Origin of the sequence: Yinghuangia seranimata (genome assembly GCF_029953285.1) — a bacterium.
GTDB lineage: Bacteria > Actinomycetota > Actinomycetes > Streptomycetales > Streptomycetaceae > Yinghuangia > Yinghuangia seranimata.
In genome coordinates, this window is sequence record NZ_JASAOI010000056.1 from 56,621 (window position 1) to 114,291 (window position 57,671).

The following is a 57,671-nucleotide window of genomic DNA, read 5'->3' on the forward strand; positions in this document are numbered from 1 at the left end:
TCTGGTGAAGACGCTCGGCGACGAGGTGCTGTTCGTCGCGTTCAAGCCGGAGAGCGCGGTCGAGCTGGGCCTGCGGCTGGTCGAGGCGATGGCGGCGGAGCCGGTGCTGCCGGAGCTGCGGGTCGGTATCGCGTACGGCCAGGTGCTGTCCCGCATGGGCGACGTGTTCGGCACGACGGTGAACCTGGCGAGTCGGCTGACCGCGCTGGCGCCGAAGAACACCGTGGTGATCGACCGCGAGCTGGCGGTGGCGCTGGGCGAGGAGCCGGCGTTCGACCTGCAGCCGATGTGGCGGCGCCCGGTGCGTGGCCTGGGCCTGGTGGAGCCGTGGACGGTGGCGCGGCACACGGTGCGCGGCCCCGACGGGGTGGCGCCCGAGGACGAGGACGAGGCGGGCACGCCGATACCGGACCAGGCGGGCCCGGTCGGCTGAGGCCGGTATCAGGCCAAGCGGGTCCGGTCAGCTGAGCTTGCGTCGAAGTTCGCGCAGGGCGGGCCGGAACAGGTCGCGTTCGAGGCGGCGGACCTGGTCGCGGGCGCGTTCGGCGCTGTCCTCGGGGCAGGCGTAGCGCACCGACCACTCCACGCGGGCCATGGTGCCGCCGATGATCGACTCGACGTGCAGGGTGGCGACGCAGGCGCCGGTGAGCCGGATCCCGCACGGGTGCCGGTCGAGGCCGAGGACCTCGTAGGTGTAGTGCCGGGCGGTGTCGTCGTGCTCGACGAGGCGTTCGCTGAGCAGTTCGCCGGCGGGGGTGCGGACGACGCGCAGGCGCGGCGGCGGCCCGTCCGTCGCGGTACCGGCCGCGCGGGCCCCGGCCCCGTCGACCACCGGCAGCGGGTACCAGGCCGACGGGTCGCGGAAGTCCCGGACGATGCTCCACACCTGCGCGGCGGGCCGGTCGATGACGGTCGTGACGGAGAGGGTCGGCACGGGTCCTCCCTGCCGGGGCGGATGCCGTGGTTCGGCCGCCGTGCGCTGAACGCCCCGACTCGGCTCGTGTTCGCGACCGTACTCCGTCGCGGCGGCGCGGGGGAGGGGGCGGCGCGCGCCAGGCGTCCGGTGGGGGCGCGCGGCCGACACGGCGCCCGCCCCCCGGATGGATTCCGGCTATTCGGGTTCAGTTCGGGAGGACCGCTCGATGTCGGGTCGGTCTGCGACGGTACGGACACGCGGCGTCGCCAGGTCGGTACAGAGGAGTAGGGTGCGGAGGGTGCGGACGGAGGGTCCCGAGGTGTCCGTGTGGCCGACGTGCGGCCGAATGGCACCGCCGGGATGTTCCGCAGGGGGATGACCAACAGCAAGCGAGCGCTCTGTGACGGATCGTCGACAGATGCTGCCTTTTTCTGCTGCGAATACGGCAAATAGCGACATACTCTGAGTGGATCAGGCGGGTGATACCGCAGCCGCGATCGTCGTGCGGGCGCGCCTTGTGGCGCCCGGTCGGCGACGCCTGCGGCGGTGCCCGCGGACCTGTGGAGGCGAGGTGAGGAAAGTCGTAGCGCGCGCGGATCCGCAAGGGCACGACCGCCCCGAACCCGGTGACCGGCTGACCGTCTCCGGCGCGCCGCCCGCCCCCGGCGGCCCCGCGCCCGCCTCGGCCGCGCCCGCCGCCGACACAGGCACCACCGCTCCGGACGCCGCGCGGCGCCTGCACGCGGTGATGGAGCTCGCGAAGGCGCTGGCGAGCGCGCACACGCTGATGGACGTCGTCGGCATCTCGGCGCGCCAGGCCCGGCTGGCCATGGACGCCTCCCTCGCGTCGATCTCGGTGTGGGAGCGCGACTCGGGCCGCCTGCGGGTGCTGGTCAACGACGGCGACCTCGCGGAGGGCGAGGAGGCGCTGCCGCACGCGGAGACGTACGCGGTCACCGACTTCCCCGAGATCATCGACCCGGCGACGTGGCCGACCACGTGGTCGAACACGGTCGACGACCACGACAGCGACCACGAGCGCGTGGTGGCGCTGCGCCGCCGCGGCCGGCACGGCTGCATGGTCGCGCCGATCATGGTCGAGGGCCGGGTGTGGGGCGAGCTGTACCTCGCGCGCCGCGCCGAGCAGCCGCGCTTCGACGCCGTGGACGCCGAGTTCGCCGCGGTGCTGGCGGCGCAGATCTCGGCGGGCCTCGCGCAGGCCGAGCACTACCAGCGCATCGAGAAGCTGGCGTTCACCGATCCGCTCACGGGGCTGGCGAACCGCCGCGCGATCGACCAGCGGCTGGACGCGGCGATGGCCCGGCACTACCGCGAGGGCATCGTGGTCAGCCTGATCGTGTGCGACGTCAACGGGCTCAAGCGGCTCAACGACGAGCGCGGGCACGACGTCGGCGACCGCCTGCTGGAGCGGTTCGCGGACCAGCTGTCGGCGTGCAGCGCGATGCTGCCGGGCTCGATGGCGGCGCGCCTCGGCGGCGACGAGTTCTGCGTGCTGGCCGAGGGGTTCAGCCCGGACGAGGTCGTCGCGGTCGCCGAGGAGCTGTGCCGGCGCGCGCTGCGCATGCACGACGGCGAGGGCGTGGCGTGCGGCGTGGCCTCGACGGGCGACCCGGTCGGGCCGGTGACCAGCGCCGACCGGCTGTTCCGGCTGGCGGACGCGGCGCAGTACCGGGCCAAGGGCAGCCGGGCGATCCACCCGGTGGTGGCCGGGCGCGGCCAGCCGCCGGACCTGACGGTGTCGCTCGCGGGCGACGAGACGGGCCCGGGCCCCGAGCCGGGCGCGGCGGGTATGCCGCACCGTGACCGGCGGCGGTTCCGCGGCGCGCTGCACAACGCCGAGCCGGGCCGGCTGCTGGCGGCGGTCCTCGCGGCGCTGGACGAGCGCGAGCCGGGGCGGGTGCACCGGGCGGACACGCTGGGCCGGCTGGAGATCGTCGCGGACACCTTCGCGCGGGCGCTGGACGGTGTCGCGTGGTGGATCTCGTACGTCGCGCCGCACGGCCGGGCGCTGCGCACCGTGCGCTACTCGATCCACCGCATGACGGGCACGCCGAGTGCCGCGCGGGCCCGCTACGAGGCGACGACGACCGAGTACGACCTGGCCGCCTACCCGGCTTCGGCCGAGGCGGTGCGCGGCGGCGGCTTCGTGCAGCAGGTCGGCGACCCGGGCAACGACCCGGCGGAGGAGGACCTGCTGCTGATCGGCGGCTACAAGGCGATGGTCGTGGCGGGCGGCACGAACGCGGCGGGCGGATGGCTGGTCGAGGTGTTCACCGACGACATGAGCCTCCCGGTGACGGGCCTGGACCCGGTGCTGCGCGCGCTGGTCGCGGTGGCCCTGACGGGCGGGGCGTCGCTGCCGGAGTAACCGCGGGCCCGCCGCCCGAAGTCCCCGCGGGCCCACCCGATCAGGCGACCCGCGGCACTTCAGCCCCCCGGCCGCCCGTTGTGGCCGCAGGGGGTGCATCGACCACCACTAGGCCCATGTTCGTCCGCCGTTATACAACGACCCGGTCGGTGCGGCTGTAGACGTTCGCGCCCTGTCCGCGCAGGAAGCCGACGAGCGTCACCCCGGCGTCCTCCGCGAGTTCGACGGCGAGCGACGACGGTGCCGACACGGCCGCGAGCAGCGGGATCCCAGCCATCGCGGCCTTCTGCGTCAGCTCGAACGACGCGCGCCCGCTGACCGCGAGCAGCAGTCCGCGCAACGGCAGGCGGCCGTCGCGCAGCGCCCAGCCCACGACCTTGTCGACGGCGTTGTGCCGGCCGACGTCCTCGCGCACGCACACCGGTTCGCCGTCGGCGGTGAACAGCCCGGCCGCGTGCAGGCCGCCGGTGCTGTCGAAGACGCGTTGGGCGGCGCGGAGGCGGTCGGGCAGGGCGTACAGCACGTGCGGGGCGACGCGCAGCGGGTCGGCGGCGACGTCGTGCCGGGCCATGCGCCGCAGCCCCTCGATGCCGGCCGTCCCGCAGATGCCGCACGCGCTGGAGGTCCACACGCCGCGCTGCAGCCCGGGGTCGAGCGGCGGGACGTGCGCGCCGAGGACGGCGTCGACGACGTTGTACGTGTTGCGGCCGTCCTCGTCGGCCCCGGCGCAGTAGCGCATCCCCGCGAGGTCGCGGGCCTCGCCGACGACGCCCTCGGACACGAGGAACCCGGCGACGAGGTCGAAGTCGTCGCCGGGGGTGCGCATGGTGACCGTGAGGGTGCGGCCGCCGACGCGGATCTCGAGGGGTTCCTCCGCGGTCAGCGTGTCGGTGCGGCGCGCGGTCGCGTCGCCGTCCAGGCGCAGGATCTTGTGGCGGCTGGTCACCCGGCCCACGGTGCGGCCCCTTCGTGGTTCTTGCGGTTGTGTGCGGTCAGCGGTCAGCGGTCAGCGGTCGATTCGGCGGTCTGCGGTTTCGTGGCGCGTCCGGTGCCCCGGTCGTGCCTCGTCCCCGTCCAGTGTTCCAGCGCGGCGAGCGGTTTCCGCCCTCGGGCACGGATCGGCGGCCGCCCGGGCCCCCATAATGTCGTCAGCTATGCACATAATGTGCGGGTGAATAAGGATCTGCACAACCCGTCGCACGAGACCGGCGCCACCCCCGCTTCGGTCACCGTCGCCGAGGCCGGCCTGACCCCGGCCGACGTCCTCGCCGTCGCGCGCGGCGCGGCCCACGTCGACCTGTCCCCGCGCGCCGTCAAGGCGATGGCCGCCAGCCGTGCCGTCGTCGACGACCTGGCCGCGTCCCCGCGCCCGGTCTACGGCGTGTCCACAGGCTTCGGCGCGCTCGCCACCCGGCACATCAGCGCCGAACTGCGCACCCGCCTGCAGCACTCGCTCGTGCGCTCGCACGCGGCCGGCATGGGCCCGCGCGTGGAGACCGAGGTCGTGCGCGCCCTGATGCTGCTGCGCCTGAAGACCCTCGCGTCCGGCCGCACCGGCGTGCGCCCCGAGGTCGCGCAGGCGATGGCCGGGCTGCTCAACGCCGGCATCACCCCGGTCGTCCACGAGTACGGCTCGCTCGGCTGCTCCGGCGACCTCGCGCCGCTGTCGCACTGCGCGCTCGTGCTGACCGGCGAGGGCGAGGCCGAGGGCCCCGACGGCGTGGTGCGCCCCGCCGCGGAGCTCCTCGACGCGCACGGCCTGACGCCCGTCGAGCTGCGCGAGAAGGAGGGCCTGGCCCTCATCAACGGCACCGACGGAATGCTCGGCATGCTGCTCATGGCCATCGCCGACCTGTCGGCGCTGTTCACCGCCGCCGACGTCACCGCCGCGATGACGCTGGAGGCGCTGCTCGGCACCGACCGCGTCCTCGACCCGGCGCTGCACGCCATCCGCCCGCACCCGGGCCAGGCGGCGAGCGCCGACAACATGAAGCGCGTGCTGGCGGGCTCCGGCATGACCGGGCACCACCAGGACCAGAAGCCGCGCGTCCAGGACGCCTACTCGGTGCGCTGCGCGCCGCAGGTGGCGGGCGCGGGCCGCGACACCCTCGCGCACGCCGCGCTGGTCGCCGAGCGGGAGCTGGCCTCGGCGGTCGACAACCCGGTCATCCTCGACGACGGCCGCATCGAGTCCAACGGCAACTTCCACGGCGCGCCGGTCGCGTACGTGCTGGACTTCCTCGCCGTCGCGGTCGCCGACCTCGGCTCGATCGCCGAGCGCCGCACCGACCGGCTGCTCGACCCGGCCCGCTCGCACGGCCTGCCCGCGTTCCTCGCGGACGACCCGGGCGTCGACTCGGGCCTGATGATCGCCCAGTACACGCAGGCCGCGCTGGTGTCCGAGTGCAAGCGGCTCGCGGTGCCCGCGTCCGTCGACTCGATCCCGTCCTCCGCGATGCAGGAGGACCACGTGTCGATGGGCTGGAGCGCGGCCCGCAAGCTGCGCACCGCGGTCGACAACCTTGCGCGGATCCTCGCCGTCGAGCTGGTCGCCGCCGCGCGCGCCACCGACATGCGCACCCAGTCCGGCGACCTGGCGCCGGCGCCGGCGACCGCCGCGGTCATCGAGGCGCTGCGCGCCGCCGGTGTGCCGGGCCCCGACGCCGACCGGTTCCTGTCCCCGGAGCTGGCCGCCGCGGAGGAGTTTGTACGCTCGGGCGCGCTGGTCCGGGCCGCGGCCTCGGTCGCCGGCCCGCTGGCCTGACCGCGCGGCATCCGCACGGGTGCCGGGTCGGCCCGCGGGAGCGGCCGACCCGGCACACGGACCGGGGGAGAGGAGGGATGATGGACGGCGACCAGGACAGGCGTGAGGGCGGGGGCGTGCGGGTGGCGGAAGACGGGGGCGCCGGCGTGCACACCGACGCGCGGGCTGACGCGCGGACCGGCACCTCGACCGACCCGACCGGCACCTCGACAGACCCGGCCGGCACTCCGGGCGACACGCTGAGCGACACCCCGACCCACCCCGACGGCACGGCGAACGGCCTGCGCGCCGGCCTGGACGCGCCCGCCGAGAGCCCCTCGTCGCGGCTGCTCGCGCTGTTCGAGGAGCACCGCCTCACCCCGACCCAGCGCCGCATCGCGCACTGCCTCGTGCGGCACGCGGGCGAGGCGCCGTACCTCTCCAGCGTCGAGGTGGCCGCGCTCGCCGGGGTCAGCCAGCCGTCCGTGACCCGCTTCGCGGTGGCGCTCGGCTTCGACGGCTACCCCGCGCTCCGCGCCCGGCTGCGCACGCTCGGCCTACCCGTGCGCACCGAGACCGAGGCCGAGGTGCACCGCAACGAGTACGTGGGCGCGGTGCACGCCGAGATCACCAACCTCACCAGGCTCGCCGAGACGCTCGCCGACCCGGGCCCGGTCGGCCGCGCCGCGGCGCTGCTCGCCGACTCGCGGCCGCTGGTCGTCCTCGGACTGCGCACGGGCATGGCGCCGGCGCGCAGCTTCGGCTACTTCGCCGCCAAGGTGCTGCCCGAGGTGCGGGTGCTGGACGAGGGCGGCTCGCTGCTCGGCGACCGCCTCGACCAGGCGCGCGCGGCCGGCGCCACGGGCCTGCTGTGCTTCGCGCTGCCGCGCTACCCGCGCGAGCTGACGGACGCGCTGCGCACCGCGAAGGACCTGGGCCTGCGGGTGGTCACCATCGCGGACGGGCCGTTCGCGCCCGCCGCCGCGCTGTCCGACGCCGTGCTGGTGGCCGGCGTGAGCGGCCAGCTGGTGTTCGACTCGTGCGGCGCGCCGATGCTGCTGGGCCAGGTGCTGCTGCAGGCGATGTGCGACATCACGCCGGGGCGCGCTCAGGCGCGCCTGGAGGAGTTCGACCGGCTCGCCATGGAGCGCGGGCTGTTCGAGGCCTGACCGGCCTTCACCCGCCGGGGTCGGGCCGTCGCGCCGACCCGGCCCGGTGCGTTCACGGCCGGCGCGCGCGTCCCGCCTGCCGGTAGCGCTGCTGCGCCTGCCACGCGTCGTCCGGCTGCCCGGCGCGCCCCCAGACCAGTCCCACGAGGACGCCGACGAGAGCGGCGCCGCCCGCGATGAGCGCGGTCGAGGCGTAGCGGGGTGTGCTGAGCAGGAATCCGCCGCCGCAGAACAGCAGGCCGGTGAGCAGCATGAGCGTGACGACGCCGCTCTCGCGCACCCGCGTGCGACCGAAGGCCAGCAGGGCGGCGGCGGTGCCCGCGCCGAGGGCGCCGAGCGCCGTGACGGCCCAGATCAGCTGCTCAAGTTGCATCGCGTTGCGGCCTGCGCCTCTCACGTTGGATCAACGACCGACTGGTCGTTGATCACATAGCGGACAAAATCCTGCCAAAAGCGTAACCCGCGCGGGATGAGGACCCTGTTCGACCACCCTGAAGACGAGATACATTCACTCCATCAGTCTCTGAAGATTTCCATGCAAGGGATGGACGCCATGACGGACACGACCGGCGCGCGCCCGGTCCGCGCCCCGCGCGGCACGCAGCTGAACACCCAGGGCTGGGCCCAGGAGGGTGCGCTGCGCATGCTCATGAACAACCTCGACCCCGAGGTGGCCGAGCACCCGGACAAGCTGGTCGTGTACGGCGGCACCGGCAAGGCGGCGCGCGACTGGCGCTCGTACGACGCGATCGTCCGCACCCTGCAGACCCTCAAGGGCGACGAGACCCTCCTCGTGCAGTCCGGCCGGCCGGTCGGCGTCATGCAGACGCACGAGTGGGCGCCGCGCGTGCTGCTCGCCAACTCCAACCTGGTCGGCGACTGGGCGAACTGGGAGGAGTTCCGCCGCCTGGAGTCCGCGGGCCTGACCATGTACGGCCAGATGACCGCCGGCTCGTGGATCTACATCGGCACCCAGGGCATCCTCCAGGGCACCTACGAGACGTTCGCCGCGGTCGCCGCCAAGCGCTTCGGCGGCACCCTCGAGGGCACCATCACCCTCACCGCCGGCCTCGGCGGCATGGGCGGCGCCCAGCCGCTGGCCGTCACCATGAACGGCGGCGTGGCGATCTGCATCGAGTGCGACCCGTCGCGCATCGAGCGGCGCATCGAGCACCGCTACTGCGACGTGCGCGCCGACAGCGTCGACGAGGCGCTGCGCCTGGCCGTCGAGGCCCGCGACGCCCGACGCCCGCTGTCCATCGGCCTGCTCGGCAACGCCGCCGAGATCGTCCCGCAGCTGCTCGCGATGGACGCGCCGATCGACATCGTCACCGACCAGACCAGCGCCCACGACCCGCTGGCGTACCTGCCGATCGGCGTCGCGTTCGAGGACATGGCGGAGTACGCCCGCGACAAGCCGGCCGAGTTCACCGTCGCGGCCCGCGAGGCGATGGCCCGCCACGTCGAGGCGATGGTCGGCTTCCAGGACAAGGGCGCCGAGGTCTTCGACTACGGCAACTCGATCCGCGGCGAGGCCAAGCTGGCCGGCTACGAGCGCGCGTTCGACTTCCCCGGCTTCGTCCCGGCGTACATCCGCCCGCTGTTCTGCGAGGGCAAGGGCCCCTTCCGCTGGGCCGCGCTGTCCGGCGACGCGAAGGACATCGCCGCGACCGACAAGGCCGTGCTCGACCTGTTCCCGGAGAACGAGTCGCTGTCCCGCTGGATCAAGATGGCCCAGGAGAAGGTGCACTTCCAGGGCCTGCCGGCGCGCATCTGCTGGCTCGGCTACGGCGAGCGCGACAAGGCCGGCGAGCGGTTCAACGACATGGTCGCCTCCGGCGAGCTGTCCGCGCCGATCGTCATCGGCCGCGACCACCTGGACTGCGGCTCGGTCGCGTCGCCGTACCGCGAGACCGAGGCCATGCTCGACGGCTCGGACGCGATCGCCGACTGGCCGCTGCTGAACGCGATGGTCAACGTCGCGTCCGGCGCCTCGTGGGTGTCGATCCACCACGGCGGCGGCGTCGGCATCGGCCGCTCCATCCACGCCGGCCAGGTCACCGTCGCGGACGGCACCAAGCTGGCCGGCGAGAAGATCCGCCGCGTGCTGACCAACGACCCCGGCATGGGCGTCATCCGGCACGTCGACTCCGGCTACGACCTGGCCGCCGACGTCGCCGACGAGCGTGGCGTCCGCGTCCCGATGCGCGAGGGCGACGGCCCGAACAGCATCGACGGCGAGGGCATCAAGCCGTGACCTTCGAAGAGATGTGGCGGGACCTGCTGCCGGTCGGGCGCGACGCCCGCACCGGCGGCTACCGCCGGTTCGCGTGGAACGCCGCCGACCTGGAGTGCCGCGCGTGGTTCCGCGAGCAGGCAGAGGCGCGCGGCCTGCGCTACGAGACGGACCGCAACGGCAACCAGTGGGCGGTCCACGGCGACCTCGCCGCGGGGGACGCCGTCGTCACCGGGTCCCACCTGGACTCGGTGCCCGACGGCGGTGCCTACGACGGTCCGCTCGGCGTCATCTCCTCGTTCGCCGCGTACGACGGACTCCTGGCGCGCGGCGCCGACTTCCACCGGCCCTTCGCGATCGTCAACTTCGGCGACGAGGAGGGCGCGCGGTTCGGCGTCGCATGCGTCGGCTCGCGCCTCGCGGCGGGCGTGCTCTCCCCGGAGCAGGCCCGTGAGCTGCGGGACGCCGACGGCGTCCGGCTGCCCGACGCGATGGCCGCCGCCGGCTACGACCCCGAGCGGATCGGGGCCGACCCGGAACTGCTCGGCCGGATCGGCGCGTTCGTCGAACTGCACGTCGAGCAGGGCCGCCACCTCGTGGACGTCGACTCCGCGGTCGGCGTCGCGTCGGCGATCTGGCCGCACGGCCGCTGGCGCTTCGACTTCCACGGCGAGGCCAACCACGCCGGCACCACGCGCCTGGTCGACCGCCGCGACCCGATGCTGACCTACGCGACGACCGTGCTGGCCGCGCGCAAGAAGGCCCGGCTCGCGGGCGCCGTGGCGACGTTCGGCAAGGTCGCCGTCGAACCCAACGGCACCAACGCCATCGCGTCGCTCGTGCGCGGCTGGCTCGACTCGCGCGCTCCCGAGGAGGAGGTGCTCGACCAGGTCGTCACCGAGATCGAGCGCGCCGCCCGGGAACGCGCGGAACGTGACGGCACCAGCGTCGACGTCACCCGCGAGTCGTACACGCCGGTCGTCGAGTTCGCCGGCGGCCTGCGCGACCGCATCGCCGACCGGCTCGGCGGCGCCCCGGTCCTCCCGACCGGCGCCGGGCACGACGCGGGCATCCTCTCCGCGACGCTGCCCACCGCCATGGTGTTCGTGCGCAACCCGACCGGGGTGTCGCACTCGCCGGCCGAGTCCGCCGAGACCGCCGACTGCCTGGCCGGCGTCGACGCGCTCACGGACGTCCTCGCCGACCTGCTGTCCGACAAGGAAGCCACCGCATGAGCCTGCTCTGGTGCGAACTGGTGCACACCCGCACCGGCATCGAACGCGACGTGGTGCTCGAGGTCCGCGACGGTCGCATCGCCGATGTGCGGCCGGACACCCCGGTGCCGCCGCCCGGCGCCGAGGTCCGCCGCGGCCTCACCCTCCCGGGTTTCGCCAACGCGCACTCGCACGCGTTCCACCGCGTGCTGCGCGGCCGGACGCAGGCCGGCTCGGGGACGTTCTGGACGTGGCGCGAGATGATGTACTCCGCCGCGGCCAGGCTCGACCCCGACACGTACCTGGCGCTCGCCCGCGCCGTGTACGCCGAGATGGCGCTCGCCGGCATCACCTCCGTCGGCGAGTTCCACTACCTGCACCACGCGCCGGACGGAAAGGCGTACGCCGACCCCAACGCCATGGGCCTCGCCCTCATCGAGGCCGCGCGGCAGGCCGGCATCCGCATCACGCTGCTCGACACCTGCTACCTCACCGGCGGCATCGGGCAGCCGCTGACCGGGACGCAGCTGCGCTTCGACGACCGCGACGCCGAGACGTGGGCCGCCCGCGTCGACGCGCTCAAGGACGACGAGCAGGTCCGCATCGGTGCGGCCGTGCACTCGGTGCGGGCCGTTCCGGCGGCGCAGATCCCGGTCGTCGCCTCGTGGGCGGCCGGGCGCGGCGCGCCGCTGCACGCGCACGTGTCGGAGCAGCCGGCGGAGAACGCGTCGTCGGTCGAGGCGTACGGCGCCACCCCGGTCGGGGTGTTCGCCGACGCGGGGGCGCTCGACCGGCGGTTCATCGCGGTGCACGCCACGCACCTGACCGACCGCGACATCGCCGCGCTCGGCGGGTCGGGGGCCGGCGTGTGCCTGTGCCCGACGACCGAGCGCGACCTCGCCGACGGCATCGGTCCGGCCGGCGAACTGGCGCGCGCGGGCGTCCCGCTGTCGCTGGGCACCGACAGCCAGGCGGTCATCGACATGTTCGAGGAGGCCCGCGCGGTCGAACTCGACGAACGCCTGCGTACCGGCACCCGCGGCCACTTCACCACCGCCGCGCTGCTGTCCCACGCGACGGTCCTCGGCCAGGCCGCGCTCGGCTGGCACGACGCGGGCCGCATCGAAAAGGGCGGCCTCGCGGACCTGGTGACCGTGGGCCTCGACTCCGTCCGCCTCGCCGGGACGGTCCCGAGGCTGGCCGCCGAGTCGGCGGTCTTCGCCGCCACCGGCGCCGACGTGACCCACGTGATGGTCGCAGGCCGCACGATCGTCGAGGACGGGCGCCACACGCTCGTCGACGACGTCCCGCGCGAACTCGCCGCGTCCATCGGAGCCCTGGTCGAGTAACCCGGAGGCGCACGAGCCGGCCGCCCCACCCCACGGCCGGCCCGTGCGCACCGCCCGACGAGGGGGCGGCCTGACCGACACCCCGGGTCCGGCTGACCCAACCACCGCCCGGCCCGACCCCACCGCCGCCCGGCCTGACCCCACCACCGCCCGGCCCGACCCCACCGCGTGGCAACCTCGCCCGCCTCGACCCACCGCCCGACCCCGTCCGGGTGACCCCCGGCACCTTCCGCCCCTCACCGCCCGTTGTGGCCGCAGGGGGTCCACCAACCCGCACACGGACCACGTTCGTCCCGCCGCCCACCCACCCCGCCTGGAGCCGTTCCCCGTGACCTCTCTGCTCGTCCACAACATCGGCAGTCTCGTCACCAACGACCCCGCCCTCGGTGACGGCCCGCTCGGGCTGCTTCGCGATGCCGCCGTCGTGGTCGACGGCGGGCGGGTCGCGTGGGTCGGTGCGTCGGCCGACGCGCCGGCCGCCGACGCGAGCCACGACGCCGCCGGGCGCGCGGTGATCCCCGGCTTCGTCGACTCGCACGCGCACCTGGTGTTCGCGGGCGACCGCACCGCCGAGTTCGCGGCGCGCATGGGGGGTCAGGCGTACGCCGCGGGCGGCATCCGCACGACCGTCGCGGCGACCCGTGCCGCGTCCGACGAGGAGCTGGCCGCCAACCTCGACCGCCTGGTCGCCGAGGCCGCCCGGCAGGGCACGACGCTCATCGAGTGCAAGTCCGGCTACGGCCTGACCGTCGACGACGAGGCCCGTGCGCTGCGGCTCGCGCACCGCGTCACCGACGAGGTCACCTACCTCGGCGCGCACGTCGTCGCCCCCGAGTACGCCGACGACCCGGCCGGCTACGTCGACCTCGTCACCGGCCCGATGCTCGACGCGTGCGCCCCGCACGCCCGCTGGGTCGACGTCTTCTGCGAGCGCGGCGCCTTCGACGGCGACCAGGCCCGCGCGATCCTGACCGCCGGCATGGCCCGCGGCCTGACCCCGCGCGTGCACGCGAACCAGCTCGGCCACGGCCCGGGCGTGCAGCTCGCGGTCGAGCTCGGCGCGGCGTCCGCCGACCACTGCACGCACCTGACGGACGCCGACGTCGACGCGCTCGCGAACTCCGACACGGTCGCCACGCTGCTGCCGGGCGCCGAGTTCTCGACGCGCGCCGTCTACCCCGACGCCCGCCGCCTGCTGGACGCCGGCGCTACCGTCGCGCTGTCCACGGACTGCAACCCGGGCTCGAGCTTCACCACCTCGGTGCCGTTCTGCATCGCGGTCGCCGTCCGCGACATGCGCATGACCCCCGACGAGGCGGTCTGGTCTGCGACGGCCGGCGGCGCCCGCGCGCTGCGCCGCACCGATGTGGGCGTTCTCACCCCGGGCGCCCGCGCCGACCTCGTCGAGCTGGACGCGCCGTCGCACGTGCACCTGGCCTACCGCCCCGGCGTGCCGCTGGTCCGCACGGTCTGGCGGGCCGGCGAGGTCGTCGCGGGCGGCTGACCGGGCCCGGCACCCTGACAATCCGTCAGACTTTGGGCGGTCGGAGTTACGGGGGTACCCCTGTTCGAACCTCCGGCCGTCGTGGATACTCCCCAGTAACCCTCACGACCAGACGCGTGGCCGGGACCAGCCGTCAGAGCAGGCCCGGACATGCGCGTACACGAGAAGGAGGCGCCTGGTGGGCCGCCTTGCGCAGACCGACGGGCTGACCGACGTCCAGCGGGAGATCCTCTCCACCGTCCGCACCTTCGTGGACAAGCAGATCATCCCCGTGGCGACGGAGCTCGAGCACCGGGACGAGTACCCGACGGAGATCGTCGAGGGCATGAAGCAGATGGGGCTGTTCGGCCTCATGATCCCGGAGGAGTACGGCGGTCTCGGCGAGTCCCTGCTGACCTACGCGCTGGTCGTCGAGGAGATCGCGCGCGGCTGGATGAGCGTGTCCGGCATCATCAACACGCACTTCATCGTCGCGTACATGATCAAGCAGCACGGCACCGAAGAGCAGAAGAACTACTTCCTGCCGAAGATGGCCGAGGGCGAGATCCGCGGCGCGTTCTCGATGTCCGAGCCGCACTGCGGCTCCGACGTGTCGGCGATCCGCACCAAGGCGGTCAAGGACGGCGAGTTCTACGTCATCAACGGCCAGAAGATGTGGCTGACGAACGGCGGCACGTCCAACCTGGTCGCGGTCCTGACGAAGACCGACGAGGGCGCGGACTCGGTCTACCGCAACATGACGACCTTCCTGATCGAGAAGGAGCCGGGCTTCGGCGAGACCCGCCCGGGCCTGACCGTGCCGGGCAAGATCGACAAGATGGGCTACAAGGGCGTCGACACCACCGAGCTCGTGCTCGACGGCGTCCGCGTCCCGGCCGACCGCATCCTGGGCGGGGTCCCCGGCAAGGGCTTCTACCAGATGATGGACGGCGTCGAGGTCGGCCGCGTCAACGTCGCCTCGCGCGGCTGCGGTGTCGCCCAGCGCGCGTTCGAGCTCGGCGTGCAGTACGCGCAGCAGCGCGAGACGTTCGGCAAGCAGCTCGCCGACCACCAGGCGATCCAGTTCAAGCTCGCCGAGATGGCCACCAAGGTCGAGGCCGCGCACCAGATGATGGTGATGGCGGCGCGCAAGAAGGACGCGGGGGAGCGCAACGACCTCGAGGCCGGCATGGCGAAGTACCTGGCCTCGGAGTACTGCAAGGAGGTCGTCGAGGACGCCTTCCGCATCCACGGCGGCTACGGCTTCTCGAAGGAGTTCGAAATCGAGAGGCTGTACCGCGAGGCCCCGATGCTGCTGATCGGCGAGGGCACGGCCGAGGTCCAGAAGATGATCATCGGCCGCCGCCTGCTCGAGGAGTACAAGCTCCGCGGCTGACCGACGACACGTGTGGAGTGCCCGGGAAGGCGTATGCCGACCCGGGCACTCCGTCTTTGGTCGGACCACAGGCCGGTGATCAGGTCGGACGTCCGGCAACATCCCCCGTGAGACGCTGGAAGCGATGATCACCCCGCGCAGCCGTCTCCGCCCCGCCGTCCTCCTCCTCGCGGTCGGCGCGGTCGCGTACAGCTCGTGGATCCTCGAGATCGCCCTCCCGACCCGGCTCAGCACGGTCAACGGCTTCGCCAGCGAGCTCTTCGCCGCCGACCAGCCGTACCGGTGGGTGTTCGGCGGCCTCGACATCGTCGCGGGCGTGTGTGCCGCGCTCGCCGCGGTGCTCGTCCTGAGCGCGACGTTCGGCCCGAGGCCGGCTGTGCGCTGGGCGTATCTCGGCTGGGCGGCGCTCGCGGTGTTCGGCGTCGCGACCGTGCTGGACGTCGTCTTCCCGCTCGACTGCGCGCCCTCACTCGCCGGGTGCAAGGCGCGCGAGCAGGCCGGGCGGCTGTCGTTCACCCACGACGTGCACCTGGTGACCAGCGTCGTCGCCAACATCGCCGCGCTGGTCGCGATATGCGCGCTGTGGCGCGCCGCCCGCGCGGGCACGGTACGCCCGTCGGTCTCCCGTACCGCCGGGGCCGTGCTGTTCTGGATCGCGCTCGCGGCCACGCTCACCACGACGCTGCTGAGCCTGCACGACATGCGCGTCGACGTCCCGGCGTTCCTGACGCGCGGGCAGGGAGTGCCGCAACGCGTCCAGGTGGGCCTCATAGCGTTGTGGATGGCGGTCGCCGCCGCGTCGCTGCGGCGTGGGTCGCGCACGGGCCGGGATGATGGCGCGCGTACGGGTACGAGCGGGGCCGGATCGGGGAGGACCACATGGCAGTCGCAGGCGGCAGGCCGCCGGGTGAGTTCGTCGGTGTGGACGGCGTCGTCCTCCACACCGTCCGACAGGGCCGCGGGCCTGCCGTAGTCGTGACCAGCGGGCTGGGCGGCGCCTGGTTCGACTGGGACTTCGTCGTGCCCGGGCTCGCCGACGAGTGCGAGGTCGTGCGGTTCGACCGGCCGGGGCTCGGGTTCAGCCAGGCCGACCGCGAGCCGCCGACGCTGCGCCGCGAGGCGGAGCGCATCCGGGGGCTGCTGGACACGCTCGGCGTGCCGGGGCCCTACGTGCTGGTCGCGCACTCGTTCGCGGCCTTCCACGCCGAGGCGTTCGCGCGCCTGTACCCGGGCATGACGGCGGGCCTGGTGCTGGTCGATCCGAGTGTGGAGGCCGCGCCGCGTCCGCTGCCGGCGAGGGGCGCGCGGCTCGCGGCCTGGCGCGCGATCGGTGCGGGTGCCCGGCTGACCGGCGTGTCCCGGCCGCTGGGCCCGGCGTTGCGCAGGCTGGCCGTGCTCGCGCTGTCCCGCACCCGCCGGGACGCGGCCGACCCGGCGCTGATGCGGCGCGCGTACGGCTCGGGCCGGTTCCTGACCGCGGCCTTCACCGAGAACACCACCTACCGCGACCAGGCCGCCGATCTGATCGAGCTGCGCCGCGGCCTCGACCTGCCGGACGTCCCGCTCCGGGTGCTCGCCGCGGCCGGCAGCCGGGAGACGCTCGCCGCCCGCGCCCGCTGGCTCCGCGAGCAGCGCGCCCTGGCGGCCCTGGCCCCGCGCGGCCGCTGCGACGTCCTCGACGACGCGGCCCACCTGCTGATGCTCGACCGCCCCGACGCCGTGGTGGCGGCCGTCCGGGAGGTCCTCGCCGAGGCGAAGTGACCGCGGCCGCCGACGGCGGATCGGTCGGGCGGCGGATCGGGCAGGCGACAGGCAGGCCGCGCCCCGTCCCCGGCCGCCTCGCGCGCGCCATCCGTGCCGCGGCCCTCCTCGGCCCGAGACCGCCGTCGGACTCGCACTCGCCGACGCCGACCCGCCGGGCCACCCGCGCCCCGCCACCCGGCCGCATGCGGAGACCGTTGCTCCAGGCCGATCCGATGGGACGCCTCCAGGCCCATCCGATGGGACGCCGCGCGCCGCCACCCGTCTGTACGCGGAGACCCCTCCCGTCAGGCCGTCCGTCCCGTGTCGATCCCGGCTATTCGGGTAAACGCTGTCGAAGCGGGCGGTCGGCCCGATCGTCGAGCGGCACACGGAGTGGCGGCATGTTCGGACAGGAGCGCATCCCTTCTGCGGCGGCCAACGGCACGCCCGCGACCGGCGGCGAGGTCATCGCGTCGTACACCGACTACGCCGGGGCGCAGCGCGCCGTCGACTATCTCTCGGACAACGAGTTCCCGGTCGAGCACACCTCGATCGTCGGCGCCGACCTGCGGCTGGTCGAGAACGTGCTGGGGCGACTGGACGCGAAGCGGGCCTCGCTGGCCGGGGCGGCGAGCGGGGTGTGGTTCGGCCTGCTGATCGGGGTGTTCCTCGGGGTCTTCGCGCAGCGCGCGACCAGCTGGGCCTGGATCGTGCTGATGGGCCTGCTGTGGGGCGCGCTGGCGGGTGCGCTGTTCGGGTGGCTGGGGTACCGGGCGATGGGCGGGCGGCGGGACTTCGTGTCGTCGTCCCAGATCATCGCGGCCCGCTACGACGTGCTCGTGGCACCGGAGTTCGCCGAGCGGGCGCGCAACATCGTCGGGCGGCTCAGCCTCTGAGCCGCTGAGTCTCTGCCGCCGCCGGGCCGAGGGCGGCCCTAGAGCCAGCCGTTGCGCCGGAACCCGCGGTGGATCACCAGACACACCGTCAGGGTCACGGACATCACCATGGGATAGCCGTACTTCCAGCGCAGTTCCGGCATGGTGTCGAAGTTCATGCCGTAGATCCCGGCGATCATCGTCGGCACCGCGAAGATCGCGACCCACGCCGAGATGCGCCGCATGTCCTCGTTCTGCGCGACGGTCACCTGGGCGAGGTTGGCCTGCAGGATCGAGGTCAGCAGCTCGTCGAAAGATGCGACCTGCTCGCTGACCCGCGCCAGGTGGTCCTCGACGTCGCGGAAGTACTCGCGGATGTCGGGGTGGACCTGCCGCATCGGCAGCTCGGAGAGCTTGTTGAGCGGCCGGGCGAGCGGCGTGACGGCCCGCTTGAGCTCGAGCACCTCGCGCTTGAGCTGGTAGATGCGGCCCGCGTCGCCGGAGCCGCGCCCGCCGAAGACCTCGTTCTCGACGTCGTCGATGTCGTCCTGCAGCGACTGGGTGACCTCGAGGTAGGTGTCGACGACCCGGTCGGCGACCGCGTGGAGCACCGATGACGGGCCGGCGCTGAGGAGTTCGGGGTTCTCCTCGAGGCGGTGCCGCAGTTCGCCGAGGCCGCCGTGCAGGCCGTGCCGCACGGTGATGACGAAGTCGCGGCCGAGGAAGACCATGATCTCGCCGGTCTCGACGACCTCGCTGGTGGCGGTGAGGTGCTCGTGCTCGACGTAGCGGACCGTCTTGAAAACGGCGAACAGCGTGTCGTCGTAGCGCTCGAGCTTGGGCCGCTGGTGGGCCTTGACGGCGTCCTCGACGGCGAGCGGGTGGAGGTCGAACCGTTCGGCGATGCCCGCGAGTTCGGCGGCGGTGGGCTCGTGGAGGCCGATCCACACGAAGCCGTCCCCGCGGGAGTGGACGTCGCGGATGGCGTCCTCGGCGTTCGCGCAGGCCGGCTGCCGGCGGCCGCCGCGGTACACGGCGCAGTCGACGACGCAGTTCCCGGTCACCGGATCATCCAGGACCGCGGACAGCTGCGCCTTGTGGCGGGTCAGCGGCGGGCGTACGGCGGCGCGCAGGTCGCGGATCATCGACATGGCGGGCTCCTTCACAGGAGGGCGCGCGTCAGAGCACGGCGCTTCCCCGGACGCGCGAACGCGCAAGGGACGCCTGCCCCGGTGCGGGCGGCGACGACAGGACTGAGGTGAGGCAGTCCGGCATGGCGGTGCGGGGAAACGCCGCGGGTCCCGGGTCGCGCGGCGGCGTCGGTGCGACGGGAGTGCTGCCTCCGGGCTGAAGGCCGGGGGAACGTCGCGGGGAACGCCGGGGCGGCGGGGGACGGGTGGCGCTACGAGAAGGCGCGGGCCGTGCCGGGGTATCGAGGGAGGTCGGGTGAACCGCCGGTACTGCACGATGGGCCGGTATGCACCACTACCACCTCCCTCGGCCTGTCCCCGCTGGGGGCACCTTTCGACGCGGACAACGTCCGCGTACCGTCCGGGTATTTCCGAACGGGCCAGCAAATCAGGGTAGCAGGCGTGAAGTTGCGACACGGGCGTGTCCGTGGGAACCGCGTACGATGCGCGCATGCTCGACTTGACGCCGCATCACGACCTGCCCGATCCCGTACCGGCCGTCGAGGCGCACCTGACCGGGGCGTTCGGCGAACCGTCGGGGCGGGCCGGTGTGACGTTCGTCGGGACGGACCGCGTCGAGGTGCTGCGCTTCGGCCCGGACGAGGCCGGTGTGGTGCGGTACGCGACGCTGGGCATGGCCCGCGCCCCGATGACGGACCCGGCCGCGGCGCTCGCCGACCCGGTGCGCGGGCCGCGTGCCGAGCTGGTGCTGTCGGTGCGCGGCGCGCACGACTCGGTGCTGCGCCCGCTGGCGGTGCTGGCGGCGTCGCCGCAGGTGGAGGGTGTTGTGGTGGCGCCGGGGGCGTCGTTGGACGTGGGCGGCCCGCTGTGGGACGGCGCGGCGTTCACCGCGGTCCTGGTCGCCGAGCCGGGCGGCCTGGTGCCCGACCTGGAGTTGCCGGAGCCGGCCGAGCCGGTGCGGTTCCTGCCGCTGCTGCCGATGACCGCGGCGGAGACGGCGTGGAAGCGGGTGCACGGCGGCGAGGCCCTGCAGGAGCTGTGGCTGACCCACGGGACCGATCTGCGGGACCCGAACCGCCGCGCGGTGCCGCTGGGTTGACGGCGGGTTGACGGCGGTCCGGGGCCGGTCGGCGAGAGGCTGCGGGCTCAGGGAACGAGCAGCACAGGGCACGGCGCGCGGTGCACGACGGCGTCGCTGACGCTGCCGAGGAACAGCCGCGCGAGCCCCGTGTCGCGGCGCGCGCCGAGGACGAGCAGGTCGGCGCCGAAGTCCTTGGCCTGGTCGAGCACGGCGTTGGGGACGTCGGCGCGCAGCGTCTCGTCGGTCCAGCCCTCGACGGACTCGACCCCGGCGGCGCGGAGCGTGTCGACGGCGCCGGTGACGGCCTTGGTCGCCTCCTCGGCGCTCTCCTCGACGACTGCGCCGCCGCCCGCGGCGCCGGCCACGACGTCGAGGGTCTGGACGTGCAGGACCCGCACCGTCGCGTCGAAGGCGTTGGCGAGCGCTGCGGTGCGGGCGAGGACGTCGGTCGTCTCGGGGGTGGTGTCGACGGCGACGAGGATGCGTGCGTACATAACGGCTTCCTTGCTCCTTGTGGGATCGGGGCCAATGCATGCACTGTACATCCATTTTCCTGCGGGCCCGGGGTGTGACGCGGTCGGCGGGAGGGGCGCCTACCTGTGGGTAACCGCCGTCGGGGATGATGTGCCGCAGAACCCCACGGGGCTCCCCGAGAGAGGACCGCATACACCATGCAGTTTGGCCGCTACTACGAGGAGTTCGAGGTCGGTGCGATCTACAAGCACTGGCCCGGCAAGACGGTCACCGAGTACGACGACCACCTGTTCTGCCTGCTCACGATGAACCACCACCCGCTCCACATGGACGTCAACTACGCCGAGAAGACGACCGACTTCGGCAAGAACGTCGTGGTGGGCAACTACATCTACTCGCTGCTGCTCGGCATGTCCGTCCCGGACGTGTCCGGCAAGGCGATCGCCAACCTGGAGATCGAGTCGCTGCGCCACGTCGCGCCGACCTTCCACGGCGACACCATCTACGGCCAGACGCTCGTGCTCGACAAGTGGGAGTCCAAGTCCAAGGACGACCGCGGCGTCGTCTACGTCGAGACCAAGGGCTACAAGCAGGACGGCACCCTCGTCTGCGTCTTCAAGCGCAAGGTCATGGTCCCGAAGACCTCCTACGGCGAGGCCCGCGGCGGCGAACAGCCCGGCCGCCCGGAACTCCGCGAGGCCTGACCCGCCCCGTATGACCCCCACCCCGCCGGCCCCGGCCGCGCCCGCCCCCTGAGGCGGCGCGGACCGGGGCCGGCGGCGCGTTCAGCGCGGTCAGGCGTTCGGAAGGTCGTTCCAGTGCGGGTACGAGGACTGGGCGCCTTCGCGGGTTGTGGCGGCGGTGCCGGCGCGTACCGCCAGGGCCACGGCGGCGGCCAGGTTGTCGCCGGAGGCGAGGCGCCAGGCGAGGGCGCCTGTGAAGGCGTCGCCCGCTCCTGTGGTGTCCACGGCGTGCACCTGCGGGGCGGGGATGTGGACGAGGTCGTCGTCGCCCTCGGCGTAGGCGGCACCCGCGGCGCCCAGCGTCATGACGAACGAGCGGGGCGCGGCGTCGCGCCGACGCAGGGCGAGCAGTGCGCGGCGGGCGCGTTCCAGCGGCGGGGGTTCGGAATCGGTCGGTTCGGAATCGCTCGGGAGGGCGGCTGGTGCGGGGGCTGTCGGTTCGGGGTCCCGCGCGTCGGTGCCCGCGTCGTCCGGTTCCGGGGCCGCGAGCAGCCCCGGGCCGGCCTCGTGTTGGTTGACGACGAGTGGGTCGCAGAGGCGCAGGAGCCGGGCGGGCGCGTGCCACGGCCCGGGGGACGGGTTCATCACGACCCGTGTGCCGTACGCCGCGCACGCCGCCATGACCGCGGCGACCGTCTCGAGCGGGATCTCCAGCTGCAGCGAGACCACGTCCACCGCACGCAGCGCCGGTTCGAGTGCGGTCACGTGTTCCGGCCGGAACTCCGCGTTGGCGCCCGGGGCGACGGTGATCGTGTTCTCGCCGTTCGCGTCGACCGTGATGAGCGCGACGCCGCTCGGGCCGTCGTCGACCGTCACCAGCGAGGTGTCCACCGCGTCGTCGCGCAGTGCGCGCAGCAGCATGTCGCCGTACGCGTCCGAGCCGATCCGTCCGGCGAACCGGAGTCGCGCGCCGAGCCGCGCCGCCGCGACGGCCTGGTTCGCACCCTTGCCGCCGGGGTGCACGGCAAGGCTCCCGCCGAGCACCGTCTCGCCCGGGCGCGGATGGCGCGGGACGCGCACGACCAGGTCGGCGTTGACCGATCCGACCACGAGCAGCCGGGGCTCCCCGGCGTCGCCGCGGTCGGTCCGGCGCGTCACACGACCCCCGGCACGTTCCACTCGCGAAGCGTGTCCAACAGCCCCTCGCTGAGCGGCATCGCGGCCAGCTCGCCGGGCGGGAACCACCGCGCGTCCTCGGCGTCGTCGCCGGCGCGCAGGGCGCCGCCGTGGACGATGCAGGCGTAGTCGCGGATCGCGTACGTGCGGCCCTCGGGCGCGGGCCGCAGCACGGCGCCGACCAGCGGCCCGACGGTGACGTCGAGCCCGGTCTCCTCGCGCATCTCGCGGACCAGCGCCTCGGCGTCCGACTCGCCGGCCTCGACCCGGCCGCCGGGGAGCGACCAGAGCCCCTTCCCCGGGGGCGTGCCGCGCAGGATGAGCAGGATCCGCCCCTCACCGTCGAGGACGATCGCGCCGACACAGGGAGTAGCCCGCATAGCCGGAGCGTATCCGCCGTTAGGCCGAAAGGGGTGGTGTACGCGGCGGTCACCGGCCGCGTGTCGACCGCGGGGAGCGGAAGACGTCCATCCGGTTGTCTCCCGATCCGGGTCGAACGCGGTTCGACCGAGCCGCCGCCGGGCGCGGAACGTGTCCGTGCGCAACGTGCCCCGCACACGGCGTGTCGCGCTGTGGTCGAGCGACGCCGAAGGAGTGATCGTCCTTGACTGGCGGGCGTCGGCAGGGGAACGTCATGCGTATGAAGGGCGAGCCGAGCTGCCCGCGCTGTGGTGGTCGGGTCCGTGCCCCGGGCCTGTTCTCCGAGACCTGGCACTGTGAGCTGCACGGGTCCGTGTCGCCACTCCAGCCTGTCGTCCCCCCGAGCGTTCCCGCTCTCGACGCCGTCGTCCGGCGTTCCCGAGTCCCGGTGTGGCTGCCGTGGCCGCTGCCGGTCGGCTGGCTCTTCACGGGCGTCGCGCACGCGGGCGACGACGTGTCGGGCGTCCGCGCGGTCGCCGTCGCGTGCACCGGCCCCGGTCCGCTGGGCGGTCCCGGCGAACTGGTCCTGGTCGCCGAGGAACTGGGCATCGGCCTGGGCGCCCGCTACGCCGGCCTCCCGGGTCCCGACCCGGGCTCGAACCTCCTCAGCAACCGCTCGGCTCCCGCGAAGGTGCTGGCCGCCGGCCATCCGACCCCGCTGTGGTGCGTGCCGGAGGCGCCGCCGGACCGCGCCGTGTACGCGGGCGAGGCCATGGGGCTGTGGCTGTGGGCGATCCTGTGGCCGGGCAAGGCCGGCCACCTCGTGTACGACGACGTCGTGCTGACGGACCTGCGGGACGCGGGGGCGGAGATCGAACTCCTGCCGTGCGGAGCGCTTTCGCCGCAACTGCTGCCGTAGCGCGCCGGCGGGCGGCCGTGCCCCCGTCCCGTCGCCGCGGATGCCGGACGGCCTACTGTTGATCGTCCCGCCTTTCGACGACCCCAGCGAGGTCCGCGTGCGCATCGACCTGCACACCCACAGCACCGCGTCCGACGGCACGGAGTCGCCGGCGGCGGTGATGCGCCACGCGCGGGAGGCCGGGCTGGACGTCGTCGCCTTGACCGACCACGACACCACCGGCGGGTGGGACGAGGCGGCCGCCGCGCTGCCCGACGGGCTCACGCTGGTGCGCGGCGCGGAGATCAGCGCGATCGACGGCGACGGGATCAGCCTGCACATGCTGGGCTACCTCTTCGACCCCGACGAGCCGGAGTTCGCGCGGGCGCGCGAGCTGGTGCGCACCGACCGGGTGCGCCGGGCGCGCGCGATGGTGGACCGGTGCGTCGAACTCGGCGCGCCGATCACGTGGGAGCGGGTCGTGGAGATCGCGGGCGACGGCGCGGTCGGGCGTCCGCACGTGGCGACCGCGTTGGTCGAGGCGGGCGTCGTGGCCGACGTGTCCGGCGCGTTCACGCCCGAGTGGCTCAAGGACGGCGGGCGGGCGTTCGTCGACAAGTACGAGATCTCGGCGGCCGACGCCGTGCGCATGATCCGGGCGGCGGGCGGTGTCGCGGTCTTCGCGCACCCCGGCGCGACCAAGCGCGGCCGGACCGTCTCCGACGCGTCGATCGCCGGGCTGGCGGAGGCCGGGCTGAGCGGCCTGGAGGTCGACCACCTGGACCACGACGACGCGATGCGGGCGCACCTGCGCGGTCTGGCGGCCGAGTTCGACCTCGTCACGACCGGTTCCAGCGACTACCACGGCAGCCGGAAGACCGTCGAGATCGGCCGGTTCACCACGGATCCCGAGGCGTTCGAGGCGATCGCGGACCGGGCGCACGGGGTTCCGCTGCTCCGTCCGTGATTCCCGCTCCGGTGATCGGGGTGCGGCGTGCGGCCGACGGGGTACGCGAGTTCGTGAACCCGGTCCGTCGGGCGTCGGACCTGACCGCCGAGCGGGCCCGTAACACCGTTACAGTGCGGAACGTATCCGAAGGCATGGAGGGGAGCAGCGGATGAGTCGGCTGGTACGCGGCGTCGTCGCACGCGGCAAGGGTCAACCGGTGGGCGTCGAGACGATCGTCGTGCCCGACCCGGGCCCGGGCGAGGCCCGCGTGAAGGTGCAGGCCTGCGGGGTCTGCCACACCGACCTGCACTACCGCGAGGGCGGGATCAACGACGAGTTCCCCTTCCTGCTCGGCCACGAGGCCGCGGGCGTCGTCGAGTCGGTCGGCGAGGGCGTGACGGGTCTGGCGCCCGGCGACTACGTGGTGCTGGCGTGGCGCGCGCCGTGCGGCGAGTGCCGTTCGTGTCTGCGCGGCCGGCCCTGGTACTGCTTCGCCTCGCTGAACGCGACGCAGAAGATGACGCTCGAGGACGGCACGCCGCTCAGCCCCGCGCTCGGCATCGGCGCGTTCGCCGAGCTGACGCTCGTCGCGGCCGGCCAGTGCGTCAAGGTCGACCCGGCCGCCCGGCCCGAGGCGGCCGGGCTCATCGGCTGCGGCGTGATGGCCGGCTTCGGCGCGGCCGCCAACACGGGCAACGTGCAGCGCGGCGACTCGGTCGCGGTCATCGGCTGCGGAGGCGTCGGCAACGCCGCGATCGCCGCCGCGCACCTGGCGGGCGCGCGCAAGGTGATCGCCGTCGACGTCGACGACCGCAAGCTGGAGTGGGCGAAGGGCTTCGGCGCGACGGACACCGTCAACGCGCGCGAGACCGACCCCGTCGAGGCGATCAAGGCGCTGACCGAGGGCAACGGCGCCGACCTGGTCGTCGAGGCGGTCGGCCGCCCGGAGACGTACGAGCAGGCGTTCTACGCCCGCGACCTGGCCGGCACCGTCGTCCTGGTCGGCGTCCCGACGCCGGACCTGAAGATCGAGCTGCCGATGATCGAGGTCTTCGGGCGCGGCGGCGCGCTCAAGTCGTCGTGGTACGGCGACTGCCTGCCCACCCGCGACTTCCCGATGCTGATCGACCTGTACCTGCGCGGTCGGCTGCCGCTCGACGGGTTCGTGTCCGAGACCATCAAGCTGGACGAGGTCGAGGCGGCGTTCACGAAGATGCACCACGGCGACGTGCTGCGGTCGGTCGTGGTCCTGTGAGCGTCGAGCACGTCGTCACGTCGGGCGTGTTCTCGCTCGACGGACAGGACTTCGACGTCGACAACAACGTGTGGCTGATCGGCGACGACCGCGAGGTCGTGGTGGTCGACGCCGCGCACGACGCCGCCGCCATCGCCGCGGCCGTCGGCGACCGCGGTCTCGTCGGGATCGTGTGCACGCACGGGCACAACGACCACGTCAACGCGGCCGCGGAGCTCGCCGACCGGTACGGCGCCCCGGTGCACCTGCACCCCGAGGACCGGATGCTGTGGGACGTCGTGCACCCGGACCGCGCCCCCGACCGCTCGCTCGCGGACGGCCAGGCGCTCAAGGTCGCGGGCCTGGAGCTGCGGGTCGTCCACACGCCGGGGCACGCGCCGGGCGCGGTGTGCCTGTACGTGCCGGAGCTGGACGTGCTGTTCTCCGGCGACACGCTGTTCCGCGGCGGCCCCGGGGCGACTGGGCGGTCGTTCTCGTCGTTCCCCGTCATCCTCGACTCGATCCGGGACCGGTTGCTGACGCTGCCGGCCGGCACGCGCGTGCTGACCGGGCACGGCGACGAGACGACGATCGGCGCCGAGGCGGCGGACTACGACGCGTGGGTGGCGCGCGGGCACTGACGCCGCGCGGTCGCGCCGACGAAACGGCGCGGGAACGCACGAAGGGCGCCCCGTCCGAATCCGGACGGGGCGCCCTTCGGCGCTTTAATCAGGGACGGGCGCCGAGCGGAGCCCGTCGCGCGGCCGTCAGACGGCCGCGGCGCCCGCGACGGCGGGCTGGAGGGCCGGCCGGACGGGCCGGATGTAGAGGCTTTCGCCCCGGGCGGCGGCCTCGGCGACCGCCTTGCTGACCGCGGTGAGGTCTACGGTCGTTCCCGGGTGCAGGACCGTCTTGTCGGCGGCCGCATCGGAATCGTGGTGACGGGTGAGGTTGGTGATTCGGTAACGCATAGGCGTCTCCTCTTCTCTCCTCGGGTGTTCGCCTCGGCGTCTCCGCACAGGGCGGAGGTGCACCGGCGGTCGCCACCTGGGCGACCACTGAACACGACATAGCGTACAAATCGTCCGCCGAATGCGCGCGTTGTTTACACACGATCAACGCGGGTCCAGGGCAGTGGACGGCGCGCGGGAGCGTGACGCGGCACGGCGGTATAGCTCCACAACATGGATCACCGCCGAGGCATTCCCGTGACCGGAAAGTTCCCGGATCGCGATCCGCCGCGCCCGGCCCGGCGCGGCGTAGGACAATGCCAGTGCGAAGGCACGAGCCTGGGTCGGGGCGGACCTGCCGCCCCACCCCGAACGGAGGGCCACCAGCTTGCACGACGCGGGTGACGACGAGCGGCGGACCGCCGCGACCGCCGCCGGGGCCGAGCCCGGGGCGGGCGCCCCCGACGCCTCGGCGGAGCGGACCGACAGGCCCGGCGGGACGGCGGTCGCCGAACCGGGACCCGGCGCGGTCCCCCCGGAAGCGCCGGTGCCCGCCGCGGTACCCGTGCGCCTCGTCTCCGCGCCGCCGCACGCCGGCACGCACGCCGTCTTCGTCGACGTCGGCTACGTGTACGCCGCGATCGGCCTGCTGGTCGTCGGCACCGCCGAGCGCCGCGCGTTCCGCATCGACGCCGAACTGCTCATCAGCGCGCTCATCGACGAGGCCCGCGCGGTGTTCCCGGAAGGCCGCCTGCTGCGCGTCTACTGGTACGACGGCGCCCGCAACCGCGTGCCCACGTTCGAACAGAAGCAGGTCGCCGAACTGCCGGACGTGAAGGTCAGGTTGGGCAACCTCAACGCCCACAACCAGCAGAAGGGCGTCGACTCGCTCATCCGCAGCGACCTGGAGTCCCTCGCCCGCAACCGGGCCATCGAGGACGCCGTCGTGGTGAGCGGCGACGAGGACCTGGTGCTCGCCGTGGAGACCGCGCAGTCGTACGGCGTGCGCGTCCACCTGTGGGGCGTGGAGCCCGCCTACGGCACCAACCAGGCCGAGCCGCTGGTGTGGGAGGCCGATGTCACCCGCACGCTCCACCACGACTTCTGCGCGCCGTGCGTGAGCCGCGCGGGCCTGGCGACGCAGGCCGCTCCCGCGGCGGCTCCGACGCCCGCGCCCGTGCTGCCGAACGGCGCCACCCCGCCGACGTTCGACCAGGTCTGGCGGCTCGGCGGCAAGATCGCCGAGCGCTGGCTCGGCGCCCGCGGCCGTGAGGACATGGCCGACCTGATGCCGGGCCCGCGCCTCCCGGAGAACGTCGACAAGGCCCTCCTCGTCGACGCCGAGGGCGAACTCCAGTTCTCCCTGCGCCCCTACGAGGACCTGCGCCGTGCCCTGCGCAACGGCTTCTGGGACCGCCTCGGCCAGGAGTTCGGCACGGCGGCGGGCGGCGACGCCTGAAGGCGGGTCAGGCGAGATCCCAGAAGTCCGCCAGGCCCTTGGCCGTCGCCTCCGGGTCGTCGACGTTGGGGGAGTGGCCCGCGCCGTCGACCAGGACGTGCGGGACGCCCAGGCGGTGCGCCATGGCGGCCAGCCACGGGACCGGCCAGGCGTAGTCGTCGGCACCGGACAGGACCAGCACGCGCAGGCCGGCGCGGATCCGTTCGGCGAGCGCGTCGGTGAGGTCCGGCTCGGTGCGGAGCTGGCGGGCGAACTCGACGAGCGCGGCGGGGGAGTTGGCGAGCCAGCGGGTGCGCATGTACGCGGCGACGTCCGGGTCGGCGGGCGGTTGGACGCCCGCGTCGGCGTCCATCGCGCGCATGGCGTCCCAGACCTGCTCGAGGGTGAACGCGGCGACCGCCTGCTCCAGGTGCTCCAGGCGTTCGACCTCCCGCTCCTGGATCGCCGCCGGGCCCGTGCTCATCAGGGTCAGCGACGCCATCCGGCCCGGCGCCTCCAGGGCCGCCGAACGGCAGACCAGGCCGCCGAAGGAGTGGCCCACCACGTGCGGGGCCGTGTCGGGCGCCACGGCGTCGGCGAGCGCCCACAGGTCGGCGACGAGCTCGGCGCGTGCGTACTCCTCGCCCCCCTCGGGGCCGGGCGTCTCGTACTGGCCGCGCTGGTCGAACGCCACGACGCGGTAGCCGCGCCGGGCGAGCGGCTCGAGCAGCGCGATGAAGTCCTCTTTGCCGCCGGTGAACCCCGGGACCAGCAGCGCCGTCCCGGCGGACGGCACGTCGGCCGGCGGCACGGCTTCGAGGCACGCGAACCCGCCGCGCGGTGTGCGGATCCGGCGCGCGCGGGCGGCCGACGGAAGGGCGAGGAAGGGCGGCGTGCTCACCCGTCCGAGCGTAGGGCAGCGGCGGCGAAGCGGGCGCGCTCCCGACGCGACGGCGCCGGGTGCGCCGGACCCCGCGTCACGCCGGATACGGCCACGGGTTGGGCTTGCACTCCTGCCCGTTCGAGGCGGTCACCGTCTTGGTCTGCTGCATCATCACGGGCGCCAGCCCGTCCGGTCGGCACGAGTACTCGTGGTTGTGCCCGAGCCGGTGCCCGACCTCGTGGCTGATGAGCATCTGCCGGTAGCCGACCATCTCGTCGCCGAACGTCGGGGAGCCCTGTGCCCACCGCCACGCGTTGATGACGACGAACGGCGTCCCCGCGGCGTCGCACGACACGTTCTGGATGGACGTGTCCAGCCCGGCCGCCCCGCACAGTTTGTTCGTCGTGCCGGGGCTGGCGAGGCGGATCACGAAGTCGGCGTTCGACGCGTCGGTCCGTGCGAACGTCTTGCCGTCGTGCGCCCACGACCTGGGGTCGTTGAGCGTCTGCTGCACGGCCGCCGCGAACAAATCCCCGTCCAGCCCCAGGCCCTGCTCGGTCTCGACGCGGTACGTGTAGGTCTTGCCCGAGCCCGGCGCCGCGACCTTGCCGGGCACGATGTCGAACTTGGCGGACAGCGACAGCTTCGCGTCCAGGTCGAAGCGCACCTTCATGCGCTCGGTCGTGGTCAGCGGCGCGGACGGCGTCGGCATCGGCAGCGTCGTCGGGCCGGACCCCGACGACGTCGCCGCGTTCGGCACGCCGACCTGGCCGCGGTCGTTGTCGCGGGACGCCGGCTGGTCGGTGACCCGGGTCGGCTGGTCGTGCGGGTGCGCGGTGTCGGACCCGCCGGCCTGCGCGCTGGCGCCGCTGTCCGGCATCTGCACGACGATGACGCCGGCCAGCGCCGCACCGGTCACCACGACGCCGCCCGCGGCGACCAGCGGCCGGCGGGTCTTGCGGGTCGAACGGCGGGCGGCGGCCCGGCCGGAGCCGCCGAGCGGACGCGGGGCGGGTGCCGCCGACGCGGGCTGGTAGGCGCGGGACGGCCCGTCGTCGGGCAGGTTGTCGTCGAAGTCGTCGACCGGCTCGAGGTACGGGGCCTCGTCCCACGCGGAGGGCTCGGGATCGGGCTCCGGCTCGGGCGTGTACTGCGCCGGGACGTGCGCGTGGCGCTGCGGCTCGGGGACGTACGCCTGGTCGAACAGCGGGTCGAAGCCCTGCGCCGGCATCTGCGGCTGCTCGAACGCGTACGGCTCGAAGTGCGGGGTCTGCGCGAGCGGCGCCGCGGGCTGCTCGCGGTACGGCTCCTGGTACACGTCCGGGTACGGCTGCTGCTCGAAGGCGGGAGGCTCGGCGTAGTAGCCGTACGGCTGCTGCTCAGCGAACGGCGCCGGCTCCACGTAGGGCTGCTGGCCGTACTGCGCGTCCCCGTAGGGCTGCTGGTAGGCCTCGTACTGCTGGCCGTAGTGCTGGTTGTTGTACGGCTGCTGCTCGTACTGCTGGTACTCCTGGTACTCCTGGTACGCAGCCTGCTGCGGCACCGGCGCCGCGTAGTACTCCTGCGCGTAGCCGTGCTCGCCGGCCGGGCCGGGCGCGTCGTAGCCGTACGGCGCGGGCTCGGCTATGGAGGCGTACTGGCCGGACTGCTGCCCGGCGTACTGATCGGCGTACTGGTCGCCGTACTGCTGCGGATACTGCGGATCCTGCTGCCCGTAGTACTGCTGCCCCTGGTAGGGGTGCTGCTCGTACTGGTCGCCGCTCATGCCCCGCTCACCCCGCCGAGGCCGGGGATATGGACGGCTCCGCGACGTCGTCGAGCAGGTCGCGGAACGCGCGGGCGACGACGCGCGGATGCTCCATCATCGCCACGTGGCCCGACTCCGGGACCATCACCAGCCGGGCGTCGGGGAAGGTCGCGGCGGCCCGCCGGGCGCGGCGCGAGTCGACCAGCCTGTCGCGCCGCCCGTAGACCAGCAGCGTCGGCGCCTTCACCTGCGCGGCCTGCTTCCACAGCGACCGCGGCCCGCGTTCGAGGTACGAGGTGACGACGCCGCGCGAGGAGCGGGTGAACGCGTCGACCATGTACGGCAGCCCGAGGCGGCGCTTGTACTCGGCGGCGAACTCGGCGAACTCCCGCTCGCTGAGCAGTTCGGGATGCCCGAAGCACAGGTTCACCGAGAGGCGGGTGCGCTGCTCGGGCGTCAGGTCGCGGGTGAACCGGCCGAGCGCCGTGGCGAAGCCCGGCACCGCCATGAGCGCGGTCGGCAGCGCGGTGGCCTGCGGCTTGAGGTCCGGCAGCGCCGGCGACACGAGGGTGAGCGTGCGCACCAGGTCGGGGCGGCGGGCGGCGACCCGGGTGGCGACGGCGCCGCCCATCGAGTTGCCCATGAGGTGGACGGGCCCGCGGCCCAGCGTGAGGATCAGCCCCTCGACGGCGCGGCAGTGCGCCGAGATCGAGTAGTCGCCGTCATGCGGCGGCGGGGAGAAGCCGAAGCCCGGCAGGTCGATGCAGTCGGCGGCGACGACGTCGCGCAGCTCGTCGGCGAGGTGGTTCCAGTTCAGCGACGAGCCGCCGAGGCCGTGGACGAGCACCGCGGGGGGCAGCTCCGGGTCGTGCGCCGGGTGCCGCCGCACCGTCACCGTCGTCTCGCCGGTGACCGCGACGGTTCGTGCAGGCCAGGCCGCCGCCGTCGCGTCGGATACCGCCTGTGTGGTCGTCACGGTCGCCAATATTACGAGACGGTCACCGGCGCGGAAGGGGCGCGTCGGTTCCGGGCTCTGCGCCGGTGGGCGATTTGGTGCTCGAATGCGCATTTTTGAGCGCAGTTCCAACGAGCTCGATGGCAACGGTTCGATATCAATGATCAACCGCACGCAACGTCCGTCTCGGGGTAGTACCTCAGGGGAGGCCCGTGCGGGGGAGCCGCGCGACGGCACGGCGCGAGTTTTCCGCGCCCCGGCGGGATCATGGAAAAGGCCGGAAGGAGTTGCACATGCCTGACACGACCGGTGTGGACGGCGCGACCGCCCTGACCGCGGACGTTGCGCCCGCGGACCTGGCCGCCGACGTCCCGCACGAGGATCCGGCCGACGTCCCGGCGCCGGACGACCTCGACCTGGAGGCGCCCGAGGCGGACGTCGCCGAGCAGCGTACGACCGTCGTCGAGGAGGACGAGGCGGTCTGGGCGCCGGTACCCGACGGGGTGGACCCGGCGGACGGCACCGACCAGCGCAGGGTGGTCAGGCCGGACGAGGACGAGTACCGCTGAGCCGTGTGACCTGGCGTTCCGCCCCCGTGGTGGCGTGAATCAGCCCTCCCGGACTGACACAACGTCAGATTTATCCGGGTTGTGGCCTTGCATGCCGCCCACGCTTTCCAGAACCCTGTTCGTTGCGCCACGAAACTTACGACGAGGGGTTACCGAAAAGTAGGATGACGTGGCGGAACGACCTGCGGATCCCCCGGGGGCTCAAAACCGCGGGGACCCCGGGCCACCTGTTCGATCACGTTTGAGGAGCGCCGTGACAGCCATCCAGGATGCGGAACGCCCGCGCGGCACCCGGCTGCCCCGACTGGCCCGCCGCAACCAGCTCCTCGGTGCGGCGCAGGAGGTCTTCGTCGCCCAGGGCTACCACGCCGCCGCGATGGACGACATCGCCGAGCGCGCCGGTGTCAGCAAGCCCGTGCTGTACCAGCACTTCCCGGGCAAGCTGGAGCTCTACCTCGCGCTCCTCGACCAGCACTGCGAGGCGCTCGTCGCCGCGGTGCGCGCGGCGCTGGAGTCGACGCACGACAACAAGCTGCGCGTGGCCGCGACGGTGGACGCCTACTTCGCGTTCGTCGACGACCACGGCGGCGCGTTCCGCCTGGTCTTCGAGTCCGACTTGACCAACGAGGCCGCGGTGCGCGACCGCGTCGAGCGGGTCGCCGAGACGTGCGCCGAGGCGGTCAGCAAGGTCATCGCCGAGGACACCGGCCTCGGCCAGGACGAGGCGATGCTGCTCGCCATCGGCCTGACCGGCATGGCGCAGGTGACCGCCCGCTACTGGATCTCCAAGGGCGTCCCGATCCCGCGCGACACCGCGTCCCGCCTCATCTCCACCCTCGGCTGGCGCGGCATCAGCCGCTTCCCCCGCCGCGACGAGGCCCCGGCGAGCTGACCCCCTCGGGGGGCGTGCACGCGGTGGTTCCGGTCGGAGGTCGAGGCATTCCCCGGGGCCGTTCGCGCTCGGCGTACCTGTCGTGGGGCTTGGCACCCATCCGGCTCGATTAGCCTCTGTAGCTGTACGGGCGCGCGCAGTCTCATGGGCCGCTCCCATTCGACTTGAACCGGAGGGACAGCCGTGGAGGTCAAGATCGGCGTGCAGCACGCCGGACGGGAACTCGTCCTGGAGAGCGCTGACAGCGTTGAGGACATCGAGCGCGCGGTTGCGGACGCGCTGGCCGGCACCTCTGGTGTGCTCTCGCTGCAGGACGAGAAGGGCCGCCGGATCATCGTCCCCGCCGACCGTCTCGCCTACATCGAGATCGGCGAGCCGAGCGCCCGCCGCGTCGGCTTCGGCGCCGTCTGACAGCCGCCTGGCAGCGGGCGTCCGTCCCGCAGCGGTCATAAGCGAAGGGGGCGTGCCCACCACCCGGTGGGCACGCCCCCTTCGTGCGTGCGGCTCAGGCCGCCAGACCCAGGGCGGCCATGCGTTCGGTGTGGGCCTCGGTGATGCGCAGGAACATGCGGCCGATCTCGGCGAGGTCGAAGCCCGGCACGGCCAGGCCGCCGACGAGCATCGCCGACAGGGCGTCGCGCTCGGCGGCGACGCGCTGCGCCTGGCTGAGCGCCTCGCCCATCAGGCGGCGGCCCCACAGCGCGAGCCGTCCCGCGACGCGCGGGTCGCGCTCGATCGCGGCGCGCACCGTCTCGACGACGAAGTCGGCGTGCCCCGTGTCGGCGAGCACCTCCTCGACCAGCGTCCGGCTGCCCGGGTCGAGGTGCTGCGCGACCTCGCGGTAGAAGTCCGCCGCGATGCCGTCGCCGACGTACGCCTTGACCAGGCCCTCCAGCCAGTCGGCCGGCGCCGTGTGGCGGTGGAACTCGTCGAGCGGCGTGACGAACGGCGCCATCGCCTCCGCGGGGTCCACGCCCAGTGACGAGATGTGCGCGCGCAGTCGCTCGAAGTGGTGGAACTCCGCGACCGCCATGGCCGCCAGGGCCGCCTTGTCGTCGACCGACGGGGCCATCTTGGCGTCCTCGGCGAGCCGCTCGAACGCGGTGATCTCGCCGTACGCCAGCACCCCCAGCAGCTCGATGACGGCGGCGCGGGCGGCTCCGGCGTCCGGTTGCGTGGCTTCAGTCATGAGACCCGAGCGTAACCAGCATCACCCCACGTGGAGTACACCGGCAGGTACAGTGGTACGGAACGCGGATGCCCGGTCGGAGGACGATCGGCTCCGACCGCCCCGCTCGGGTCGCTGCCCGAGGCCGAGGTCCCGTGTCGTGCCCCAGGTGCAAAACCGGACAACAAGGTCCACCGACGAATGCCTGGTTGCGGCAACGCGGTCCTGACCCGCCTCGGAGAGACGGCGGCCCAACCACACAGAAGAGGCTGGACCCCTGACCACATTCAGAGAACTCGGCGTACTTTCCGAAACCGCCGAGGCTCTTGAGAGCCTCGGCATCACCGAAGCCTTCCCCGTGCAGGAGATGACGCTTCCGGTCGCCCTCTCGGGCAGCGACGTCATCGGCCAGGCCAAGACCGGCACGGGCAAGACCCTCGGTTTCGGTATTCCGCTGCTGCAGCGCGTCGTCACGCAGGCCGACGTCGACGCCGGCCGCGCCACCACGCTGCCGGGCAAGAGCCCGCAGGCGCTCGTCGTCGTCCCCACCCGCGAGCTGTGCGTCCAGGTCACCAACGACCTGCTCGGCGCCGGCAAGGTGCGCTCCGTGCGCGTGCTGTCCGTCTACGGCGGCCGCGCCTACGAGCCGCAGGTCGAGGCGCTCCGCAAGGGCGTCGAGGTCGTCGTCGGCACCCCCGGCCGCCTGCTCGACCTGGCCGGCCAGGGCCACCTGGACCTGTCGCAGGTCCGCATGCTCGTCCTCGACGAGGCCGACGAGATGCTCGACCTGGGCTTCCTGCCCGACGTCGAGAAGATCGTCGACCGGCTGCCGGCCCGCCGCCAGACCATGCTGTTCTCGGCGACCATGCCGGGCCAGATCATCACCCTCGCCCGCCGCTACATGTCCCGGCCGACGCACATCCGCGCGTCCGCGCCGGACGACCAGGGCACCACCGTCGCGTCGGTCAGCCAGCACATCTACCGCGCGCACGCCCTCGACAAGCAGGAGATGCTGGCGCGCATCCTGCAGGCCAAGGGCCGCGGGCTGGTCATGGTCTTCTGCCGCACCAAGCGCACCTGCGCCGACCTCGCCGAGGGCCTGACCGACCGCGGCTTCGCGGCCGCGGCCGTGCACGGCGACCTCGGCCAGGGCGCCCGCGAGCAGGCGCTGCGGGCGTTCCGCAACGGCAAGGTCGACGTCCTGGTCGCGACCGACGTCGCCGCGCGCGGCATCGACGTCGACGGCGTCACGCACGTCGTCAACTACCAGTGCCCCGAGGACGAGAAGACCTACCTGCACCGCATCGGCCGCACCGGCCGCGCGGGCGCGTCCGGTGTCGCGGTCACGCTGGTGGACTGGGAGGACATGCCGCGCTGGGGCCTCATCAACAAGGCCCTCGAGCTGCCGTTCCCCGAGCCGCCGGAGACGTACTCGACGTCCGCGCACTTCTACACCGACCTGGAGATCCCCGAGTCGGCCACCGGTGTGCTGCCGCGTGCCGACCGCACCCGTGCGGGCCTGGGCGCCGAAGAGGTCGAGGACCTGGGTGAGACCGGCGGCAAGGGCGGCCGCGGCCGCGCCCGGTCCGGGTCCGGCTCCTCCCGCAGCGGCCGCTCCGGCGGCCGTTCGTCCGCCCCGGCGACCGCCGAGGCCGCGGAGGCCCCGGCCGAGCCGAGCCGTCGGCGCGCGCCCGGCAGCCGTCGCCGCCGCCGCCTGAGCGACGGTGTCGCGGTGGACGGCGCGACCGCGGTCGAGACCGTGGTCTTGGACGCGCCGGCCGCCGTCGCGACCGCGGCCGAGCCGGCCGTCGCGACCGACGCCGCCGAGGCGGCGCCCAAGCGCACCCGCAAGCGCCTCCCGAAGGCCCAGCCGACCGCCGCGACGGCGCTGACCTTCGAGGCCCCGGCCATCCCGGCCGCCGCCGTCGCCCCCGAGGCCGCGGACGCGGCCGACGCGGACAAGGCCCCGCGCCGCCGCCGGCGCCGCCGCCGTCCCGAGGGCGCGGTGGACGCGGCCGAGTAAGTCCGCGAGGCGTTTCTTTCGCGCGACCCACGTGGGCGCGTATCAGGACCCGAGGGTCCCGGTACGCGCCCACGGGCGTTGCGGCGGTGGTGATCAGGGCGGCGCTGAGACCGGTGTCTCACGCAGCGGACCCCGGGGCCGGGAATCCCACCCGGCATGGCAGTGTTGGTCAGGATTAATGTCGCAGAACCAGTTCTGACCATCGGAGTCTCCGTGTCGCTACCACCCCTGGTCGAGCCGGCTGCCGAGCTCACCGTCGACGAGGTCCGCCGGTATTCGCGCCACCTGATCATCCCGGACTTCGGGATGAGCGGGCAGAAGCGCCTGAAGAACGCCAAGGTCCTCTGTGTGGGCGCCGGCGGCCTCGGTTCGCCGGCACTGCTGTACCTGGCCGCGGCCGGCGTCGGCACGCTCGGCATCGTCGAGTTCGACACCGTCGACGAGTCGAACCTGCAGCGCCAGATCATCCACGGCCAGTCGGACATCGGTAAGTCCAAGGCGCAGTCCGCCAAGGAGTCCGTGCTCGAGGCGAACCCGTACGTGAACGTCGTCCTGCACGAGGAGCGCCTCGAAGCGGACAACGTGATGGAGCTGTTCGCCCAGTACGACCTGATCGTCGACGGCACCGACAACTTCGCGACCCGGTACCTCGTCAACGACGCGTGCGTGCTGCTCAACAAGCCGTACGTGTGGGGCTCGATCTACCGCTTCGACGGCCAGGCCTCGGTCTTCTGGGCCGAGCACGGCCCCTGCTACCGCTGCCTGTACCCGGAGCCCCCGCCGCCCGGCATGGTCCCGTCCTGCGCCGAGGGCGGCGTGCTCGGCGTCCTGTGCGCGTCGATCGGGTCGGTCCAGGTCAACGAGGCCATCAAGATGCTCACCGGCATGGGCGACCCGCTGCTCGGCCGGCTGATGATCTACGACGCCCTCGAGATGACGTACCGCCAGGTCAAGGTCCGCAAGGACCCCGAGTGCGCGGTCTGCGGCAAGAACCCGACGGTCACCGAGCTCATCGACTACGAGGCCTTCTGCGGCGTCGTCTCCGAGGAGGCCCAGGAGGCCGCCGCGGGCTCGACCATCACTCCGCGGCAGCTCAAGGAGTGGATGGACGCCGACGAGAACATCTACGTCATCGACGTCCGCGAGCCCAACGAGTACGAGATCGTCTCGATCCCGGGCGCGGTGCTGATCCCCAAGGGCGAGTTCCTGATGGGCGGCGCCCTGGAGTCCATGCCGCAGGACAAGCGCATCGTCCTGCACTGCAAGACGGGCGTCCGCTCCGCCGAGGTCCTCGCCGTCCTGAAGTCGGCCGGCTTCCAGGACGCGGTCCACGTCGGCGGCGGCGTCATCGGCTGGGTCAACCAGATCGAGCCGGAGAAGCCCGTCTACTGACGGCCCCGCTGAAGTGTTTCCGGGCCCTCCCCGTCCTGTGACGGGGAGGGCCCGGTCGCGTTTCGGAAGGGTTTTGTGCAGGCCTGCGGGGGTCTCGAAAAACCCGATGGATGGCGTCGGTTCCGGTCGCTAGTGTGCGGGCGCCGGTCACGCGTGGTCCGGCTCGATCCTTGGGGGACTCTTGCGACTTCACACTTCGAGACGAGGCGCGCGCCGCGGCGTCGTGGCCGCGGCCGTGTCGGCGGCGTTCGTGGCGGGCATCGCCGGTGCGGGCCCGGCGGGGGCCGACCCGGTCGTCGTACCGGTTCCGACCGACCCGGCGTCCGCGCCCGCCTTGCCGTGCACCGCGACCGCGCCGCTGCCGCAACTGGGGCTCACCTTCACCCTGACGCTGACCGCCCGCCTCGCGGCACCCGCGTCCGGCACCGCGGCCGCGCACTTCCGCATCACGCCGTTCGGCAAGACCGAGCCTGTGGTGGCCGAGACGACCACAGGCGGCTGGTACGGAGGCCAGTACAACGCGCAGTTCGCGCGAGACGTGCTGGAGGACGGCAAGCGCTACCAGTGGTCGGTCCGCGCCGAGCAGGCCGACGGCGTATCCGAGTGGAGCTCTCCCTGCGGGTTCCGGACCGACTTCACACCACCGCCGATGCCTGCGGTGGCGTCGACCGTCTACCCGCCCGACGGCGTCGGCCTGCCGGCGCGCACGCCCGGGGAGTTCACGTTCAGTGCGGGCGGCAGCCCCGACGTCGTGGCCTACGAATACGCCCTCAACAGCGTGATCCCGGTCGGAGGTGCCGCGTCCGTCAAAGCGGGCGGTGCCGACCACACCGCGACAGTGACGCTCAAGCCCAACAACTGGGGCACGAACGTGCTCCGCGTGCAGGCGGTGGACCGGGCCGGCAACCGCTCGTACGAAACCGTGTACTCGTTCCAGGCGGGATCCTCCACGGGCCCGGACAAGCCCGGGGACTTCGACGGGGACGGGGTTCCCGATCTGCTGACCGTGCAGAGCGACGGCTCTCTGTCGCTGCGCGTCGGCCAGGCAGGGGGCGGATTCGCGGCTCCCGTGCCGCTGGCGGGAGTCCGGCTCCCCGACCCGGACGAACCGCTTCCGCCGCAGGAGCTGCTGCGCGGGCTCGGGGCGACCCGCGGTCCGTACCAGGACATCGTGCTCGTGCGGAACGGCGGCGTCGACGTCTATCGGGGCAACGGCCTCGGCGGAACCGACGGGGACGTCTACCAGGGGCGCCCGCAAGAGATCGGCGACCCGGTCGCCGGTGAGCACATGGTCTCCGTCGGGGACGGCGACGGTGACGGCAAGCCCGAGGTGATCCTGCAGAGCGGCGACCGTCTCTGGTATCAGGACAACATCTCTCTGTGGAGCTACGAGCCGCCCGTCCTGCTCGCGGACACCGGTTGGGCGAACCGCACGATCGCCGCTGCGGGCGACGTCACCGGTGACGGTGTCCCCGACCTGTGGGTTCGGGACACCGTGACGGGTTCGCTCGACCTCGCGCCCGGCGAGGTGGACAACCCCGCGGCATGGGCGGATTCGTCGAAGTGGGTCCAGGTCGCGGCCAAGGGCTGGACGGCCGCCGCTCGGCCGCTGCTCGTCTCCGCCGGGGACGGGAACGGCGACGGACGGCCCGACCTCTGGGCGACGAACGCGAACGGCGGGCTGCTGCTGTACCCGACGTCGGCCGACGGCACGCTCGGGGCGCCGACCCGCGTCGGCGGCGGCTGGAGCGGCGTGGTCGCGGTCGGCTGATCCGAGGTACGTCGAAGGGCCCGGCACTCCCCACGGGGTGCCGGGCCCTTCCGCGTCAGATCGCCTGTTTGCGTTGGAGGAAGGCGAAGGCCAGCCAGCCGGGGAGCACCGGGAGCCAGAAGGTGAGGAAGCGGAAGAGGAGGACCGCGGCGGTGGCGGTTTCGATGGGGAGTTTGGCGGTGGTGGTGAGGCCGGCGATGAGGGCGGCCTCGATGGCGCCGATGCCGCCGGGGACGGGGGCGGCGGAGCCGATCGCGTTGCCGGCGAGGAAGACGACGGCGATGGCGGCGAAGCTGGTGGCGCCGCCGAAGGCGCGGACGCAGGCGTCCAGGCAGACGATGAAGGACAGGGTCAGCATCACCGTGCCGCCCAGGCCCGCGGCGAGCTTGTTGGGCGTCTGGAGGACGTCCAGGAGACGCGGCACGATGCCGGAGAACAGCGCGCCGAGCCGTTTGACGATGAAGCGCCGCAGTTGCGGCACGGCCATCACCAGCAGGGTGCCGAGGGCGAGGACGAGCAGGCCCGCGATGACCGCGCCGGACGGGGCGAAGGAGGGGGTCTGCTCGGTGCCGGCGATGTAGCCGAAGAAGACCAGCAGGCCGATGTGGAAGACGAGGCCGCCGAGCTGCGAGACGCCGATGCTCGCGGCCGCGAGGGCCGGCGGGACGCCGGCCTTCTGCAGGTAGCGGGCGTTGAGCGCGACGCCGCTGACGGCGGCCGGCATGACGAGCTTCACGAACGAGCCGGCCAGCTGCACGACGGTGGTGCGCCACACGGACAGCCGTTCGGGGACGAAGCCGAGCAGCATGAGCGCGGCGGCGACGTAGCTGAGCGCGGAGGCGACGAACCCGATGGCGGCCCAGCCCCAATTGGCGCTGGCGAAGATGTCGCCGAGCTTGATCTGGGTGAGCTGCGAGAGCAGGAAGTAGCCGGCGAACGCGCTCGCGAGGACGGTGACGAGGGTGCGCGGCCGGATGCGTTCGAGGCGGATCGGCTCGGCCTCGGCGCGCGGCCGCAGTTCGAGGATCTGCTCGCGGATGCGGGAGAGCAGGCCCTGCTGCTTGCGCAGCGCGGCGCGCGTGTTGCGGCTGAGCGCGACCTTCTGGAGCAGCGGCAGGGACGCGGCGACGGCGTCGACGCCGAGGCCCTGGGTGGCGGTGCGGACCGAGCGTTCCTCGCCGACGCGCAGCGCGACGGCGGTCAGCAGCTGCGCGGTGTCGATGCGCAGTGACAGGTCGCCGGACGCGATCTCGCCCGCGCGCAGGTCGATCAGCCACGGCAGGCCCTGGTCGTCGATGACGAAGCTGCCGCCGCCGAGCCGCCGGTGGGTGAGCCGGTGGGCCTGCATGAGGGCGATCTGCCGCCAGATGCCGACGAGGAGCTCGTCGGTGATCTCGTCGTCGTCGAGCGCGTCGAGGAGCCGCCCGGGGATGTGCGCGTACGCCAGCAGGGCGGCGTCGGAGCCGACCTCGGTGGTGGCGACCAGGCGCGGGGTGCGCACGCCCGCGTCGGCGGCCGCGTACGCCATCAGGGACTCCTGCTCGAGCGCGCGGCGCAGCGACAGGAAGGTCCGGCGCGCGGTCGTCACACGCAGCCGGACGCGGCGGTAGAAGCGGTAGACGGCGCCGGACGTCTGCTGGTCGCGGTCGAGGACGGTGACGTCGAGGAGCTGGTCGTCGGTCAGCCGGACGGCGTAGCGGCGCGAGTCGTCCGGCCCGTCGTCGGTGCGTACGGCGGACGCGGCGACCAGCCCGAAGCGGCCGAGCGCGGCCACCACCGCTCCGGCGGGCGGGCGCCGGTTGGGCACGCCGACCGCGTACATCGTGGCGTAGGCGATGGTGCGGCCGAGCAGCACGCTGGTGAGCAGCGCGAGCGGCGTGGTGTAGCCGCCGACGAGGACGGTGGCGGCGTTGAGGGCGAGCAGCGTCCAGACCAGGGCCTGCCACTTGGGGCGGCGCACGAGGCCGACGGCGGTGATGTAGGCGACGATCGGCGCGAGGTAGCCGTGCACCGGGTCGGTGAGGCCGCCGCCCTGCAACGGGCGGGTGAGCGCGGCCTCCAGCGCGTCCGGGCCGGGCCCGGTCACCCACCAGTCGAGGCCGAGCGCGGCGGCGTAGGTGAGGGCGGCGGCGATGACGCCGTCGGCGACCCGCAGGCCGTCGCGGCGCAGCAGCCGCTCGACGCCGTACGCGACCGGCACGACCAGCACGGCGACCGCGAAGACGCCGCCGGACAGGTTGAGGATCAGCCGCGGCAGGCTGGTCTGCGCGCCGCGGACGATGTCCGACTCCAGCCCCGAGGTGGTCTCCGTGGCGATGCTCGCCAAGACGAAGATCAACACGAGCGCGAGCAGGCCGAAGAGCACCCGCAGCAGGTCGCTGGAACGGTGCACGCGCGCCGGTTGCGAGGGCTCGACGACGAGGGCGCGCCCGGTGTCGGGGGCACCCACGGGAGACGTCTCCTCTTGGTCTCGAATCACCAGTCACCGCCGCCTCGATGGTGGCACGGACAGGCGGGCGACGACGGATCGAAGGGGTCGCGTCTGGCACGATGCGGGACGTGACTCTGCCCACGCCCGTCGCCGAACGTGTGCTCGACCTGGTCGCCCGCATCCCCCCTGGACGGGTGATGGCGTACGGCGACATCGCCGCCTACTTCACGGACCTCGCCGACGAGGCCGCCGAGGCGGGCCCCGACGCCGGGCTCGGCGACCCGAAGGAGCTGCGGCTGGGGCCGCGGCAGGTCGGCCGCGTCATGTCGCACTTCGGCGGCGGCGTCCCGTGGTGGCGTGTGCTGCGCGCGGACGGCACGCACGCGCCGGGTCTCGAGGTGGAGGGCGTCGCGCGCCTGCGGGCCGAGGGCACGCCGATGCGCGCGGGCGGCACCAAGGTCGACATGGCGAAGGCGCGCTGGGACGGCGTCGAGCGGGACGAGCCCGGCGGAGACGGCGCGGGCGCGGAGGACGGCGCCGACGTGTCCTAGGCCGGGGGAGAGCCGGGCGCGGCGCGCTGCGGCCGGCACCGACTCGGTGGTTCGCCGGACGCGCACCGGGACGGGAGGGCACAGTGGGGGACCTGCCGTCGCGCCGCGAGGCACGGCTGTGCCCGACGTGGCGCGGGGGTCCCGTGTGATCTCATGGTGCCAGGCCGCGCCCTGCCGACCGGGGCGCGGCTCCCCCGCCTGCCGTACCGACTCGATGACCCTCTCCACTTCTCCCCGTTCCCGGCCCTGCTCCTCGTCCCCGCAACCGCCCGCCGCCCTGCCGCACCCGCACCCGGCTTCCCCGTAAGGCCCCGAGCCATGACGACCGCGACCTCCGCGTACCGCTTGCGGCGTACCGACGTGCGTCCGCAGGCGGTACTGACGCTCGACGAGCGTCAGCGTGCCGTCGTCGCGCACGCGGGCGGGCCGCTGCTGGTGCTCGCCGGACCCGGTACGGGAAAGACAACCACCCTGGTCGAGGCGGTCGCCGACCGGGTCGCCCGGGGGATGCTTCCCGAGGAGATCCTGGTTCTCACCTTCAGCCGGAAAGCGGCGGGGGAGCTGCGCGACCGTATCGCGACCCGGCTGCGGTCCGGCGGCGGCGCGACGGACGAGGGGACGAAATCAGCCGTACCGGAACGTCCCGGCGGCGGCGCGATGCCTACGGCGACGACGTTCCACTCGTTCTGCTACGCCCTCGTGCGGCAGTACCAGCCGGCGGAGCTGTTCACTTACCCGCTGCGGCTGCTGTCCGGGCCCGAGCAGGACGTGTTCGTGCGCGAGCTGCTCGCCGGGCAGGCCGAGTACGGCACCGTGCGGTGGCCCACCGAGCTGCGTGCCGCCCTCGGCACCCGCGGGTTCGCCGACGAGGTCCGGGCCGTCGCGGCGCGCGCCCGCGAGCTGGGCCTGGACCCGGAGACGCTCGCCCGGTTCGCCGCCGCGAACGACCGGCGGGACTGGGCGGCCGCCGCCGAGTTCCTCGCCGAGTACCTCGACGTCCTGGACGCGCAGGGCGTCGTCGACTATGCCGAGCTGGTGCACCGCGCGGTGATACTCGCCGAGCGGCCGGAGGTCGCCGACGAGCTGCGCCGCCGCTACAAGGCGGTGTTCGTCGACGAGTACCAGGACACCGACGCCGCGCAGGTGCGGCTGCTGCGGGCACTCGCGGGCGACGGGCGGGACCTGGTCGCGGTCGGCGACCCCGACCAGTCGATCTACGCGTTCCGGGGCGCGGACGTGAACGGCATCCTCGACTTCCGGCACCGCTTTCCCCGACGCGACGGGAACCCGGCCGAAACGATCGTGCTCCGCACGTCACGGCGCGCCGGGGCGGGGCTGCTGCGGGCGTCGCGCGAGATCGCCAAGCGGATGCCGCTGGCGCGGCTGGCGGCGGCCGACGCGATGGCCCACCGCGACCTGACCGCGGAGCTGACGGGCGAGGACGACCCGAGCCGCGTCCAGGTCTTCACCTACCCGACGCCGGGCGCCGAACTGGACAACATCGCCGACATCCTGCGCCGCGCCCACCTCGAGGACGACGTGCCGTGGGGCGAGATGGCCGTTCTCGTGCGCTCCGGCGCCCGTTCCATCCCGGCCATCCGCCGCGCCCTGTCGGTGGCGGGCGTGCCCCTCGAGATCGCCGGCGACGAACTCCCCCTGGCCGCCGAACAGGCCGTCACCCCGCTGCTGACCGCCCTACGCGTCGCCGCCGACCCCACGGCCCTCGACGAGGACACGGCACGCATGCTGCTGCTGTCCCCGATAGGAGGCCTCGACTCCGCCGACCTGCGCGTGCTGGGCCGAGCCCTGCGCGCCGAAGAACGCGCCGTCTCCGAGGCCGAGGCCCAACTCGACGAGCACAGGGCCGACGGGGCGGCCGAGGAGACGCAACGCGACGCCGGCGCGCGTGCGGCGGAGGGTGAGGGCCTAGGTCTCGCCGAGGCTCAGCCGGGGACCGCTGGGCAGGGCGCCTCCGGCATTTCCGGCGCGGGCGGGCCCGGTGCGGGCTCCGGTCCGTCCGGGGCCGGCGGCACTGCTGGTCCCGCGTTGGCGCGGGCGATTGCGCGGCCGTCTGCTGAGCTCATAAGGGATGCCCTCGCCCATCCCGAGCAGCTTGTGGCCGTCGAGGCGCAGATCGGCGCCGGGGCGTATCGGCTCGGGCGGCTGATCGGCAAGGCGCGGGCGGTGTTGGAGGACGGTGGGACGGCCGAGGCGGCGTTGTGGGAGCTGTGGCACGGGACACCGTGGCCGGCGCGGCTGGAGCGGGCGGTGTTGCGTGGCGGGGCGGCCGGGCGGAACGCGGACCGGGACCTGGACGCGGTGGTCGCGTTGTTCGAGGTCGCGGCGCGGGCCGAGGAGCGGGCCGGGCACCGGGGTGCGCTGAACTTCCTGGACGAGCTGACCGCGCAGCAGATCCCGGGCGACCGGCTGGACGACAAGGCGGTGCGCGGCGAGTCGGTGCGGTTGTTGACCGCGCACCGGTCGAAGGGCCTGCAGTGGCGGCTGGTCGTGGTGGCCGGGGTGCAGGAGGGCCTGTGGCCGGACCTGCGGCGGCGCGGCTCGCTGCTGGAGGCGGACCGGATCGGTGCGGACGGGCTCGCCGAGCCGTTGTCGCCGGGGGCGTTGCTCGCGGAGGAGCGGCGGCTGTTCTACGTGGCGGCCACGCGCGCGCGGGAGCGGCTCGTGGTGACGGCGGTGAAGTCGGCGTACGACGACGGCGACCAGCCCTCCCGCTTCCTCGACGAGGTGGGCGGCGAGGAGGCCGGCGTCGAGCGGGCCGACATCACGTCGCGGCCGCGCCGCGCGTTGTCGACGTCGGCGCTGGTGGCGGAGCTGCGGTCGGCGGCGGTCGACCCGAAGGCGTCGCGCGCGGTGCAGTTGGCGGCGGCGCGGCGGCTGGCGCGGTTGGCGTCGCTGCGGGACGAGGACGGATATCCGCTCGTGCCCGCCGCGCACCCGGAGCGCTGGTGGGGCCTGGTGGAGCCGACCGACCCGGGGGTCCCGGTGCGCGATCCGCGGGTGCCGGTGAAGCTGTCGGGCAGCGCGGTGGAGAAGGTCGACACCTGCGCGTTGAACTGGTTCCTGGGCCGTGAGGTGCGGGCCGAGTCGGCGCGTTCGGCGGCGCTCGGGTTCGGGAACGTGGTGCACGCGTTGGCGGACGAGGTCGGCACGGGTGCGACGGCGGCCGAACTGCCGGTGCTGATGGACCGGTTGGACCGGGTGTGGGACGCGCTGGCGTTCGACGCGCCGTGGCAGTCGGACCAGCAGAAGGAGGAGGCGCGGACGGCGCTGGAGCGCTTCCTCGCCTGGCACACGCACGAGCGGCACCGCGTGGTCGCGGCGACCGAGCACGAGTTCGAGGTGAGCCTGACCGCGGGTGAGCACCGCATCGTGATCCGGGGGTCGATGGACCGGGTCGAGCGGGGCGCGGACGGCTTGGCGTACGTTGTGGACTTCAAGACGGGCAAGGGCAAGCCGACCAAGCAGGACGTCGCCGAGCACCCGCAGCTGGCGGTGTATCAGCTGGCGGTCGAGGGCGGCGCGTTGGACGACGTGCCGGCGTTCGGCGGGGCGCGCCCGCGGTCGGGCGGGGCCGAGCTGGTGCAGCTGCGGCACCGGGCGGGTGCGGCGGCGGAGGTGGCCGCGCTGCCGCTCGTCCAGGAGCAGGGCACGCCGGTGCCGGACGAGGAGGGCCGCACGTGGGTGTCGGCGCTGCTGGCGGACGTCGCGGGCCGGATCCTCGGGGAGCGTTTCACGCCGCACACCGGATCGCACTGCGACCGCTGCGAGTTCCGCAGGTGCTGCAGTGCGCGCAGTGAGGGCCGTACGGTCGTCGAGTAGCCGGCCGCCTCGCGGTCGGGCCCACGCGTTGGCCGAATCTTTGCCCTTGACATACTTGCGGCCTCGCGATCACGCAGGCCATAGGGGGATTCCGTGAAGAAGCACCGTCTTTTCGCCGCTGTGTCCGTCGCGGCCCTCGCCATCGCCACGCTGGGCGCGTGCGGCGACGACGGCGACGGGGGAGCCGACAACACCAAGACGGAGGCCAAGGCGCTCGCGGAGCAGGCCGTCGCGGTCATGAAGACCCAGGAGTTCATCAAGCTCTCCGCGAAGGGCACCGACGAGAACGGCAAGCCGCAGACCATGTCGGGCTGCGCCGGCTTCAAGGCCAAGACGCTCAAGGCCACCGTCGACACCGGCGGCGGCAAGATGGACGTCATGATGGTCGGCGGCGCGCAGTACACCAAGGCCGACGGTGCGGGCTGGCTGACGCTGCTCGGCACGGACGAGGACCCCGCGACGGCCGAGAAGGTCGCCAAGGTCGCCGCCGGCAGGTACCTCAAGTCGACGTCCGAGGGCGACGACGACGAGATCGGCTCCTTCTTCGCCGACGGCACGGACGGCTACACCAAGGGTCAGCCGGCGAAGTTCGCCAGCACCGACGTCGTCCCGCTGACCAAGGAGAAGGACGGCGCGAAGCAGACCTACTACATCGCAGCCAAGGGCAAGCCGTACATCGTCGGCAAGCTCAAGGAGCAGACCGACTCCAAGGACCGCGAGGAGACGACCTTCACGCGCACCGAGGACAAGTGCGAGGTGACCGCGCCGGCCGCCGACAAGACCATGACGCAGCAGGAGTTCACGGCACAGCTGAAGGCCGCGGGCGTCAAGTGACTGTTCCACAAGGGAGTTCCGTGCGCATGCGCCGAATAGCCGCCCCGTCCGCCGCGATCCTCGCCGTCGCGCTGCTCGCCGCCTGCACGGGCGGGGAGGCGAAGGACAACACGAAGACCGACGCCAAGACGCTCGCCGACCAGGCGGTCGCGACGATGAAGGCCGAGGAGTTCCTCAAGCTCAGCGGCAAGTCCGTCGAGGAGGACGGCACGGCGGTGAACCTGCAGGGCTGCGTCGCCGAGAAGATCCAGGGCGGCCACGCCACCGGCTCGGGCGGCGGCGGCAAGGTCGAGATGATCCAGCTCGGCAAGGACCAGTACATCAAGGCCGACGGGGGCTACTGGGCCAACGCGTCGGGCCAGGGCAACAAGCCCGAGGTGGTCGCCGCGTTCGACAAGGCGCTGAACGGCAGGTTCGTCACGAGCACGGACGACAACGGCTTCCAGGACTTCTTCGACGGCGGCACCGACGGCGTCGTCAAGGGCGCGCCGACGGAGTACGCGGGCCAGAAGGTGATCCCCCTGGTCAAGGAGGAGGACAAGAAGAAGACCACGCTCTACGTGATGTCGCGCGGCAAGCCGTTCATCGTGGCCAAGGTCGAGGAGCACTCCGACAGCAAGAAGCGCCAGGAGACGACCTACCAGCGCACGGAGGACAAGTGCGACGTCGTCGCGCCGCCCAAGGACAAGACGATGACCGAGGACGAGTTCGAGAAGGCGCTCTCCGCGGCGACCGACAACTCGACCAAGGACGCCCAGACGCTGGTCTCCGAGTCGTCCGAGCACATGAAGCAGTACGACTCGGTGCAGGAGAACGGCGGCGGCAAGGACACCACCGGCTCCGCCATCACCCTGGACGGCTGCGAGACGCCGTCGGGGGACGGGCACTCCAAGGTGACCAGCGACGGCGAGCCGATCGACAACATGACGGTGGACGGCTCGACGTACTTCAAGGGCAGCAAGGCGTTCTGGGTCACGCAGATGAAGCGCGCCGGCAAGACGGACCGCGAGGCGGACCTCGTCGGCCGCGTGCTCGGCGGCAAGTACCTGCGCAGTGAAGGCGCGGACGCCCAGGCGCAGTCGATGACCTACCCGGCGATGTTCACGAGCGGCAAGGGCGTCACCAAGGGCTCGACGGTCACGTTCAACGGCCAGAAGGCGATCCCGTTGGTGCTGAGCGTCACCGGGCAGACCCGCACGTACTTCGTGGCGGCCAACGGCAAGCCCGAAGTCCTGGGGCTGCGCGAGGAGTTCGCCAACAACGGCGGGCGTGTCGAGATCACGTTCAAGGTGACCGGCGAGCCGTGCTCGCTCAAGGCGCCGTCGGCGAGCGAGTACCTGACGCAGTCGCAGTACCAGGACGCGCTGAAGGCGGAGGCGCAGAAGGGCTGACCCGGTCCTCGGCGGTCGCGGGCTACCAATGGTGACTGTCCGTCAGATGCTTGACAGGGTCGGGATACTGGGCGCGCGATACGCCCACGACGAGCCCTGGCCGCTCCCGCGGCCGGGGCTCGCCGTCCGTCCTGGGAGTACCCGAGGAGCAACCGTGCGCCTGCCTGTCACCCGCCTTTCCGTCTCGGCGGCCGCCGCCGTGCTCGCCTTCGGGGCCCTGACCGCGTGCGGCGGCGGCGACGCCTCGGACGCCTCGGTCGACGGCAAGAGCAACCCCAGCGCGCCGGGCGGCAAGGCCCCCGGGCCCGGCCAGGTGCTGCCCGGCAAGTCGTCCGGAGCACCCGACGCGCGCCCGCCCGCCGAACTCAGCGGCCGCGAACTCGCGGATCGCGCGGTGCAGTTGATGGCCGCGACCTCGTACACCCTGACCGGCAAGATCGGTGCCGGCGGGGACGCGGCGACCGTGACGATCAAGGTCAACAAGCAGCGCGACGCGATCCAGACGGTCGCCCGGCCCGACATGACGCAGGAGCTGATCCGCGTCGGCGGGACCGTGTACGCCAACATCGAGTCCGTCGTCGGCCCCACGCCCGGCGCGACCCTGCCGCCGAGCCTGCGCGGCACCTACCTCAAGACCGACGGCGGCCAGCTCGACCCCAAGCTCGTCGACCCGTTCGCCGGCACCTTCACGGCCGGCTCGGGTGAGGTCGCCAAGGGCGACGTCGTCCAGGTCGACGGCAAGGGCGTGTGGCCTGTGTCGGTCAAGTCGGCGGACGGCGCGACCACGACGATGTACGTGATGGCGGCCGGCGACCCGTACCCGATCAAGCTGACCGTCAGCGGCGGCGACCCGCTCGACCTCAAGGTCAGCGACTTCGGCGCCGACGTGACGGTCAACGCGCCCGGCGCGGCCCAGGTGATCGACCAGGCGACGCTGCAGCAGCGGATGACGCAGGGCGGCTGAACCCGGTGCCCGCGTGCCGGGAGGGGCGCGCGGGGCCGGAGCGGCGGCGGCCCGGCGGCGTCCGCGGAGTGTAGGGCCGCGGTGAGCGCGGCCGGGCCGCAACCGGCTTGATGCGGATGTTGTCCTCAGTTGCGTCTACCCTTGCGCCGGTGCGATCGGCTCATCCCCAACCCCACCTGATCCGGGACCCGGACGACCTGGTGCGTGTCCTGGGCGTCCCGTACACGCCTGAGCAGATCGCCGCGATCACCGCACCGCTCGAGCCGGGCGTCATCGTCGCCGGCGCCGGCTCCGGCAAGACCACCGTGATGACCGCGCGCGTGGTGTGGCTGGTCGGCTCCGGGCGGGTGCGGCCCGACCAGGTGCTCGGCCTGACGTTCACCAACAAGGCCGCGGGGGAGCTCGCCGAACGCGTCCGGAAGGCGCTGCGCAAGCTGTGGCCCGACCCGGTGCCGCCCGGGCTGTTCGGCGGGCCCGACGCCCCCGCAGGCAACGGCGTGCCCGGCGACGGGGACCCCGACCTCGGCGAGCCGACGATCTCCACGTACCACGCCTTCGCCGGGCGCCTCCTCTCCGAACACGGCCTGCGCATCGGCCTCGAACCCTCCGCGCGGCTGCTCGCCGACGCCACCCGCTTCCAGCTCGCCGCCCGCACCGCGCGCCGCGCCCCCGGGCCGTTCCCGACGCTGACCAAGCCGCTCGCCTCGATCACCGCCGACGTCCTCGCGCTCAGCGGCGAACTCGCCGAGCACCTCGTGGCGCCCGACCGGCTCCGCGCCTTCGACGAGGACCTCATCGCCCGCGTCGAGGCCATGCCGCGCCCCGGCGCCGGCGACAAGGCCAAGGCCGCCGCGGCCGCGCGCACCCGCCTCGACCTGCTGCGCCTGGTCACCGACTACACCGCCGCCCGGCGGCACCGCGACCTGCTGGACTTCGGCGACCAGATCGCCTACGCGGCGCAGCTGGCCGAGACCCGGCCCGAGGTCGGGGTGATCCTGCGCGACACCTACCGCGTCGTGCTCCTCGACGAGTACCAGGACACCTCGGTGGCGCAACGCCGCCTGCTGTCCGGGCTCTTCGGCGTGCCGTACGGCGTCGACCCGGAGACTCCGGAACTGGTGGGACGCGGCCACCCCGTCACCGCGGTCGGCGACCCGTGCCAGGCCATCTACGGCTGGCGCGGCGCGTCCGTCGCGAACCTCGACGACTTCCCGAGGCACTTCCCCCGCCCCGACGGCAGCCCCGCGCACCGGTTCGCGCTCGCCGAGAACCGGCGCAGCGGCGGCCGACTGCTCGCGTTCGCCAACGGACTCGCCGAGCCGCTGCGCGCGATGCACGAGGGCGTCGAGGCGCTGCGGCCCGCCGACGGCGCCGAGGGCGAGGGCTGGGCGCGGTGCGCGCTGCTCGCCACGCAGGACGGCGAGATCGCGTGGATGGCCGACCAGGTGCAGCAGGTCATCGGCACGCGGTTCAAGCCCGACGGCGAACTGATCGCGCCCGGCGACGTCGCCGTCCTGGCCCGCACCGCCGCCGAGTTCCCCGAGATCCACAAGGCGCTCGTCGAACGCGACATCCCCGTCGAGGTCGTCGGGCTGTCCGGGCTGCTGCACCTGCCCGAGGTCGCCGACCTCGTCGCGACCTGCGAGGTCCTCGACGACCCCACGGCCAACGCCGCCCTGGTGCGGCTCCTCGTCGGGCCGCGCTGGCGCATCGGGCACCGCGACCTCGCGCTGCTCGGGCGGCGCGCCGCCGAACTCGTGCGGTTCGACCGCGGGGTGGCAGACGGGCCCGACGCGCGGCTCGCCGAAGCCGTCGCGGGCGTCGACCCGACCGAGGTCGTGTCGCTGTCCGACGCCGTCGCCGACCCGGGCGAGGAGTACCCGTTCTCCCGCGAGGCGCGCGTGCGGTTCGCGCGGCTCTCCGCCGAGATACGGGAGCTGCGGCGGCACCTGGGCGAACCGCTCATGGACGTGCTTCACCGGGTGCTCGCGGTCACCGGTCTCGAGGTCGAGCTGTCCGCGTCGCCGAACGCGCTCGCGGCCCGCCGGCGCGAGACGCTGCACGCGTTCCTCGACGTGGCCGCCGGGTTCGCCGACCTGGACGGCGACCCGTCGCTGACCGCATTTCTGGCGTTCCTGCGCACCGCGATCGAGCACGACCGGGGGCTCGACGGCAGCCTGCCGAGCGAGGGCGACTCGGTGAAGGTGCTGACGGCGCACAAGTCCAAGGGCCTGGAGTGGTCCGTCGTCGCCGTGCCGGGGCTCGTGACGGGGGTGTTCCCGAGCGAGCAGCCGCAGTCGAAGTGGACGCGCAGCGGCAGCACCCTGCCGCACGCGCTCCGCGGTGACGCCGACGGCCTGCCGGACCTGACGGGGCTCGGGCCCAAGGACTTCGCGGCGTTCGACGACGGGATGCGGCGGCACAAGGAGGTCGAGGAGCTGCGGCTCGGGTACGTGACGTTCACCCGGCCGAAGGACCTGCTGATCGCCTCCGGCCACTGGTGGGGCCGCACCCAGAAGAAGCCGCGCGGCCCGTCGGCCTTCCTGAGCGCGCTCGCCGACCACTGCGAGGCCGGCCACGGCGAGGTCGCCACCTGGGCCGTCGAACCCGACGAGGCCGAGAACCCGCACCTGACCAGCGCCGTCGAACAGGTGTGGCCGCTCCCGCTCGACAGCGCCGCCCTGGAGGAACGCCGCCGCGCAGCCCGCGACGTCGCCGAGGCCCTGGCCCGCATCGACGGCACGGCACGCATCGACGGCACGGCACGCACGACGGCCACCGCCCACCCGGACCCGGCCCCGGACCCTGGCCCCTTCGTCGACGCGCCGGACGACCACGGCCAGCTCCCCCTGTTCTCCGAGGAGCCCCCGGAGGACTTCGACGACCTCCCGCCGCCGCCCGACGACGAATACCCGTGGGACAGCGACGGCGAATACGCGACGGCCCCGGGCGCGGACTGGCCGACGGAGCCGGAGGCGGACGACGACGTCCACCCCGGGGGCGCGGAGCGGTCCGCTTCCGCCGAGCACGTGGACGCGCCGGGTGCCGGCGCTCCTGGGCATGGCTCGTCCGGCCGGTCGTCCGGCGGCGGGTATCCGTTCGACGACGACGACTCGCTCGCCATAGCGCCCGGGTTCGAGGCCGACGAGGACCACCTCGGGCCCGTCGACCTCGAGCTCGTCGAGTCGTGGGACCACGACCTCGACCGGCTCGTCGAGGAGCTGGCGCGGGGGCGGGGCGGCGTGCGTGAGGTCGAGTTGCCGGCGTCGCTGTCCGCGTCGCAGGTGCTGCGGCTGGCGTCGGACCCGAACGGCCTCGCGCGCGAGCTCGCGCGGCCGATGCCGCGGCCGCCCGCGCCGGCCGCGCGGCGGGGGACGCGGTTCCACGCGTGGATCGAGTCGCAGTTCGGCGAGCGCCCGCTGCTCGAGCCGGACGACCTGCCCGGAGCGGCCGACGAGGAGATCACCGACGAGGCGGACCTGGTCGAGCTGCAGGAGGCCTTCCTGCGCACGCCCTACGCACAGCGCGCGCCGTACCGCATAGAGCAGCCGTTCCAGCTGGTCGTCGGCGGCCGGGTGGTGCGCGGCCGGATCGACGCCGTCTACCGGGACCGGGACGGCGTGTTCGAGGTCGTGGACTGGAAGACCAGCCGCAGCTTCAACGCCGACCCGCTCCAGCTGGCGGTCTACCGGCTGGCGTGGGCGGAGCTCATGGACGTGCCGGTCGAGGACGTCGTGGCGTCGTTCGTCTATGTGCGCACGGGTCAGGTCGTCCGGCCGCGGGGCCTGCCGGGCCGGCCGGGGATCGAGCGGGTGCTCGCGGGGTCGGACGGCCCGGTCGAGGGGTGACGGGCGCGCCCGTCGCTCGGATCGTGGCCCGCCGGTCGGATCGTGGCCCGTCGCTCGGATCGTGGCCCGCCGGTCGGATCGTGGCCCGGTGGCCCGGTGGCCCGGTGGCCCGGTGGCCCGGTGGCCCGGTGGCCCGGTGGCCCGGTGGCCCGGTGGCCCGGTGCGGCCGGTGGCCCGGTGGCCCGGTGGCCCGGTGCGGCCGGTGCGGCCGGTGCGGTTTCGGCGGGTTTTATCGCGGTTTGACGCGGCCTCCGGCTGACTGGGGCGTCGCGGGTCGGCGATGAAACGGGCCAATCCGCATCGGACCGTGACATTCGAGGTACTAGCCCCCGATGGGAACGACCACGCCGGACCGCACCCCGCCGCGCCCCGCCGAGGGCGCGCCGGGGCGTGCCGCGCTGCTGTCGGCCGCGCAGTGGCTGCTGCGCCTGCTGCCCGTCGGCGTGATCGTGATCGTCGTCGTGATCGGCTTCGCGACGCCGCCAGAGGTGCACGTCGGGCCGCTGCTGGCGGTCGCGCCCGCGCTGGCCGGCCTGACCCGAGGCTCGCCGCGCACGCCGCTCCTGGTCGGTCTGCTGGCCGCGCTCGCCATGATCTTCCTGACCGCCGCGGGCGAGACCAGCGGCACCGGGGAGCCGTTCGTGACGCTGCTGTCGATCTTCCTCGTGTCGCTGACCGGCTGGGCGGGCGTGCTGGTGCGCCGCCGCCAGGAACGCACGCTCGAGGACGTCCGCAGCGTCGCCGAGGCCGCCCAGCAGGTGCTGCTCAGCCCGGTGCCGCGGCGGATCGGGCCGGTGCGGGTCGGCGTGCGGTACCGCGCGGCGGCCGCCGAGGCGCGGATCGGCGGCGACCTGTACGAGGTGATCCTGACCCCGCACGGTGTGCGCGCCGTGGTCGGCGACGTGCGCGGCAAGGGCCTCGGCGCGGTGCAGACGGCGGCGGCCGTGCTGGGCGCGTTCCGCGAGGCGGCGTACGAGGAACCCGGACTGCCCGGCGTGGTGCGCCGGATCGGGGCGAGCATGAGCCGGCGCCTGGAGGAGAACGTCGAGGAGTTCGTGACCCTGGTGCTCGTCGGCTTCCCGCCGCAGGGGGGCGTGCAGGTGGTCAACTGCGGGCACCCGGCGCCGCTGCTGCTCCGGTCGGCCCGTGCCGAGTTCATGGAGCCGCCGTCTCCGGTGCCGCCGCTCGGCATCGTCGACCCGGACCTGTTCGAGATCCCGGTCCTGGCGGTGCCGGTGCTGCCGGGGGACCGGGTGCTGCTGTACACCGACGGCATCGTGGAGGCCCGGGACCGGCACGGCGTGTTCTACCCGCTGCTCGACCGCGCGCCCGACAGCCTCGACGGCGTCGAGGACACCCTCGACCGGCTGGAGGCCGACGTCGAGCGGCACGTCGGGCAGCCGTTGGAGGACGACGCGGCGATGGTGCTGATGATGTACGCGCCGGCCGGGGACACCCACGAAGCCGGTTCGCTGCCGCAGGTGCGCACGCGCGAGATGTGAGGCCTCAGAGCTCCAGTTCGACGACCAGCGCGCAGTGGTCGGAGACGCCCATGCGCACGGTCTCGGTCCGGCGCACCGCGTCGGGTCCGACGCCGTGGCCGAAGACGTGGTCGAACTGCACGCGCGGCCGGTACGACGGATAGGTCGGCACACGGGCCAGCGAGCGCCAGCGCACCCGGTGGCGGCGTGGCCGCGACGTGTCGCCCCGGTTGCGGCGGCCGACGACCGCCTGCGGGATCCGGCCGGGCAGGTTGAAGTCGCCGAGCAGCAGCTGCGGCTGCGGCAGGTCGGCCGTCGAGCGGCCGATGCGCGACAGCTGCGACACGTTCCAGCCGGGTACGAACGACAGGTGCGCGGCGAGCACCGTCAGCGGCCCCGACGGCGCCTCGACGACGGCCGCGAGCACCGAGCGCGGTTCGTCCGGCACCCGCGTCAGGCCCGGGCGGCCTTGGACCCGCAGCGGCAGGCTGACGGGCGCGGCCGGGAAACGCCGGGCCCGCCACTGCCGCACCGGCAGTCGGGACAGTAAGGCGATCCCGTACGACGGTCCGCCGGCGCCGACCTGCTCGGGCCCGTACACGTTCCGCTCGGGCCCGACCGGATCCGGCAGCCACCCCGACACCGGCGCCGGGACCCCGTGCACCGCCGCCAGGAACCGCCAGTCGTGCGCCCCGACCGCCCGCGCCGCGACCGCCGCCTGGTCGGCCCCCGAGGACCGCTCCTGGTGCCGGTCCACCTCCTGCAGCGCCACGATGTCCGCGTCGAGCTTCCCGAGCGCCTCGGCAAGTCGACGCGGCCCTGCCGTGCCGTCGTCGAGGGCCATGCCGTGCAGCAGGTTGAACGTGGCGACGCGCAGGACCGTCATGCACCGACCGTACGCCGCGCCGCAGCCCGACGCGGGAAACTCCGCGCGGACTGTGGACAGCCCCGCACACCGCCCTGCCTGGAGGGGCCTGCGTCCCGCCCCGCTTGTGGACAGCCCCGCACACCGCCCCTGCCTGTGGACAGCGGTCGACACAGTTCCGCATCGCTCTGATAGGACGTAACCGAACGATCGAACGACGACAGGGGTGTAGCGGTGGGCGATCACGATTCCGGTCTGGCCCTGACCCGGGCCGTGCACGACCGGGCGGCGGAGCACCGGCTCGACGAGGCGTGGTTGGCCGCGGCGTGGACCGCTCCCGAGTCGCGGGTTCTGGTCGTCGAGCGCGGCAACGTGCACTGGACCGACGCGGGCGGGCCCGCCCTCGTGCTGGTCGCCCCGCGGGACGCCCCCGACGGCGAGCGCTACTTCCTCGGCGTCGACCCCGACGGAACCGCCTACTTCGCGGTGTCCGCCGACGCGCTGCCCGAGCGCCCCGACGCGCAGACCGGGCACCTGTACACCCTCGGCTCGGTGCTCGGCGAGCGCGACGCGGGTTTGTTGGTCCACGCGTTCGGGCTGGAGAACTGGCACCGGACGCACGGCTTCTGCGCGCGCTGCGGGCAGCCCAGCGAGGCGGTCGCGGCCGGCCACGTCCGCAAGTGCACGGTGTGCGGCACCGAGCACTTCCCGCGCACCGACCCGGCGGTGATCATGCTGGTCGTCGACCCGGCGGGGCGTGCGCTGCTGGGCCGCCAGCCGTCCTGGCCGGAGAAGATGTTCTCCACGCTGGCCGGGTTCGTCGAGCCGGGCGAGTCGCTGCGCCAGGCCGTCGTGCGCGAGGTCGCCGAGGAGGCCGGCGTGCGCGTCGCGGACGTGACGTACGTCGACAGCCAGCCGTGGCCGTTCCCGTCCAGCCTGATGCTCGGCTTCCACGCCACCTCGGTCGACGACCACATAGACGTCGACGGCACCGAGATCGCCGAGGCCCGCTGGTTCACCCGCGACGAGCTGCGCGCCGCCACCGAGGCCGGCGAGGTCAAACTGCCCGGCCCGATCTCCATCTCCCGGCACCTGATCGAGCTCTGGTACGGCGAGAAGTTCCCGGAGGACGTGACGGGGACCATCCGCCGGAACTGACCGACCGGGACATGGCGCGGCCCCGGCGCCGACGGCGAAGCCGTCCGGCACCGGGGCCGAGGTCATCGTGCGGGGAGCACCCCCGCGGCGCGGATCAGGCCGCGGCCTCCGAGACGGCGTCGCGCACCTGCGCGAGGCTCGGGTTGGTGGCCACCCACTGGATCTCGCCGCCGACCGTCACGACCACGGTCGGGACGGTCTGGTTGCCGCCGTTGACGCTCATGACGTACTCGGCCGCCGAGGCGTCCTTCTCGATGTCGATCTCGTCGTAGGCCAGGCCCTCGCGCTCCATCTGGCTCTTGAGGCGGCGGCAGTACCCGCACCACGGGGTGCTGTACATCGTCACGGTGGCCGACATCCGGCAGTCTCCTTCGCTGGGTCCGCGTCCGGGCCGGCCGACCCGGTCGATACGTCGGGGCCCACGCGAGTCGTCAACGTACGGCACCCCGGCGTTTCTTCCACAGGCCGGGGCACCTGTGGACAACGTCACTCGCGTGACGGTGGGTCCTGAGAGGATGGGCCGGTGATCGACCAGTACGGGCCCGCACCCACCGCCGACGAGATCCTCGACGCCCTCGACCCCGAGCAGCGTCGCGTCGCCAAGTCGGTGGACGGCGCCGTCTGCGTGCTCGCGGGCGCCGGCACGGGCAAGACCAGGGCGATCACCCACCGCATCGCGTACGGCGCGCTGACCGGCGTCATGCAGCCCACCCAGACCCTGGCGGTCACCTTCACCGCGCGCGCCGCGGGGGAGATGCGCGGGCGGCTGCGCCAGCTGGGCGTCTCCGGTGTGCAGGCCCGCACCTTCCACTCCGCCGCGCTGCGCCAGCTCCAGTTCTTCTGGCCCCGCACCTACGGGGCGGACGCGCCGAGGCTGGCCGAGAGCAAGATCGCGCTCGTGGCGGAGGCGGCGCACCACTGCCGGCTGCGTGCCGACCGCACCGAGCTGCGCGACCTGACCAGCGAGATCGAGTGGGCCAAGGCCACCCAGACCGCGCCGG

49 protein-coding genes (2 of these 49 running past the window's edge) are annotated in these 57,671 nt (G+C 73.6%); 34 read left to right on the forward strand and 15 right to left on the reverse strand.

The annotated features are described in order from the left end of the window. Positions 1-433 carry the 3' portion of an adenylate/guanylate cyclase domain-containing protein gene (locus QI554_RS33120; RefSeq protein WP_281475404.1) on the forward strand. The gene continues 719 nt to the left of window position 1, outside the view, so 433 of the gene's 1,152 nt are visible here — the last part of the coding sequence; its start codon lies off the left edge, out of view; it ends in the stop codon at positions 431-433. A 27-nt stretch (positions 434-460) separates the two neighbouring features. Here the strand turns inward: QI554_RS33120 and QI554_RS33125 are convergent, their stop codons facing one another. Continuing rightward, complete coding sequence (locus tag QI554_RS33125; RefSeq protein ID WP_281475407.1) at positions 461-934, reverse strand: SRPBCC family protein; 474 nt, start codon at positions 932-934, stop codon at positions 461-463. A gap of 553 nt (positions 935-1,487) precedes the next feature. On the opposite strand from QI554_RS33125, the gene QI554_RS43440 reads away from it, so the two are divergent. Next, a complete protein-coding gene (locus tag QI554_RS43440; protein WP_343230836.1) occupies positions 1,488-3,305 on the forward strand; it encodes a sensor domain-containing diguanylate cyclase in 1,818 nt (605 codons plus the stop codon). A 130-nt stretch (positions 3,306-3,435) separates the two neighbouring features. Here the strand turns inward: QI554_RS43440 and fdhD are convergent, their stop codons facing one another. Continuing rightward, positions 3,436-4,260: a formate dehydrogenase accessory sulfurtransferase FdhD gene (gene fdhD, locus QI554_RS33135; RefSeq protein WP_281475409.1), complete on the reverse strand. Its 825-nt coding sequence runs from the start codon at positions 4,258-4,260 to the stop codon at positions 3,436-3,438. 216 nt (positions 4,261-4,476) lie between these two features. On the opposite strand from fdhD, the gene hutH reads away from it, so the two are divergent. Further along, positions 4,477-6,069, forward strand: coding sequence for a histidine ammonia-lyase (hutH, locus tag QI554_RS33140; protein WP_281475411.1), 1,593 nt, complete (start codon positions 4,477-4,479; stop codon positions 6,067-6,069). A 122-nt stretch (positions 6,070-6,191) separates the two neighbouring features. After that, the gene (locus QI554_RS33145) at positions 6,192-7,217 is read left to right on the forward strand and encodes a MurR/RpiR family transcriptional regulator (RefSeq protein WP_425528099.1); all 1,026 of its coding nucleotides are present in this window, start codon (positions 6,192-6,194) and stop codon (positions 7,215-7,217) included. Between the two features lie 52 nt (positions 7,218-7,269). Here the strand turns inward: QI554_RS33145 and QI554_RS33150 are convergent, their stop codons facing one another. Then, on the reverse strand, positions 7,270-7,590 hold the full coding sequence (locus QI554_RS33150) for a hypothetical protein (RefSeq protein WP_281475414.1): 321 nt from the start codon (positions 7,588-7,590) through the stop codon (positions 7,270-7,272). A gap of 180 nt (positions 7,591-7,770) precedes the next feature. Between QI554_RS33150 and hutU the strand changes: the two genes are divergently transcribed. The 8 genes from hutU (at position 7,771) to QI554_RS33190 (ending at position 17,534) form a co-directional block, all read left to right on the forward strand. After that, entirely contained in the window at positions 7,771-9,474 is a 1,704-nt protein-coding gene (gene hutU / locus QI554_RS33155; protein WP_281475415.1) for a urocanate hydratase, read from the forward strand. A gap of 11 nt (positions 9,475-9,485) precedes the next feature. After that, positions 9,486-10,688 (forward strand): allantoate amidohydrolase, encoded by a 1,203-nt coding sequence (locus QI554_RS33160; protein WP_281475496.1) that lies wholly within the window; start codon positions 9,486-9,488, stop codon positions 10,686-10,688. Then, positions 10,685-12,016 carry a formimidoylglutamate deiminase gene (locus QI554_RS33165; RefSeq protein ID WP_281475418.1) on the forward strand — a complete coding sequence of 444 codons (1,332 nt, stop codon included), beginning with the start codon at positions 10,685-10,687 and terminating at the stop codon, positions 12,014-12,016. The genes QI554_RS33160 and QI554_RS33165 overlap by 4 nt, the downstream gene beginning before the upstream one ends. Before the next feature lie 328 nt (positions 12,017-12,344). Next, a complete protein-coding gene (gene hutI / locus QI554_RS33170) occupies positions 12,345-13,520 on the forward strand; it encodes an imidazolonepropionase (protein ID WP_281475420.1) in 1,176 nt (391 codons plus the stop codon). 178 nt (positions 13,521-13,698) lie between these two features. Then, on the forward strand, positions 13,699-14,895 hold the full coding sequence (locus QI554_RS33175; RefSeq protein ID WP_281475421.1) for an acyl-CoA dehydrogenase family protein: 1,197 nt from the start codon (positions 13,699-13,701) through the stop codon (positions 14,893-14,895). A gap of 124 nt (positions 14,896-15,019) precedes the next feature. Then, complete coding sequence (locus tag QI554_RS33180) at positions 15,020-15,868, forward strand: DUF998 domain-containing protein (RefSeq protein WP_281475423.1); 849 nt, start codon at positions 15,020-15,022, stop codon at positions 15,866-15,868. Continuing rightward, complete coding sequence (locus QI554_RS33185) at positions 15,775-16,656, forward strand: alpha/beta fold hydrolase (protein WP_281475425.1); 882 nt, start codon at positions 15,775-15,777, stop codon at positions 16,654-16,656. Before QI554_RS33180 ends, QI554_RS33185 begins: the two co-directional genes overlap by 94 nt. Positions 16,657-17,039: 383 nt before the next feature. Continuing rightward, positions 17,040-17,534, forward strand: coding sequence for a YflT domain-containing protein (locus QI554_RS33190; RefSeq protein WP_281475427.1), 495 nt, complete (start codon positions 17,040-17,042; stop codon positions 17,532-17,534). 38 nt (positions 17,535-17,572) lie between these two features. Here the strand turns inward: QI554_RS33190 and corA are convergent, their stop codons facing one another. Continuing rightward, on the reverse strand, positions 17,573-18,664 hold the full coding sequence (corA, locus tag QI554_RS33195) for a magnesium/cobalt transporter CorA (protein ID WP_281475428.1): 1,092 nt from the start codon (positions 18,662-18,664) through the stop codon (positions 17,573-17,575). Positions 18,665-19,154: 490 nt separating this feature from the next. Here corA and QI554_RS33200 point away from each other — a divergent pair, with 490 nt between their 5' ends. Then, positions 19,155-19,763, forward strand: a complete 609-nt coding sequence (locus QI554_RS33200) for a suppressor of fused domain protein (RefSeq protein ID WP_425528093.1) — start codon at positions 19,155-19,157, stop codon at positions 19,761-19,763. A 47-nt stretch (positions 19,764-19,810) separates the two neighbouring features. On the opposite strand, the gene QI554_RS33205 is transcribed toward QI554_RS33200, so the two are convergent. Further along, complete coding sequence (locus tag QI554_RS33205; protein ID WP_281475430.1) at positions 19,811-20,239, reverse strand: universal stress protein; 429 nt, start codon at positions 20,237-20,239, stop codon at positions 19,811-19,813. A 177-nt stretch (positions 20,240-20,416) separates the two neighbouring features. Here QI554_RS33205 and QI554_RS33210 point away from each other — a divergent pair, with 177 nt between their 5' ends. Then, positions 20,417-20,923: a MaoC family dehydratase gene (locus QI554_RS33210; protein WP_281475431.1), complete on the forward strand. Its 507-nt coding sequence runs from the start codon at positions 20,417-20,419 to the stop codon at positions 20,921-20,923. 90 nt (positions 20,924-21,013) lie between these two features. Here QI554_RS33210 and QI554_RS33215 read toward each other — a convergent pair whose 3' ends face one another. Continuing rightward, positions 21,014-22,060 (reverse strand): ribokinase, encoded by a 1,047-nt coding sequence (locus tag QI554_RS33215; RefSeq protein WP_281475433.1) that lies wholly within the window; start codon positions 22,058-22,060, stop codon positions 21,014-21,016. Next, positions 22,057-22,458 carry an NUDIX hydrolase gene (locus QI554_RS33220; RefSeq protein ID WP_281475435.1) on the reverse strand — a complete coding sequence of 134 codons (402 nt, stop codon included), beginning with the start codon at positions 22,456-22,458 and terminating at the stop codon, positions 22,057-22,059. Before QI554_RS33220 ends, QI554_RS33215 begins: the two co-directional genes overlap by 4 nt. A gap of 260 nt (positions 22,459-22,718) precedes the next feature. Between QI554_RS33220 and QI554_RS33225 the strand changes: the two genes are divergently transcribed. From QI554_RS33225 to QI554_RS33240, 4 genes are all read left to right on the forward strand, one after another. Continuing rightward, entirely contained in the window at positions 22,719-23,357 is a 639-nt protein-coding gene (locus QI554_RS33225; RefSeq protein ID WP_281475501.1) for a DUF6758 family protein, read from the forward strand. A 97-nt stretch (positions 23,358-23,454) separates the two neighbouring features. Next, the gene (locus tag QI554_RS33230; RefSeq protein WP_281475503.1) at positions 23,455-24,303 is read left to right on the forward strand and encodes a PHP domain-containing protein; all 849 of its coding nucleotides are present in this window, start codon (positions 23,455-23,457) and stop codon (positions 24,301-24,303) included. Positions 24,304-24,454: 151 nt separating this feature from the next. Next, positions 24,455-25,540 (forward strand): S-(hydroxymethyl)mycothiol dehydrogenase, encoded by a 1,086-nt coding sequence (locus QI554_RS33235; protein ID WP_281475437.1) that lies wholly within the window; start codon positions 24,455-24,457, stop codon positions 25,538-25,540. Then, complete coding sequence (locus QI554_RS33240; RefSeq protein ID WP_281475439.1) at positions 25,537-26,160, forward strand: MBL fold metallo-hydrolase; 624 nt, start codon at positions 25,537-25,539, stop codon at positions 26,158-26,160. The genes QI554_RS33235 and QI554_RS33240 overlap by 4 nt, the downstream gene beginning before the upstream one ends. A 126-nt stretch (positions 26,161-26,286) precedes the next feature. Here QI554_RS33240 and QI554_RS33245 read toward each other — a convergent pair whose 3' ends face one another. After that, positions 26,287-26,490 (reverse strand): hypothetical protein, encoded by a 204-nt coding sequence (locus QI554_RS33245; protein WP_281475441.1) that lies wholly within the window; start codon positions 26,488-26,490, stop codon positions 26,287-26,289. A 367-nt stretch (positions 26,491-26,857) separates the two neighbouring features. On the opposite strand from QI554_RS33245, the gene QI554_RS33250 reads away from it, so the two are divergent. Continuing rightward, positions 26,858-27,928: an NYN domain-containing protein gene (locus QI554_RS33250; RefSeq protein WP_425528094.1), complete on the forward strand. Its 1,071-nt coding sequence runs from the start codon at positions 26,858-26,860 to the stop codon at positions 27,926-27,928. A 7-nt stretch (positions 27,929-27,935) separates the two neighbouring features. Here QI554_RS33250 and QI554_RS33255 read toward each other — a convergent pair whose 3' ends face one another. The 3 genes from QI554_RS33255 to QI554_RS33265 form a co-directional block, all read right to left on the reverse strand. Further along, positions 27,936-28,808: an alpha/beta fold hydrolase gene (locus QI554_RS33255; protein WP_281475443.1), complete on the reverse strand. Its 873-nt coding sequence runs from the start codon at positions 28,806-28,808 to the stop codon at positions 27,936-27,938. Positions 28,809-28,884: 76 nt separating this feature from the next. Continuing rightward, the gene (locus tag QI554_RS43445) at positions 28,885-30,555 is read right to left on the reverse strand and encodes a DUF3152 domain-containing protein (protein ID WP_343230837.1); all 1,671 of its coding nucleotides are present in this window, start codon (positions 30,553-30,555) and stop codon (positions 28,885-28,887) included. A 7-nt stretch (positions 30,556-30,562) separates the two neighbouring features. After that, positions 30,563-31,513 (reverse strand): alpha/beta fold hydrolase, encoded by a 951-nt coding sequence (locus tag QI554_RS33265; protein WP_281475445.1) that lies wholly within the window; start codon positions 31,511-31,513, stop codon positions 30,563-30,565. Positions 31,514-31,785: 272 nt separating this feature from the next. Between QI554_RS33265 and QI554_RS33270 the strand changes: the two genes are divergently transcribed. The 3 genes from QI554_RS33270 to QI554_RS33280 all read left to right on the forward strand — a co-directional run bounded on the left by QI554_RS33270 (position 31,786) and on the right by QI554_RS33280 (position 33,364). Continuing rightward, positions 31,786-32,061 carry a hypothetical protein gene (locus tag QI554_RS33270; protein ID WP_281475447.1) on the forward strand — a complete coding sequence of 92 codons (276 nt, stop codon included), beginning with the start codon at positions 31,786-31,788 and terminating at the stop codon, positions 32,059-32,061. Between the two features lie 253 nt (positions 32,062-32,314). Beyond that, positions 32,315-32,953 carry a TetR/AcrR family transcriptional regulator gene (locus tag QI554_RS33275; RefSeq protein ID WP_281475448.1) on the forward strand — a complete coding sequence of 213 codons (639 nt, stop codon included), beginning with the start codon at positions 32,315-32,317 and terminating at the stop codon, positions 32,951-32,953. A 183-nt stretch (positions 32,954-33,136) separates the two neighbouring features. Next, complete coding sequence (locus tag QI554_RS33280; RefSeq protein ID WP_281475450.1) at positions 33,137-33,364, forward strand: DUF3107 domain-containing protein; 228 nt, start codon at positions 33,137-33,139, stop codon at positions 33,362-33,364. 94 nt (positions 33,365-33,458) lie between these two features. Here QI554_RS33280 and QI554_RS33285 read toward each other — a convergent pair whose 3' ends face one another. Continuing rightward, positions 33,459-34,142 (reverse strand): ferritin-like fold-containing protein, encoded by a 684-nt coding sequence (locus tag QI554_RS33285; RefSeq protein WP_281475453.1) that lies wholly within the window; start codon positions 34,140-34,142, stop codon positions 33,459-33,461. Between the two features lie 346 nt (positions 34,143-34,488). Here QI554_RS33285 and QI554_RS33290 point away from each other — a divergent pair, with 346 nt between their 5' ends. From QI554_RS33290 to QI554_RS33300, 3 genes are all read left to right on the forward strand, one after another. Then, on the forward strand, positions 34,489-36,144 hold the full coding sequence (locus QI554_RS33290) for a DEAD/DEAH box helicase (RefSeq protein WP_425528095.1): 1,656 nt from the start codon (positions 34,489-34,491) through the stop codon (positions 36,142-36,144). A 213-nt stretch (positions 36,145-36,357) separates the two neighbouring features. Next, the gene (gene moeZ, locus QI554_RS33295) at positions 36,358-37,536 is read left to right on the forward strand and encodes an adenylyltransferase/sulfurtransferase MoeZ (protein ID WP_281475455.1); all 1,179 of its coding nucleotides are present in this window, start codon (positions 36,358-36,360) and stop codon (positions 37,534-37,536) included. Between the two features lie 223 nt (positions 37,537-37,759). After that, entirely contained in the window at positions 37,760-39,307 is a 1,548-nt protein-coding gene (locus QI554_RS33300) for an FG-GAP repeat domain-containing protein (protein ID WP_281475457.1), read from the forward strand. Positions 39,308-39,362: 55 nt separating this feature from the next. Here the strand turns inward: QI554_RS33300 and QI554_RS33305 are convergent, their stop codons facing one another. Next, positions 39,363-41,756 carry a lysylphosphatidylglycerol synthase transmembrane domain-containing protein gene (locus QI554_RS33305; RefSeq protein ID WP_281475459.1) on the reverse strand — a complete coding sequence of 798 codons (2,394 nt, stop codon included), beginning with the start codon at positions 41,754-41,756 and terminating at the stop codon, positions 39,363-39,365. Between the two features lie 101 nt (positions 41,757-41,857). On the opposite strand from QI554_RS33305, the gene QI554_RS33310 reads away from it, so the two are divergent. The 7 genes from QI554_RS33310 to QI554_RS33340 all read left to right on the forward strand — a co-directional run bounded on the left by QI554_RS33310 (position 41,858) and on the right by QI554_RS33340 (position 54,668). Then, positions 41,858-42,289: an MGMT family protein gene (locus tag QI554_RS33310; protein ID WP_425528096.1), complete on the forward strand. Its 432-nt coding sequence runs from the start codon at positions 41,858-41,860 to the stop codon at positions 42,287-42,289. A gap of 318 nt (positions 42,290-42,607) precedes the next feature. After that, complete coding sequence (locus QI554_RS33315) at positions 42,608-46,129, forward strand: ATP-dependent helicase (RefSeq protein ID WP_281475463.1); 3,522 nt, start codon at positions 42,608-42,610, stop codon at positions 46,127-46,129. Between the two features lie 93 nt (positions 46,130-46,222). Next, positions 46,223-46,963, forward strand: a complete 741-nt coding sequence (locus QI554_RS33320) for a hypothetical protein (RefSeq protein WP_281475465.1) — start codon at positions 46,223-46,225, stop codon at positions 46,961-46,963. Positions 46,964-46,989: 26 nt separating this feature from the next. After that, positions 46,990-48,354, forward strand: a complete 1,365-nt coding sequence (locus tag QI554_RS33325) for a hypothetical protein (protein WP_281475467.1) — start codon at positions 46,990-46,992, stop codon at positions 48,352-48,354. 154 nt (positions 48,355-48,508) lie between these two features. After that, positions 48,509-49,318 (forward strand): hypothetical protein, encoded by an 810-nt coding sequence (locus QI554_RS33330; protein WP_281475469.1) that lies wholly within the window; start codon positions 48,509-48,511, stop codon positions 49,316-49,318. A 149-nt stretch (positions 49,319-49,467) separates the two neighbouring features. Beyond that, entirely contained in the window at positions 49,468-53,166 is a 3,699-nt protein-coding gene (locus tag QI554_RS33335; RefSeq protein WP_281475471.1) for an ATP-dependent DNA helicase, read from the forward strand. Positions 53,167-53,498: 332 nt separating this feature from the next. After that, on the forward strand, positions 53,499-54,668 hold the full coding sequence (locus QI554_RS33340) for a PP2C family protein-serine/threonine phosphatase (RefSeq protein ID WP_281475473.1): 1,170 nt from the start codon (positions 53,499-53,501) through the stop codon (positions 54,666-54,668). A gap of 4 nt (positions 54,669-54,672) precedes the next feature. Here the strand turns inward: QI554_RS33340 and QI554_RS33345 are convergent, their stop codons facing one another. After that, complete coding sequence (locus tag QI554_RS33345) at positions 54,673-55,533, reverse strand: endonuclease/exonuclease/phosphatase family protein (protein ID WP_281475475.1); 861 nt, start codon at positions 55,531-55,533, stop codon at positions 54,673-54,675. 213 nt (positions 55,534-55,746) lie between these two features. Here QI554_RS33345 and nudC point away from each other — a divergent pair, with 213 nt between their 5' ends. Next, the gene (gene nudC, locus QI554_RS33350) at positions 55,747-56,670 is read left to right on the forward strand and encodes an NAD(+) diphosphatase (protein ID WP_281475477.1); all 924 of its coding nucleotides are present in this window, start codon (positions 55,747-55,749) and stop codon (positions 56,668-56,670) included. 94 nt (positions 56,671-56,764) lie between these two features. On the opposite strand, the gene QI554_RS33355 is transcribed toward nudC, so the two are convergent. Next, positions 56,765-57,028: a mycoredoxin gene (locus QI554_RS33355; RefSeq protein ID WP_281475479.1), complete on the reverse strand. Its 264-nt coding sequence runs from the start codon at positions 57,026-57,028 to the stop codon at positions 56,765-56,767. A gap of 165 nt (positions 57,029-57,193) precedes the next feature. Between QI554_RS33355 and QI554_RS33360 the strand changes: the two genes are divergently transcribed. Beyond that, positions 57,194-57,671: the 5' portion of an ATP-dependent DNA helicase UvrD2 gene (locus tag QI554_RS33360; protein WP_281475481.1), read on the forward strand. 1,766 nt of this gene lie beyond the right edge of the window; only the first 478 of its 2,244 coding nucleotides appear in the window; its start codon is at positions 57,194-57,196; its stop codon lies off the right edge, out of view.

Excerpts from the sequence above, each read along its gene's own strand:
- QI554_RS33150 (WP_281475414.1), bottom strand. The coding sequence starts at position 7,590 with ATGCAACTTGAGCAGCTGATCTGGGCCGTCACGGCGCTCGGCGCCCTC.
- hutU (WP_281475415.1), top strand. The coding sequence starts at position 7,771 with ATGACGGACACGACCGGCGCGCGCCCGGTCCGCGCCCCGCGCGGCACG.
- QI554_RS33160 (WP_281475496.1), top strand. The coding sequence starts at position 9,486 with ATGTGGCGGGACCTGCTGCCGGTCGGGCGCGACGCCCGCACCGGCGGC.
- QI554_RS33165 (WP_281475418.1), top strand. The coding sequence starts at position 10,685 with ATGAGCCTGCTCTGGTGCGAACTGGTGCACACCCGCACCGGCATCGAA.
- QI554_RS33180 (WP_281475423.1), top strand. The coding sequence starts at position 15,020 with ATGATCACCCCGCGCAGCCGTCTCCGCCCCGCCGTCCTCCTCCTCGCG.
- QI554_RS33185 (WP_281475425.1), top strand. The coding sequence starts at position 15,775 with ATGGCAGTCGCAGGCGGCAGGCCGCCGGGTGAGTTCGTCGGTGTGGAC.
- QI554_RS33190 (WP_281475427.1), top strand. The coding sequence starts at position 17,040 with ATGTTCGGACAGGAGCGCATCCCTTCTGCGGCGGCCAACGGCACGCCC.
- corA (WP_281475428.1), bottom strand. The coding sequence starts at position 18,664 with ATGTCGATGATCCGCGACCTGCGCGCCGCCGTACGCCCGCCGCTGACC.
- QI554_RS33200 (WP_425528093.1), top strand. The coding sequence starts at position 19,155 with ATGCTCGACTTGACGCCGCATCACGACCTGCCCGATCCCGTACCGGCC.
- QI554_RS33205 (WP_281475430.1), bottom strand. The coding sequence starts at position 20,239 with ATGTACGCACGCATCCTCGTCGCCGTCGACACCACCCCCGAGACGACC.
- QI554_RS33210 (WP_281475431.1), top strand. The coding sequence starts at position 20,417 with ATGCAGTTTGGCCGCTACTACGAGGAGTTCGAGGTCGGTGCGATCTAC.
- QI554_RS33220 (WP_281475435.1), bottom strand. The coding sequence starts at position 22,458 with ATGCGGGCTACTCCCTGTGTCGGCGCGATCGTCCTCGACGGTGAGGGG.
- QI554_RS33225 (WP_281475501.1), top strand. The coding sequence starts at position 22,719 with ATGAAGGGCGAGCCGAGCTGCCCGCGCTGTGGTGGTCGGGTCCGTGCC.
- QI554_RS33235 (WP_281475437.1), top strand. The coding sequence starts at position 24,455 with ATGAGTCGGCTGGTACGCGGCGTCGTCGCACGCGGCAAGGGTCAACCG.
- QI554_RS33245 (WP_281475441.1), bottom strand. The coding sequence starts at position 26,490 with ATGCGTTACCGAATCACCAACCTCACCCGTCACCACGATTCCGATGCG.
- QI554_RS43445 (WP_343230837.1), bottom strand. The coding sequence starts at position 30,555 with ATGAGCGGCGACCAGTACGAGCAGCACCCCTACCAGGGGCAGCAGTAC.
- QI554_RS33270 (WP_281475447.1), top strand. The coding sequence starts at position 31,786 with ATGCCTGACACGACCGGTGTGGACGGCGCGACCGCCCTGACCGCGGAC.
- QI554_RS33285 (WP_281475453.1), bottom strand. The coding sequence starts at position 34,142 with ATGACTGAAGCCACGCAACCGGACGCCGGAGCCGCCCGCGCCGCCGTC.
- QI554_RS33290 (WP_425528095.1), top strand. The coding sequence starts at position 34,489 with ATGACGCTTCCGGTCGCCCTCTCGGGCAGCGACGTCATCGGCCAGGCC.
- QI554_RS33310 (WP_425528096.1), top strand. The coding sequence starts at position 41,858 with ATGCGGGACGTGACTCTGCCCACGCCCGTCGCCGAACGTGTGCTCGAC.
- QI554_RS33315 (WP_281475463.1), top strand. The coding sequence starts at position 42,608 with ATGACGACCGCGACCTCCGCGTACCGCTTGCGGCGTACCGACGTGCGT.
- QI554_RS33325 (WP_281475467.1), top strand. The coding sequence starts at position 46,990 with ATGCGCCGAATAGCCGCCCCGTCCGCCGCGATCCTCGCCGTCGCGCTG.
- QI554_RS33340 (WP_281475473.1), top strand. The coding sequence starts at position 53,499 with ATGGGAACGACCACGCCGGACCGCACCCCGCCGCGCCCCGCCGAGGGC.
- QI554_RS33345 (WP_281475475.1), bottom strand. The coding sequence starts at position 55,533 with ATGACGGTCCTGCGCGTCGCCACGTTCAACCTGCTGCACGGCATGGCC.
- QI554_RS33355 (WP_281475479.1), bottom strand. The coding sequence starts at position 57,028 with ATGTCGGCCACCGTGACGATGTACAGCACCCCGTGGTGCGGGTACTGC.